Origin of the sequence: Variovorax rhizosphaerae (assembly GCF_037889975.1) — a bacterium.
GTDB classification, from domain to species: domain Bacteria; phylum Pseudomonadota; class Gammaproteobacteria; order Burkholderiales; family Burkholderiaceae_C; genus Variovorax; species Variovorax rhizosphaerae.
The window spans coordinates 627,908-684,563 of record NZ_JBBKZT010000001.1 but is presented as its reverse complement, the minus strand read 5'-3'; the positions used below and the strand labels follow the sequence as shown (position 1 = coordinate 684,563).

Genomic DNA, 56,656 nt, shown 5'->3' with positions numbered 1-56,656 from the left:
TCGAGTCGCCGCTGCCCGACTTGTCCTCGCCTTCGACGACCTCGGTGCGCCCGTCGTGGTACAGCACGCGCAGGGTGCCGCCCACCAGCGATGCGGTGGCACGCGCGCAAACGAGCTCCAGCGACTCGGCCCGGCCCGGGTACATCGCGGTCGTGGCCATCAGCACGCCGGGCGCGCCGTTGGCCAGGGTGAGCAGCGCCGCCGCGAAATCTTCGGTTTCCATGCGATGGATGGCGGTCGTCCGCACGCGCGAGGCAAGCACGTCGCGCACGCCGACCAGGCTGCGGAACAGGTCCAGCGCGTGGATGGCCTGCGTCAGCAGCACACCCCCGCCGTCGCGCGCGACCGAGCCACGCCCGGGCTGGTCGTAGTAGCCGGCCTGCGAACGCCACCAGGGAATCTGCAGCACGCCCGCCTGGATTTCGCCGAGCGATGACGACGCGATCAATTCCCGCAGCCGCACCGCGCCGGGCCGGAAGCGGTGCTGCAGCACCACGCCGAAGCGCAGGTCGGTGGCGGCCGCGAGGCGGACCAGCTCTTCGGCCTTGCCCAGGCTCACGTCGAGCGGCTTCTCGACCAGGGTGTGCTTGCCCGCCGCGAGCGCCTGGCTCGCGATGGCCAGGTGGGTGTGCGCGGGCGTCGCGACGATCACGGCCTGCACCTCGGGGTCTTGCAGCGTCTGTGCGATGTCGTTCGTCAACCGCGTGTGCGCGGGCACCTTGCCTTCGGCCTTCGCTGGATCGCTGCGCGTGACGGCCCAGCGCAGGTCGACCCGGTCCTGCAGTGCGCGCAAGCTGGCCAGGTGCGGCTCCGAGCCCGGGCCGAGGCCGATCAAGGCCATGCCGAGGCGCGTCATCGTGCGCGCTCCGCCTGTGCGGTGGCCCTGGCTTCCGCTTTCGCCTGCGCCTCGAGTGCCAGCCGGCTCACCGTGAAGCTGTGGGCATGCGGGATGGCGGTTTGCGTGCGGCGCTGAACGTCTTCGACCAGTTGGGTGAAGAAGGTGATCGGCTCGCTGGTGCAGTCGATGTGGCGGGTGCCGGCGCGGTCGCCCAGGAAGAGATGGTCGGTGCCGGGGCGACCCTCGATGTCCATGTACTTGCGCAGCTCGATGGAGCCTTCGGTGCCCACGATGAAAAGCCGCCCGTCGCCCCAGGCCGGCATGCCGTCGGGCGTGAACCAGTCGACGCGAACGTAGCCGCGCGCGCCGTTGTTGCGCGAGGCCAGCGCGAGCTCGCCGAAATCCTCGAAGTCGGCCGCGGTCGTCTTGCCGAAGTGCGCAACGCTGGCCAGGCTGACCTCGGCGTCGCTGGAGCCGGTCAGCACCAGGAACTGGTCGATCTGGTGCGACGCGATGTCCACCAGGATGCCGCCGTAGCTGGCCTTGTCGAAGAACCACGCGGGGCGGATGGCCTGGTTCAGCCGATGCGGCCCCATGCCCAGGGTGTGGATGACTTGACCGATGGCGCCGTCGGCAATCAGCCGCCGCGCCGTCGCGACCGATGGCACGATCATCCGCTCCGAAAAGCAGATGGCGTAGAGCCGGCCGGTCTCGCGCACGGTCGCCTCGACTTGGGCGAGCTGGTCGGCGCTGACGACGCCGGGCTTGTCGGTGAGCACGTCCTTGCCATGCTTCATGGCGGTGATTGCAATCCCGGCGCGCTCCGATGGCACGCCCGCGGTGACGATCAGATCGATGGCCGGGTTCTGCAGCAGCGCATCGGCGCTCTCGACCTCCTTCAGCTGCGGGAAGCGGCTGCGCACGCCGTCGCGCACCCGCGGATCGGATGTGGCGGACAGGAAGCCCGCGCAGGTCGCGCCGGCCTGGAGCAGGCCCTCGATGAGGTGAAAGACATGCCGGTGGTCGATGCCGATGACTGCGAACGTGATCATGCGGTGGAGTCTCGAGTCGCCTGTCCGCGCTGTCCAATTCCGAATTGGATCGGATCGATACCTTGGCGGTATCGCGGCGTCGCCCGTCAGGGTTTGCCTGAACTCATTCGGCCACCGGCGCAGCGCCGGCGAACTCGCGCACGACGTCGAGCATCCGCTGGAGCACCGGGGACGCCTCGTCCTTGCGATAGAAGCAGTGCACTTCCATGTGCGCCGGCTCGCCGTCGGTTTCGAGCGGCACGTAGGTCACGCCCGGCAGGCGCAGGTTGGTCATGGACTCCGGCACCAGTGCGAGTTGACGACTGATGCCGGTCATCAGGGTGGCCATGATGAGGTCGCCGGCTTGCGCGGCAAAACGCGGTTCGAAGCCGGCCGCCCGACACAGGCGTAGCGTGATGGCCGGCGGCGAGCGCGACGACGCGGTGACGATGGGCTGATCGCGCAGCAGCGCGACCGGCAGGGTGTCGCGCCGGGCAAACGGATGCGCGCTGCTCATGGCCACCAGCAGGCGCTCGCGGGCGACCAGCTCGACGGCCATGTCGTCGTCCGGCGGCACCATGCGCTCGAAGCCGATCAGGATCCGTCGCTGGCGAATCGCTGTGACCTGCTGGTGCGTCTGCCCTTGGTACAGCGACACCTCGACCTCGGGGTGCACTTCCGAAAAGCGGGTGAGCACTTGCGGCATGACGCCGAACATGGCCGAGCCGTGCAGCCCCACGTCGATGCGCCCCGTGGTGCCATTGCCCGCGCGCCGCGCGCGATCGGTGGCCTGGTCGACCAGCCCGAAGATGTCGCGCGCGTCCTGCAGCAAGACCTCTCCGGCCTGCGTCAACAACATGCCGCGCGGCGTGCGCTCGAACAGCGCCGCGCCGACTTCTTCTTCCAGCGCCTTGATCTGGCGCGTCAGCGGCGGCTGCGACATATGCAGTCGCTCCGACGCCCGACCGAGGTTGCGCTCCTCGGCCGCGGCGATGAAGTAGGTGAGTTGACGTAGATCCATGGCAGCGCCTCGGGTGGGTACACGGTGGCGCGCATTGTCTGTCCATCGCGAAGCGGGTCGGGCGCGGTCCGCCCTGCGCTTGATGGCGAGGGAGCGGCAGGTCTCAATCAACGGACGCGTCTGGGACGCTGAATCACCGATTCGGCTGCGGCGTGATCCTCAAGTAAGGCCGCACTGCCGTGTAGCCCTTCGGAAACCGCTGCGCAATCTCCACCGGGTCCTGCACGCTCGGCACGATCACCACGTCGTCGCCGTCGCGCCAGTTGGCCGGGGTCGCGACCTTGTGGCTGTCGGTGAGTTGCAGCGAGTCGATCACGCGCAGGATCTCGTCGAAGTTGCGGCCGGTGCTGGCGGGGTAGGTGATGGTGGTGCGGATCACCTTCTTCGGGTCGATGATGAAGACGCTGCGCACGGTAGCGGTGGTGGACGCGTTGGGGTGGATCAGGTCGTACAGGTTCGCGACCTTGCGGTCGGCGTCGGCCAGGATCGGGAAGTTGACCGTGGTGTTCTGCGTGTCGTTGATGTCGCCGATCCACTGCCGGTGCTTGTCGACGGGGTCGACGCTCACCGCGATGGGCTTGACGCCGCGGCGGGCGAACTCGCTGCCCAGCGCGGCGGTCTTGCCCAGCTCCGTGGTGCACACCGGCGTGAAGTCGGCCGGGTGCGAGAACAGCACCACCCACGAATCGCCCGCCCAATCGTGGAAGTCGATGGGGCCGTCGCTGGAGTCCTGCGTGAAGTCGGGCGCGGTGTCGCCGAGGCGGAGTGTCGTGGTCATGGAGAGGGTGCTTCCTGCCGGTTGCGTTGCGTTGTGAATGAATGAGTGAATGCGTGAGTGACTGAAATCAGTGGGGGGACGAAGCCGGCTCGCCCAGCGACAGCATCAGCCGGTTGGCCCAGTTGAAGAAGGCCGCGCCGTGGATGACGTCCGAGATGGCCAGGTCGTCCAGGCCGGTCGCGCGCAGTCGCGCCACGTGCTCCGGGCCGAATGCGATCGGCGTGGCCGACAGCGCCACCGATGCGTCGACGATGGCGTTCCAGCGTTCGCCGTCTTCTTCATCAATATCGAAGCGCACGTTCTTCACGCCTTCATCGAGCAGGCGCTGGACGTCGTCGCTGCGTTGCGGGGCGAAGTGCGAGGCGAAGCGCGCATGCACCGACGCGCAGTAGATGCAGCCGTTGTAGCGCGAGGTGGTGGCGGCGGCGAGTTCGCGTTGCGCGCGCGGCAGGCCGGCCTCGGGGTTGTAGAAGATGTCCTTGTCGGTGCGCGTGCGCGCGCCAAGGATGTCGGGGTCGCGTGCCAGCAGCATGAAGTACGGCGACTTGGCGCGCGAGGCATCGACGAGGCCGGCGTAGTGGCGCTCGGTCAGTTCGCTTTCTGGCAGCGGCTCGAGCCAGGGCAGCCATTGGAGTTCGTCTTGCGTGAAAGCGTTGGGTGGCACGTTCGTTGGGTGGTCGATGATCTTCTTGCTGCGGGATGGAGAAGCCTCCGCGCCATGCGCTGCGGCGCGAGCGCCTTCGGGCGGCCGTGCGGCGCTCATGATGCGAGTGCCTCCGCTGGCGATGACGCTGCGGCATCGCTGCTGCCGATGCTGCGCTTGAGCACCTGAAGGCCGACGACCACGCGCAGCTGGAACGCGAGGAACGAGACCCCTTGCGACAGCGTGACGATGTCGGTCTCGGACCAGCCAGCATCGAGCAGCGCCTGCAGGGCTTTCGCGCTGGCATCGCGCGGATGGAAGACCAGCAGGTGCGCGTGGACCAAGGCTGCGGACAGCTTCGTGCCCAGCACGGCGGCGGAGACCTTGCTCACGCTGTACGACAGGCCCGGCGCATCTTCCACGCTCAACGGGCCTTCGGGGAATTGCCCGTAGGGGCCCGATGTTTCACTCGCCGCAGCCTCGGCTGCGATCGCATTAATCACCTCGCGCGAGACGCCCTGGCTGGCCAGCCCGTCGACATAGAAGCGCGTCGCCTGCGACTGCCCGTGCAGCAGCGAAACGAAGGTCGCGACGGCGAAGCGCTGCGCCAGCGTGAAGCCGTCTTCGGCGGGCAGTTGTTCGGGCTCGAACAAGGCCAGGTAGCTTTGCTGGCTGTGGATGCGCGCCTGCGTGCGGCCGGCGCGCGTCGCATCGATCGCGTGGCCGGGCGTGATGCCCGCCAACTGGTCGATCACATCGGGTGTGGAAGTCGTGGTCATGCGGCGATGGGTTGGAGTGAGGGTTGAGATGGGGATTCCGCGCTCGCCTGGCCGGCCCAGCCGAGCGCAGGCGCGACCCGCGTGGCGATCAGCTCGATGGAGCGCAGGATCAACGGATGCGGCGGGTCGATCGAATGCACCTGGAACACCATGTCGGTGACGCGTTCGAGGGCGCTGTCGGCGCGCAGCGAGGCGATCACGTCTTCGGGCGTGCCGACGTGCACGTCGTAGCCGGCGATCAGTTCCTGCAGGCTCGCTTCCGGACCCGGCCGCGTCGGGTCGGCCATGCGCGCGACGCCGCGGCGCAGGCCCAGTTCCGCATGGCGCAAGGCTTCTCGACGATCGTCCGCCACGAAGACCGAGCGCGAGCCCATGATGCGCGGCGCGCGGCCTTCGGGCAGTTGCTGCAGGTAGGCGTCGATGATGGGATGCTGGAGTTCCGACAGCGTCGCATGCGGCGCGTCGGCCGTGCGCGGCTGGGTGCGCGAGAGCGCCAGGCCGTCGCCGGCCGCACCCGCGCGCGCACCGCCGGCCACCGAGAAGGTGGCTTGCCAGATGCGGTCGAGCAAGCGGGGCGACGAGGGATAGATGTGGTCGCCACCGGGCAAGGGCCGGCCGGCCCATGCGTCACGCACCAGCGACAGGTGCGCGGCGAACACCTCGGCTCGCTTCTCGCTGGTCTGACCGAAGGCGGCGAAGGCCGATGGCGTGCCGCCGGTGCCGACGCCGAACTCCAGGCGATGGCCGGACAGGAGGTCCAGCACCACGGCGTCTTCCGCGACGCGCACCGCGTTCTCCAGCGGCAGCGTGACCACGCCGGTGCCGAGGCGGATGCGGCGCGTGAGTGCGGCCACATGCGCGAGGAAGACGAAGGGCGACGGCAGGCCGCCTTCGGCTTCGTGGAAGTGATGCTGGGCGACCCAGGCCGAGTCGAAGCCGAAGCGCTCGGCATGGGCGATCTGCTCGGCGACGAGGCGGTAGCGTTCGGCGGCCGGGGCGTCGTCGAGCAGGCGGCTGAAGAAGCCGAGGCGTCGCGGTGGGCGCGGGGCTGCTTGGGGTTGGGGAGGGGTGGGCAAGGTGCTTTTTGGGTCGGGGCGCGCAGGTGGCGCCGCTTGGAAAAATGCTACCGGGATCGGTCGTGTTGCATGCATCGAATTGGTTGCATGCTTATCTGGTGAACAGATATGCGGGGCGTCCTCAGCGGGTAGACAGCACCGACTGGGAGAACGCGCGAAAGTCACGTAGACTGCACAGAATTCTGTCATCCGCTTTTCAAGGAACCGACCATGGGCTTTTCAGCCAGCGATGTGGTGCCCTTCACCCAGGCGCGCGCCAACCTGTCCGAGTTGGCCGATCAGGCAAAGGCGGGCGCCGAAAAGATCATCACCAAGAACGGTGAAAGCTACGTCGCGCTGATCGACGCCGATCGGCTTGACTACTACCACCGCCTGGAACGCGAGCGAATCCACCTGCTGCTGATCGGTGATGCGACGCGTGGCTTGGCCGACATCGCGGCAGGCCGTACCTTTGAAGCTGACGCGGCCGTCCGCCAACTTCAGCGGCGCCGCGCGGCCGTCGCCAAGACATCCAAACCGGCAAACGCTGGAAAGCTCGCGACCAAGAAGCGTGGCTGATCGCTTGTACCGGGTCGAACTGACCGCGAGTTTCCTGGAGCGACTGGACGCCATCGAGGCGTTCCTGGTGGAAGCGGACGCCGGCTTTGCCTTTGACAACCTGCTGGACGAGCTGCGTGCCACCGTCATCCCCAATCTGCGGCGCTTCCCTCGAATTGGCCGGCGCTACCTGGCCAAGCCGCCGCAGTCCGCAGAAGCCCTGGCGCAATTGGCTTTGCTGCCGCCTGGCGCTGCGGATGCGCTGCGTGAGTACCTGCATGGCGACTACCTGATGCTTTACACGGTGATGGACGAGTCCCCGGAGGCCAAGGCCACCGCGTACTTGCTGTCCATTCGGCATCACCGCCAACTTTCGGTTGACTTCGCTCGGCTGTGGCCCGGCGCCAGTCCGCCAGACACGCACCGAGCCTCACCGATCTGGCTGCGGCGCCAGCCTCGAACGAGGCCAGTGCTCAGGCGGACTGCGTTCGATAAGCCGCTGTCGAATCTCGACGCCAAGCTGCGTCACGTGGCCGTCGGCGATATTCCTGACGAAGTTGGCGATCCACTTGAGTTGGGATTGGTCCGTGCTCCTGTATTGACTGTTCTGGTCTCGCCGGTGGCCGCGCCCTCGGCGAAAGGACGCGGCCCTGCTCAAACTCGAGTGCGATGAAACAGCAGGCGCAATGCGTGACTCAGGGCGCCTGCTCGGGCGAAGACCCCTTTTCACCGCACCAAGGCCCTTGAGTGTTCGAGCACTCAGGGGCTTTTTCTTGTTGATCAAGCTGGTTGAGCAAGCTCCTGCAGTTGGTCGGCAAACAGTCGGCGCACATCAGCCTTGATGCTGCTGAGCAAGCGCCAGTTGCCTGTCTCGTGGCGAACGCGCCCGGCCACGATGACGGGGTGAATGCGCAACTTGTCCGCCAAGGCCATTGCCGCCTCCATCGTCGGCTCGCCGGTCAACCCCGAGGCCAGCCATTCAGCTTGCGGGATCAGTATGTCGCGAGCCCCTTCGTCAGCCTCGCGTTCCTCTGTGGTCTGCTGATTGACCTTGTCTTCGAGGTTGTCTGCAATGAACAAGCGATCCGGGCCCAGGTGCTTTTGGACGTGCATCAGTTCGTGCAGCAACGCAAACCAGAAGTTGTCGAGCCGGTCGTGTCTCAAGGTCAGCGCCACCACCGGGCGACCGTCGTCGAACATGGCGGCGCCATCGAGGTAAGTCTTGCTGAAGTGGTCTTCGAACACCAGGGCAACACCCATGTCGGCCAAGTACTCCTGTGCCAGCCGTGGCCCTTGTTCGAACCGCGACAAGCGAGTCAGCTCTCGCAGGCGTTCCTCGGTCAGGCTTCCCGTCGCGTACGCCGATTTGAGCTTGAGCTGGCGCGCCTTTTTGAGCACCGCCACGTGCCAGGTCAGCAGGGCGTGGTCGTCCATCAGGCGGCTACCGGTCTGGTGCATCGGGGCGCGCAGCCTTGTCTGATGGATAGGGTGCAGGTTGAAGCCCCGCATGAACCCGCGGATCAATTCTTCCGTCTTGTCCTTGGCTTCTCGGAGGGTACCGCTGAAGCCTTCGAAGTAGCCGCGACTGAACATCTCCCTGAGGGGAAACTTGGCCGTGTCGTACGGGAGTGTCTCGTCCAGATCCACCGCATCACCGGTTTGCACCAGCAGCACATCAGCCGGGATGCCCAAGCCCTGATGCAGTTTCCGGATCATGGCCAAGTTGAGCGGGCGCTTGCGCGCCAGCACCTCAGAAACCTTGGGCAGCGAGCCCATGTAGGGCACGAGATCTACCTTCTTGAGGCCGAGCTGGTCCATGCGAAACAAGACAGCTTCGATTGGGTCGAGCACCACAGGCTCGACCTTGCTGCGCTCGTATGACTCGATGACCAAGGCCAGCAGCTCCAGCTCGCCTTCCTTGCTGGACCCCGGGGTCAAGTCTTCATCCATCAAAGCCGACAGACGAACGATCGCCGCATCGTAGTCACGCTGCGTCTTGATCACTTTCACCTGTTGCTTCATGTCTGTTCCTTTCATGCGCCGCGTCCGACCTGGAACGTCTGCTTGTCGTACTCGGCATGCGTGCCAACCCACTCGATCAGAATCAAGCCGTTCTGGTACTTGGCCTTGACGACCAGTCGGTAGCTGTTGCCTTTGATGTTGAAGATGACCTTGTTGTCTGCCAGAAAGCTGGCGCTGGGATACCGGGTCTTGATGTCTTGTGGACCTGCCCACTGAGCACGCTCGGTCTCCGAGCGCCAAGCGTCAAGCGGCCCACGTGCGTCGGCATGTCTACGCTTGAAGTCGTCCAGCTTGATAAGGCCAAGTAGCTGCATGGTTGGGTCATGACTGTTCCCCGCAGTCAAGGCGAATGATACTTCCCTTTATAGGGATGTGTCAAACCCGGACGGCGCTAATAGAACGGTCACGGTAGGGGGCTACCGCGACGGGCGCGGTCAGGAGGTCACGGTGCGCTCGCGAAGATGTCCTTGTCGGTGCGCGTGCATGCGCCGAGGATGTCGGGGTCGCGCGCCAGCAGCATGAAGTACGGCGACTTCGCGCGCGAGGCATCGACGAGACCGGCTGCGTTGGGAAGGATGGGCAAGGCGCTTTTCTGGTCGGGGCGCGCAGGCGGCGCCGCTCTCAAAAATGCTACCGGGATCGGGCTCCTTGCATGCATCGAATGGGTCGCATGGTTATCTGGTGAATAGATATGCGGGGCGTGTTGCTACGGGGCGCGCGGGGTGCCTGCGAAGGCCAGGAACTTGAAGCGGACGGTGGGGTCGCGCATGACGCGCGCGGACAGGGCGCGCTCCCAGGTGAGGTAGTCGCGCCATGCGGCTTCGCGATGTTCGGGGCGCACGCGCATGGTCGAGCCCCAGTCGTCGTCGAAGGGGGTGAGCAGGTCTTGTGGGGTGTAGTCGGCGGTGGTGGATCGGGATGGCCATGCCAAGGCTTGCAGGCCGCCGATGAGCCAGTGGAAGGCGCGAGCGTCGGGCCAGGTGCGCGCGGCGTCGCGTCCCGCGATGCGCGCTGTGGCGGCGTCTTCGGAAGTGAAGACTATGGAACGGCCTTGCGCGAGCAGTGGCTTCAAAGGGCCCATCGAAGCCGGCAGCAGGTAGCGAGCGCCGGGCACATGCCGGCGCTCGAAGTCCTCGCTGGGGCCGACGTGCACGACGATCGCCTCGCCCCTTGCGAGCCAGTCTTGCAGCGTTGGTGCATCGATGCCTTGCGATGCCGCGTCAACGGACTCGCGCGGGGCATCGGCAGGGGCATGCCGTGGCGGCGCTTCGCCATCGAGTACCGCGACCTCGCACTGGTTGAACTGCCTCAACCAGAACGCCGTGACCGCCGCCCGCAAGCCCTCTGCATCGTCCACCAGCACGACGCGGGCATTGCGCGTGCCGACCAGTTGCTCGAAGTGCATGAGCACCTGGCCGCCGGGCACATGGCGCACATCGGCAGCCGCAGCACTCGCCGCGCCGGGCACGGGGCGCACATCGAAGAGGTAGAGCGTGCGTTGCGGGTCGGCGCGCCAGCGGGCGAGTTGTGCGCCGTCGATCACCTGCACACCGGCGCGTGCGCGCAGTTGTGCGGCGCGTTCGGCGAGGACTTGTGCGGAGGCACGCGGCAGGTCGGCCGCAGCTGGTGCATTGCTCGCCACCGCCCCACCATTCAAGTGCCACGCCATCACGCCGTCTTCGACGAACGCGGCATGGCCATGACCGAGCACTGCCAGTGTGGTGGTGCCCAAGATGCCTCGCGTGCGGCTGAAGCATTGGATGGCCCACAGCGGGCTGTCGGAGCCGCCGTCGGCCGGGAAGTCCCGCAACGCCAGCTCGGTGCCGGGATGGTTGCGCGCACCGTCGATCGACAGGAAGGCGAACTCATGGGGCGGTCGCACGTCGACGACTGGCACCTGCACGCCGGAATCGCGCAGGGCCTGCAGGTCGGCTACGGGCAGCACGCGCGTGGCGTAGTGCTGCCGGACGCGGTCGCCGAAGGTCTTGATCAGCGTGTTCCATCCGTCGATCGAGGGCAGCCCTTGCGCAGTCCAGGCCTGCAGGCCGCCTTGCAGCAGGCGCACGTCCTCGTAGCCGAGTCGCTGCAACAACGTCCACGCGCGAGAAGCAGCCGCGCCCGGCCCGCCGGCATCGTCATACACAACGACCGTCGCACTGCGTCGCGGCACGAACTCGGGGATCTGCAGTTCCAGCCCACTCAGCGGCGCGGAGCGCGCAAGGTTCAAGTGCGCCGCGTGGAAGGCGCGCGCCTCGCGCACGTCGAGCAGCGCCAACTCGCCGTCGGCCAGCAGCAGCGCCTGCAACGCATCGGGGGCAATGGTGGGCGGGTCGGTCACTTATGCACTCTATGAGCAGCGACGCGGTTCGGTCGAACGATTTCCGCATATCCACATGCGCATTGGTCGCATGCAAACCGGGCTGGGCTTCCTACCATCGACTCGCGTCCCCCTCGTTTGCCGCTCCCCGCCTACTTGACTCCTGGCGTCCCTCGCGTCCGGTCAAGACCGATCCCGCATCTGCGCACAAGAGACATCAGAGACACATGACGACCGCATCCACCGACTCGGCACCTGCCCGCCCAACACGCCCTGCCCGCCTCGTCTGGTGGCGCCACTACGAAGCGCCGACGCTGGTCCTGATTGCGGCCTGCTATGCCGCCTGGGCCGCGCTGATCTGGTGGCACGCATCACTGCCCGGCTGGCTGCTGTTCGTGCTGGGCGGCTACATCGCGCAACTGCATTCGTCGTTGCAGCATGAAAGCATCCACGCGATGCGCCACCTGCCGCGCTGGCTGCGCCAGGCCATCGTGTGGCCGCCGCTGAACCTCTGGCTGCCCTACGAGCTGTACCACCGCGGCCACAGCGCGCACCACGTCAACTTCCACCTCACGCATCCCGACAAGGACTCCGAGAGCAACTACCACTCCGCCCCGGCATGGCAGAGCTACGGACCGTGGCGACGCGCGCTCTACTCGGCGAACCAGTTGCTGTCCTTCCGCCTGCTGGCCGGGCCGGCGATGCGCCTGTGCACGCTGGCGCGCGGCGAATGGCGACGGATGCGCACAGGCGACTTCTCGCATGCGCGCATGTGGCTGTTGCATGCACTCGGCGTGGCCGGCGTGCTGGGCCTCGTCGTCGGCGTGTGCGGCATGGAGGTCTCGACCTACCTGCTGTGCTTCGTCTACCCCGGCATGATGCTCGGCCTCCTGCGCAGCTTTACCGAGCACCGCTGGAGCGACACGCCGCATGCGCGCGTGGCCATCGTGGAATCGAACTGGTTGGTGGGGCTCATGTACCTCTACAACAACCTGCATCACGTCCACCATCGCGCGCCGAGCATGCCCTGGTACGAGATCCCGTTGTACTTCCGCCAGCATCGCGCGGAGGTGCTGCGGGGCAACGGGCACTTCTACTACCGGGGCTATGGCGAGATCGTGCGGCGCTATCTGTTCCGGCCGGTGTTCGCGCCGGTGCATCCGAAGTGGTGAAGAGGCCATCGCTTTCCCGCGACGGCCAAGCCTTCAATCACCCAGGCGCCTTGTCCACGCGCTCGCGCACAAAGACCAGCAGTCCTTCGCAAGCGTCTTCCACAAGATCAAGCACCTGCTCGAAGCCTTCCGGCCCTCCGTAGTACGGATCGGGCACCGCGGCCACCGCGGGGTGCCGCCGGCAGAAGCCCGCCATCCGCATCACCTTGTGCTGATGTTCCGACGGACACCGGGCCTGCACCACCGCAAGGTTGTTGTCGTCCATGACGACCACGAGGTCCGCGCGCTCCAGTTCCTCCGCCGTCAGCGTGCTGGCGCGCAGGTCCGACAGGTCGTAGCCCCTCCCCTTCGCATGCTTGACGCTGCGCGGGTCCGGTGGCTCGCCCGGATGCAGGTCATGCGTCGCCGCCGACGCAACCAGCACGCGCTCCGCCAGGCCGGCGCGTTGCACCGCCTGCCGGAACACACCATGCGCCGTCGGGCTGCGGCAGATGTTGCCCATGCAGACAAAAAGGACTGTGAAGGTATCGGCCATGGGCAATCTTGTCCCGGGCGTACTCAGGCCGCAACCGCAACTGCAGCCGCATTCGCCGCGCGGATGTGCTCGCGCATGAACGACAGCGCCTTCGCAGCTACGTCATCCGGATCGGTCCAGTGGTCCCGCCACAGCGCGATCAGTCCAGCCAGGTCGGGGCCCAGCAGCGACGGCGAGAAGGATTCGAAGGTGATCGGGCCGTCGTATCCGGCGCGGGCCAGTGCGCCGAAGAACGCAGCCCAGTCGGTGTTGCCGGTGCCGAGGTAGCCGCGATGGCTTTCCGCGACATGCACATAGCCGAGCAGGTCCTTGACTCGCAGCAACGCCGCCGGAATGTCACCCTCCTCGATGTTCATGTGGAACATGTCGCCATGCACGAACAGCGCGTCCGAGCCCACCTTGCGGCAGAAGTCCGCGGCCTGGTCCACCGTGTTGATGAAGTTGCTTTCATAGCGGTTCAGTGCCTCCAGGCCGATCCGAACGCCGGCCGCCTCGGCCTGCTTCGCAAGGCGCCGGTAAGCTTCGACAGCGCGCTCCCGCGCATGCTCCGACGGCGCCAGCCCATAGCGATGCACCGCAGAGAACGAAGGCCCGCCCAGCATCGTGGCACCCATGTCGCGCGTGACGCGGATCGCCTGCGCCACCCACTCCTCGCCACGTCGCGCCACCACCGGGTCGGGGTTGGAAAGGTCGGCGCTGAGCTTGCCGCACAGGCCGGTGGCCACGCCAATGCCGTATTCCTTCGAAAGGCGGGCGGTCATCGGCACGTCCACGGTGTGCGGGTCGAAGATCAGCACTTCGACGAAGTCATAGCCGATCTTCGCGGCGCTCTGGAACACGCGACGCGCGCCGGCCTCGTTCCATTCGGGGGTGTGGACCAGCATGTGCAGTCCGAGCTTGTTCATGGTCATTGGGTTAGCTCCTGGCGGGTGATGGATTGGCGCTTGCCGAAACGCTCGACAAGCACCGCAGTGATCCGCTCGCGCCAGATGTCCACGCCGACGGCAAGCAGGATGATGAGTCCGATCGTGATGCTCTGGACCGAGGTCGACACCGCATTCAGGTTCAACCCGTTCTGCACGACGACGATGATCAGCACGCCCACGAGCGTGTTCAGCACATGGCCCCGGCCACCGGCCAGGCTGGCCCCGCCGACCACCGCAGCCGCGATGGCCTGCAGCTCGATCAGCGTGCCGTAGTTGGGCGAGCCCGAGTTCAACCGCGCCGCCAGCAGCACCGCGCCGATGCCTGCGCAAGCGCCGGCAATCAGGAAGGCCACGGCCCGCACGCGCGACACATGGATGCCCGACAGCCGCGCAGCCGATTCATTGCCGCCGACCGCGTAAATCTCGCGGCCGAACTTCGAATGGTTGAGCGCCACCGTGGCCAGCCCGTACAGGCCCAGCACGTAGTAGAAGGGCAGCGGGATGCCGAGCAGTTCACCGTAGAACACCTGCCCCAGGTCCGGCGAGAGCGAGAACACCGGGGTGCCGCCACCCACCGTGAGCGCGATGCCCTTGAACGCGCTGAGGCCCGCCAGCGTCACGATGAAAGCCGGTATGCGCACGTAGGCCACCAGCACGCCGTTGACCAGGCCCAGCAGTCCGCCCAGTGCGATGACCGCCGGGATCGCCACCCACAGGCTGGTGTCGTTGAGCTTGACCATCACGGCCAGGATCATCGTGAGGTAGGCAATCATCGAACCCGGCGACAGGTCGATGCCGCCGGTGAGGATGACGATGGACGAACCGATCGCCACCACCGACAGCACCGCCACCTGCAAGGCGATGTTGCGGAAGTTGTCCGCGGCCAGGAAGCTGGGCGTGGTGACGGCCACCACGGTACAGATGAGCAGCAGGGCCACCAGCGGGCCCATGAACTGCGCGAACGGCGAACGTTTCATGCGACTCTCCTTGAATCGGCCACTTCGGGCCCTGTGGGGTATAGGGAATGCACCGTCCCGGATGCACTCACAAGATGGGAATGGGTGACTTCGGCAGCGGGCCGGATTGCCGTCACGCGGCCATGCCGCACGATGGCGATGCGGTCGCTCATGGCCATCAGCTCGTTGTGGTCGGAGCTGATCAGCAGGACCGACTTGCCGGCCCGCGTGAGCGTGTTGATCAGACGGTAGACGGCCAGCTTGGCGCCGATGTCGATGCCTTGTGTCGGCTCATCGAGGATGACGATGCGCGCGTCCCGGAACAGCCAGCGCGCGATCAGCACCTTCTGCTGGTTGCCGCCGGAGATCAGGTTCACGTACTTGTGGGCGGCCAGCGGCGTGATCTCCAGGTCGCGGATGTAGCCCGCCGCCGCAACCTCTTCCTTGCCGTGGTCGAAGAACGGCCCGCGCAGCACGCCGCCGATGTTCGCCATCGTGATGTTGGGGCCGGCAAAGAAGTTGAAGAACAGCCCGTCGTACTTGCGGTTCTCGGGCACCAGGGCCATGCCGGCGCGGATCGCATCGGCCGGGCTGCGCAAGCGCAGCGCGCGGCCGTCCAGCAGCACCTCGCCACCGGCCAGGCGGTCGGCGCCGAACAAGGCGCGCGCGATCTCGGTGCGGCCGGAGCCGATCACGCCGCCGAGGCCCAGCACCTCGCCGCGCCGCAGGTCGAAGCTGGCGTCATGCACGCGGTCCGCGGTGCGGATGCCGCGCACTTCCAGCACGACCTCGCCGGTGGCGTTGTGCTCCTTGGGATAGTGGTCCCGCACGCCGCCGCCGATCATCCGGGTGACGATCTCGTCCACGTCCAGCCGCGTCTCGCCCGAGTGGCTCGCGACGCAACCGTCCTTGAGGATGGTGATGGTGTCCACCAGTTCGACCACCTCGTCGAGCCGGTGCGAGATGTAGAGGATCGACACGCCGCGTCCGCGGATGCCGCGCAGCATGCCGTGCAGGACCGCGATCTCCTCCTGGCCCAGCGCGGTGGTGGGCTCGTCGAGGATCAGCAGCTCCGCCTCCTGCGACAGTGCCTTGGCAATCTCCACCAGTTGCTGCTCGGCCACGGACAGGTCGGCCACGCGCGCCTGTGGATCGATGTCAATCGCCAGTTGCTCGAGGATGTCGCGTGCCGCCGCCGCCATGGCCTTCCAGTCGACCAGCAAGCCGCCCGCGCGGGTGGGATGCCGGCCCATGAAGATGTTCTCGGCCACCGTCAGTTGCGGGATCAGCGAGAACTCCTGGAACACCGTGGCCACGCCCTCGCGGCGCGCAGCGGTCGGGTCGGTCAGGGTGACCACGCGGCCGCGATGCCGGATCTCGCCCGAGTCCGGCTGGTTCACGCCGGACAGGATCTTGATCAGCGTCGACTTGCCGCAGCCGTTTTCTCCGAGCAAGCCGTGGATCTCGCCGGCATGCAGCCGCAGCGAGATGTCGTTGTTGGCGCGAACGCCCGGAAAGGACTTGCACACCCGCCGGAGCTCCCACAGGGGTTCGCTCCCGCCGGGGTGGTGGCTTGCTTTGTTCATGGGGAAGGCCCGCCTGCCCTGCTCAGTACTTCTTCGACGGCTTGGGGAACAGCTCGTCGGCGTTCTTCAGCACGGCCGCAGCGTTGCTCTTCTGCACGATCTGGGTCGGCACCTCGACGTAGCCACCGCTGCTCTTCTTGTTGAGCAGGTCGACCGCGAACTGCGCCGCGATCCGGCCCATCTTCACCGGCGAGGTGTTGGTGGTGGCGGTCACACCCTCGCCATTGGCGATGTTCTCCAGCGCGCCGGTGTCGCCGTCATAGCCCAGCACGGCGAGGTTCTTGCGGCCCATGCTCTTGGCGGCCAGCGCGGCGCCCAGCGCCATGTAGTCGTTCGATGCGTAGATCACCTCGATGCCGGGATTGGCCTGCAGCAAGTCCATGGCTGCGGCATTGCCCTTCTCGACGCTCCAGCCGCCGTTGATGCGCGCCACCATGTTCCAGTTGCTGCCCTTGATGCCGTCGGTGAAGCCGCCGGCGCGTTCGGTGGCGAGGTAGCTCGGTTCGCCGTCCAGGATGCCGACCTTGCGCGGCGCGCCTTCGGCTTGCTGGCGGGCCCAGGTCGCGAGCGCCTTGTTGGCCGCGCGCTGGTTGACGCCGACCACGCCATGCACCGGCGTCGGGTAGTTGGGGATGTCGGAGTTGACGATGATCACCGCCTTGCCCGCATCGACGGCCTTCTTGATCAGCGGCGCCAGCGAGTGCTCGTCGAAGCTGATGATGAGGATCGCGTCCACGTCCTTGCGCGAGATCACGTCCTGCAGCATGCCCATCTGGCCGGCCTGGTCGCCGCCGGAATACGGCGACAGCATGAAGCTCTTGATGCCCGGCACCGACTTGATGCCTTCGCAGAGCGCGATGTGGTAGTTGAACTCCGTGCCCATCGGCAGGTAGGCGATGTTGGGCGTGCCGCCGGCGAACTTGAGCGTGCCGGTCGAGGCCTGCGCGCCGGCTTTCAGCGGCTGTGGCGCGGGATAGCTCTGCGCCAGCGCGGTGGCGGGCAGGCCGATGGCCAGTGCGGCGGCGAGGGCGCCCAGGGTCTTCATGCCGATTCTGCGAGTGATCATTCTTGTCTCCGATATCAAGGGTGGGAAGTGAGGCAGCGTGCGCTGCCGTGAAGGTGTCGAGGGGTGTCAGAAAACCGTGCGGACGATGCCGCCGTCCACGCGCACGGCGGCGCCGTTGATGGCGCTGGCCGGGCCGCTGCAGACGAAGGCCACGGTGGCGGCCACTTCGGCCGGATCGATCAGCCGTGCGATCAGCGAGGTCGAGCGGTTCTCCCGCACGAAGCGCGCTTCCGCCTCCGCGTAGGGCAGTTCGGGAAACAGGTTCTGCACGAAGGTTTTCACGCCCTCGGTGCGGGTCGAGCCCGGCAGCACGGCGTTGACGGTCACGCCGCTGCCCTTGGTGAGTTCGGCCAGGTTGCGCGAGATCGACAGTTCCATCGTCTTGGTGGCGCTGTAGTGCGGCAGCTCGGGTGCGGGCGTGATGGCCGCCTCGCTCGAGATGAAAACGATGCGGCCCTTGCCGCGCGCCAGCATGCCGCCGATGTAGTGGCGCGACAGCCGCACGCCGCTCATGATGTTGATCTCGAAGATGCGGTGCCAGGCTGCGTCGGTGGTGTCGCGGAAGGGCACGGCTTCGTAGACGCCGAGGTTGTTGACGAGGATGTCCACGTCGGGCACTTCGGCGATGGTGCGGGCGCAGCCCTCAGCGCTGCCGTTGTCGGCCACCAGCGCCTCCAGCCGCGCGCCCGGCACGCTCGCGGCGATGTTGGCCATGGCCGCATCGACCACGGCCCGCGAACGTCCGTTGACGATGACGATGGCCTGCTCGCGCGCCAGCGCCCTTGCGATTTCCTGGCCGATGCCACTGCTCGATGCGGTCACGAGTGCCTTGCGGCCTTCAAGTTGCAGATCCATGGTGCTTGACTCCTGTGGGGCGGCGGCGATGCGTCGCATGGAAGGAATTATCATGCGAAACTTATTCTATGCAAGTAATTTCTTTCCGTGAAAACCCGCAACGCGTGCCTGCGGAAGGAATTAATTTCGATCCGGGGCACAATCGAAGTTTCCGCAGCGGGCGCGCAGCCCGGCGCGGCGGCGGGCAACCCCCAAGGAAGGCGAACCCATGAACACCAAGCTGCAACACACGGGCGTGCTCAACGTCATCCGGCTCGCGCAGGGCCAGCTCAATCCGGCGCTGCAACGCATCGCGGCCTATGTGCTGAAGAACCCGGAGATCGTGAAGACGCAGTCGATCAAGGACCTCGCGCAGGCCTGCGAGGTCTCGGAGTCGACGATCACGCGCTTCGTGCGGTCCATCGACGTGCCGAGCTACCAGCAACTGAAGATCGGCGTCGCCGAAGCGCTGTCGAGCCATCCCGTGGCGTCCGCCGCCACCAAAGAAAAGGACGCCTTCGTCTACGACGACATCGGCCCGGCCGACACCAGCGGGCAGATCCTCAAGAAGATCGTCTACCGGAACCTCAGCACCATCGAGGACACCGCCGCCCGGCTGGACCTGGCGCTGCTGGACAAGGCCGCGGCGGCCATCGACAAGTGCGACATGCTCGCCTTCTTCGCGATGGGCTCCTCCACGCTCGCGGCCGACAGCGCCGTGATGCGCTTCATGCGCGTGGGCAAGCGCTGCATGTTCTTCAGCGACCAGGGCGTGCAGCAGATCTCGGCCGGCACGCTGGGCAGGCAATCGGTGGCGGTGGCGGTCAGCAATTCCGGCCGCACCGTGGCGATCCTCGACTCGCTGCGGCAGGCGCGGCAGGCCGGCGCGACGACCATCGCCATCACCTCGTTCGCGGATTCACCGATCACCCAGGCCGCCGACATCGTGCTGCTGACCACCGCCAACGATGCGTCGTCCGGCTCGGCCGCCTACCAGGAGTCGATGCTCGCCAAGGTGGCGCAGCTGCTGGTGATCGACGTGCTGTATTCGCGCTATGCGGTCAAGCAGATCAAGCAGTCGATTCAGAAGATCAAGGATACGAATGTGGTGATTGAGTCGACGCGGCATCGGTGATGGTGTGAAGCTTTCTGCTGCGGACGCCGATCTCGGGCCTGCGGTGTAGGCTTCTGCATGACAAGCGCTTCGCGCAGTTGAGTGGGGCGCGGTCCGATCTCCGCTCAAGACTGATTGCAGTTGTTCAGATCGATCGCTGCGGCGACCGCAACTAGGTGGAAGGCGGTCATCCATGCTCAAGATAGATTCGATTGCGCTTGGAATGCTGCCCATGCCCCATCGCTCGGCGCGGTTTGGCCACTCCCGAGAATGCAGACAAGGCGGATCAAGATGAACCGCCCTCATGCGTATGCTGTGGCGCCAATCGAAACCAACAGGATGTGGAACTGCAATGGCAAGATCACCAAGGCACTTTGACAGTACCCGAGCATCACGTGATGGTCACGAATATCACGAAGCATGGGTTGCTAGAAAGTGCTTGGGCCTCCTATTTTCCATTGATGGACTCGTCGGCATCGCCACCGAAGGATTCTCGACAGACGATCCTTGCGGGGTAAGCAAGGAAGCAAACGAGATAGCTGATGCAGTCCTGTACTACGGACAGGGTGCTTCATTTGCCAAGACGACAAACGTCGTTGTAGTCCAAGTGAAGTATTCCAAGGCTGCAGAGCTATTGCCCTTTCGCGCGGCAGATGCCAAAAAGACGCTCGGAAAGTTTGCGCAGACGTACCTCGAACACAGGCGTAAACATGGCGCCTCGAAGACGAAAGAGAAAGTTCGTCTTCAGCTCGTCACCAACCGGCCAGTACTACCCGAGCTTATTGAAGCCGTGCGAGGGCTGTCAGCAGGATCGACCCTGCGCGGCATTGCAAGTACGCAGGCGGATCAGATTAGGGCTGCCTGCAAGCTGAGTCCTGGCGATCTCCAAGAGTTTGCAGCCCGACTTGAGGTAGTCAGTCTAAGCGGCAATCTTTCGGCGGCAAAGCATCACCTAGCAATCGCCCTTGCCGATTGGTCACCAGCTCGCGACCCTATGGCCCGAGTCCGTTTGAACGCCCTCAGAGAGTTGGCGCGCGACAAGGCCAGTTTGGCCAGCCAGAACCGCAACGTCATCTCCCGTACGGACGTCCTCACGGCGCTAGAGATTCAGGACGAGAACGAGTTACTCCCGTGCCCAACAAGCTTTCCAAGAGTTGTCGAGATCGTTCCGCGTCACCAGTTAGCTGATGTCGTAGCTCTGGTTCTCAGGTTGACGCGACCATTGATCGTCCATGCGGATGGCGGCGTCGGTAAGACAGTATTCGTGAATTCTGTGGCGGCGGCACTTGCACAGGCCCACGAAGTTGTGCTTTTTGATTGCTTCGGCATGGGTCAGTACCGGGCGCCAGGCGATGCCAGACACCTCCCGAAACGCGGCCTGATGCATATCGCTAACGATCTCGCATGTCGGGGCCTCTGCGATCCACTGCTCCCCACAAGCAGCGATAGTGACGACATTATTCGGGCGTTTCGTGGTCGGCTTCAACAAGCAGCACAGACCACCAGTAGGTCTCAGTCGAACCGCCTGTTGGTGCTTTTTCTTGACGCGATTGACAACGCTTCCGAACAAGCTCGGGACCGGGGCGAAGATGCCTTTCCCAGATTGCTCCTCGAAAGCGTAACGGTCTCCGGACAGATTCCAGGAGTCAAGATTGTCGTGAGCGCACGGACTCACCGATGGGCACGTGCTGTCGGCGAAGCCATCTGCGAGCGGATCGAACTTCGACCTTTCACGGTATTGGAGACGGAGCAGTTCCTTGCTCCTCGCGTGGCTGGACTAACCGACGTTGGTGTACAGGTTGCCCAGTCTCGCTCCGGCGGTAATGCACGCGTTCTTGAGCACTTGGTTGCTGAAGGTGCCGAAGGTCTTGCTGAGTCGGAAACAGGCAAGCCGATCCTCTTAGACGATCTCATCCGGGAGCGCATCTCCAAAGCCTTGGCCGCGGCGAAGACACAGGGCTATCGAGACAAAGATGTTGGGACATTTCTAGCGAGCTTGGCCACGCTGCCACCACCAGTTCCTATCAGTGATCTTGCTGCCTGCAATCAGATCCCAATCGGCGCTGTCGAGAGTTTTTCGGCCGACTTGGCTCCATTGCTTGAGCGGACTAAGCATGGCTTGATGTTCCGCGATGAACCGACTGAAACACTGATTCGCGATACCTACTCAGCAGACGCAGCGGCTGTCAGAACTCTGGCGAAGAACCTTTACGACATGCAAGGCAAGTCGGTCTACGCTGCGGCGACGCTCCCCGACTTACTACAGCAAATCGACGACGGCGAGAGGCTTTACCACTTGGCTTTCGAGGAGCGGTTTCCAGCAGCCATTACGAGCACCATAGGACGGCGGGTCATTCGTGTTGCACGCATCAAGGCCGCTATCAAGCATGCGGCAGGTGAAGATGATCCAGATCGGCTCGTCCCACTTCTGACAGAGATGTCCACGCTGGCTGCCGTAGATCAACGTGGCACGCAGTATCTCCTTGACCATCCAGATCTGACAGTCGCCTCTGGTGACGTCGACTCCCTGCGCAGACTGTTTGAAGTGCGTACGACTTGGCCCGGGACAAGACATGCTCGGCTCGCAATAGCGAATGCTTTGTCCGGCGACATATCCGACGCTTACCGCCATGCACTTCGGGTTGAGGAGTGGAGGTCTCACTACTTCGAACAGAACGAAAGTTATCAACGCGACAACGGAAGCCCGACAGCGCTGGATATGGCCTCAATCCCTTTTTGCCGACTGGCCAAGGGCGATGCGCACGGCGCCGCTCGCGACATTTCCGGCTGGCGCTATGACAGCTTCGTTTTCGAAATAGCGGAGCACGTTTTCCGGCTAGCGGCCAAGTGCACTGTCGACGAAGCTGCGCTCGTTAAGTTCATGTTTGAGCGTCAACACCCCGGTGTCTTGATAGCAGCGCTTTCAGTCGCCACTATCACTGACAACCTGCAGCGCAATCTCATCTCATCATTGTTCCAAGTGCTAGGAGAAAAACGTGAAGGACTGAGTATGGGCGCAAGGGAATCTCGCGCAGACGCTCGACCAATAGTTCGCGGAACACTTCATTCAGCCTGTCTAGCTGTTCTCCAAGAAATGGACGAAGAGGCTCGCGCGATCTTGACGGCGCTGGATATCCCCACGCCGTCGCTCTATACGTTCATGGACGAATATTGGACTGGGGATGTTTATCCTTTTGTGGCTAAGCAGGTTCTCATGAGGCTCGCCTCAGGCACACAGATTTCCGAAAGGGACCTGCTTCCCGCAGAGTTGGAATCCATTGCGCGCGTGCTACCGCAAGATCTGACTGGTGCCGACCTTCGCAAGGCGTTGAAAGCAACGCACGAAAGGACAGTTCAAGAGACGGCTACAGGTGGTCGGTGGTCTGATAGTTCACAGACTCGAACCTTGGCCGACCGCTTTCTAGATCATCGCCTGGAGAGTTGGCTGCGCATTGCGCAAGCATTCTCATTGGCGTTTCGCGACGAGCAAGGTAACTCGAAGGGCTCACTGGCGCCGCTGCTTGATACTTGGATCACGCTGCGAGAAAAGCGCGACTATCACCATGGAGCAGTCCGGGCCGAGTTGCAATACAAGGCAGTTGGAGAGCGCCTGTTGACCTTGGCGCTGGATGCTAACTCCCCATGTGAGTCGACTGACGTCCTGAGATACGTCAAAGCGTTGAGTGGAGGCGGGGCGGTCAGCGTAGCGAGTGTCATCGAGGTGACTGGAATATTGTCTGGAAGGCCTAAGTTCCATGCAATTGCGGGCGGGCTTGCCGCGCAAGCCAAGGCAATGATTGAACGTGAAGACGAGGTTGACCGGCGCGCCGGCAGCCTGGCCGAACTTGCTAGAGCCATCGCGCCAGCTAGCGGCAAGGAAAGCGTCGAGTATTTTCGGCTTGGATTGAACCAGATGGACGCTATCGGCTCAGGGGACTATCAGTTCGTGAATGAGTTGATGCACTTCGCCGGATCGCTGCACGGCGAGTACCTTGCCGATGTCGACAGCCACGCTCTATCCAATATCTGCGAACTCAACCTGGGAGAGGAGCACAAGTTCAACTGGGGAGCGTATGGGTCCGCGATGGCCAAAGCTGCGGGACCCAAGGGGCTGGCCAAACTCGCGCGCTGGGAAGACAGAGAGCGGATCACGCTTGATTACACCTTGCTGCCCTACTTGAATGCGCTACTCAATGATAAGCAGATTGATCCGTCCCTCGCGCTCACGATGCTGCGAATCTGCAACCCCGAGGAACTCTTTGTTTGCAATACAGAACATTTAGTCGAATCCTTAGAGCGAGTAGACGACCCCCGCTCAAAGGTTTGGGCCAGAACTCTTATTGAACAGTGGCTACGAGACAATCCGGGGCTATTCAGGTCCAGCACGCTGAGCGCATTAGCGCGCCTTGCTAGGAGCGCGATCGGCGAAGGCTCGGCCGAGTGGAAGTATCTGAGTGATGCCGAGGCCAAAAACGATTTCGTCGTCGACACTTACAACGCCTTGAACAACTGGCAGCCGCGAATTTTGGCAACTCAAGTGACGAAGCGAGAGGCTGAGCGTCTTGCGGCACAGAAGGCCGTGAGGCGCTTGGCCGCCGATGTAAATCCTTTGGATGAACTGGCTGTCGTAAAGGCAGTCGCCGCATTGCAGTCGCGACACACTGGGTGGCGTATTGAGTGGGAATTTCTCGCACTACTGCGAGGAAGGGTCTCGTATGGAGATCGGCCCGCTTTTATTCATTTGATCGCAAGGCAGCCCATCTTCGACCTTTACACCAAGATGCACGAACTCAGTGCCTGCAAGCAGGCATGGTGCGAGACATCGACCGCGGTGGCCACGGCACTACACGAAAGCGCAGACATTGTGGTGCGCGAGAATGCCTTTGATTTCATTTCGCACGAGTACCTCTCGTCGTCGCACCTGAAAGAGCTCTCAGAACTTTCCGGCGTGCTCCGCGAAACGCTTGTGAATTCCTTGGTCCGCGAGTTCTCTCGACCTGAAGTTTCAATACCTGCATCGGTATGGATCGGGATCGGCGCAGAACTCAACACCAAGGCCGAGGCCGGAGTTGGCCAGCGTGCATTGGCCAGGCTACTCAGCACCGGCCCAGAAAAGCTGGCTTCTTCTGTCGCCGACGGTGCTTACCGTCCTGACCTGTATCCGCCGGCCGACCCCGCGGGGGTCACAGCCGGGCTGATCTGGTTTGCGCTAGGCGCGCCGGAGGCCTCGCGTCGCTGGATGGCAGCCCACAGTCTGCGCACAGCCGTTCGCTTGGGACGAACAGACGTACTGGATCACGTGGTCAATCAGGCTCACTGGACTAACGCTGGCGCGTTCCAAGCGAGGGAACTGCGCTTCTTTCATTTGCACGCACACCTGTGGCTGTTGATCGCGCTTGCACGTATAGCGATTGAGGCCCCCGAAGCAGTCGCGAAGCACGAAAAGATGCTCACGAGGCTAGTCAAGGACCCGCACGAACGTCATGTTCTTCGGAGGAATTTTGCGGCGCATGCCCTTATGGCATGCGTGCAAAGTGGCGTGGTCACGCTTGACCAGGCAACGCTCAAGCAAGTTGAGCAGGTTAATAATCCACTTCTTCGCTCGAAGACGCTTTCGAATGGTGTTCGCTCTGCAACGCATCGATCAAGGCCGAAGACTCTTCCCGCACCGGCAAATGAACTCCATTTGGAGTACGACTTCAACAAATACGACGTTGCGAGTCTGAGCGAGATGTTTAATCGACCGCAGTGGGAAACCGCGGAAGCAATTGGTACCTGGGTGCGTCAATACGACCGCGAGATCACCCACATGTCCGATTCCAATGGACGTTCGGGTTCACGTCGAGAGCGCGGCTATGGCATCGGTCCAGAGTACCACTCATACGGGGAGCATCTGTGCTGGCATGGGCTGCACGGCGTTGCCGGCGACCTCCTTGCCACCCATCCAGTCGTGCGCCGTTCCTATGACAAAAGCGATCCTTGGGCCCATTGGCTCACGCAGCGACTACTCTCGCATTCGAAAGGTCTGTGGCTCGCCGACGGTACGGATTCGAGGCCTATTGATACCCGGATAAACCTGAGAGAGGCAGGAAGACTAGGGGTGAAGCTGACAGGGGACCGCAGCAAATTGCTGTCCCTCTTTGGATTTTCGCCGTCTGTCGGCGACTGGTTAATCGCAGATGCCGCGTGGAATTCCCTTGACGGGGTCGCCGTGCATATTCAAACGGCATTTTTCCCGAGAGACAAGAGTGCGGCTCAGGCGAAAATTCTTGCATCCATGGATCCGTTTCAAGCTTACTTGCCTCGTCTGGAGGGTGACGAAGTCCAGGATTTTGAGTCCTTGAATCGCGACACTGAGGCCCATCCATGGGTCACTCTTTCAAATCATGATGGGCGACTGGACGAGGCAGACGTATTGGGCACTACCGCAGCAGCACAACGAGCCCGCCTATCCATCGATGTGAACGCATCGTCCCAGTTGACCCCCATTGACGCTTTCTGCCGCGATTGGAGCGATCCAACAGGAGAACTACGAGTTCAATCTCAGGTGTGGGCGAGTTCTGCTGAGCGTCATTCAGGCTCGCGCGATCGGGGATCTCGATTGCTGGTCCACACCAAAGTGGTTCGAGAACTCTTGAAGGCAAAGGCTTCTGATTTGTTGCTCCTACTCATCCTAAGGCGCTACGAGACTGGCTCAGGAGGCGAGAGCTCGAAGTTCTGGCATACGACCGCGGTCGCACGCGTGACGCAGGAACTCAAGCTTCAGTTCTATCCCGGCCGTGTCAACGCTCTTCACAAGTCAAGGCACTAATACGCGGCAGTTGCCGCGACAGGTGCAGTAGCGTACAGGTGTCGGCAGACGAATAATTTATTGCTGCAACCGGCCGCAATCGCTGCGCAGGAGACTTCCAAGGGCTCGAGTCGGCGCCAGCTTGTAGCAGGAAAGCGCCCGCCCACTTTGTACGCGACAACGCGCTTTTATGGCGCCCTATCCAGTACAGCGCAGGGCCTCGACAACGCCCAAAGTTAGAGCGGCTTGAAGTGCAGGTACACGAGATTGCAGAAGATCAGCAGGATCGCCGACCAGAAGGCGAACTCCATCGGCCACTTCAGCAGCTTCACCCGGTCGTTCGCCGCCTTGCCTAGCACCATCAGGGCGATGGCCGGCAGGCTGCCCGGCCAGTGGGCCACATCGCCGGCCAAGGCCGTGCAGCCTCCGAGCAGCACCGCGCAGACGATGGCCAGGACAGCCCAGGAACGCATCGCAGTCATCACGCAGCCTCCAGTCGAAGTTCTTCGGTGAACCCGGCTTGCAGCAAGGTCTGCCCGCCGGCCTTGTCGAACAGGTAGATGTGGTCGCGTGGAAACTGCAAGGACACCGCCGCGCCGACGTCGAAGCCGAGCCGGTCGGCCCGCACCGCCGGAAGCCGTGCCCTCAGCGTCTGACCGCCCGCCTGCACGGTGACCAGGCATTCGGCGCCCAGCGGCTCCAGCGCTTCGACGTTTCCATGACCCGCGTTGGTGCGACTGGGCGCGGCCAGCACCACATGCTCCGGGCGAATGCCGACATCCACCAGCGAGCCCTCCACCAGTCCGTGCGGCAGATCCGGCAGCGGCATCGCGCCACCCGCCCATCGCGCCACCGGCCGCGCACCTTCATGACGGATCTCCGCCGGCAGAATGTTCATGTGCGGCTCCCCGACAAAGCCCGCGACGAAGCGATTGGCCGGCCGGTCGAACACCTCCTGCGGCGTGCCGAACTGCTGGATCGCGCCATCGTTCATGACCAGGATGCGGTCGCCCATCGACATCGCTTCCAGCTGGTCGTGCGAGACGAACAGCGTGGTCACGCCGAGCGTCTTCTGCAGATGCCGCAGCTCGGTGCGCATGTGGGCGCGCAGCTTCGCGTCGAGGTGCGAGATGGCCTCGTCCATCAGGAAAACGTCTGCCTGCCGCACCAGCATGCGCCCGATGGCCACGCGCTGCGACTGGCCGCCCGACAACTCGTCAGGCATGCGATCGAGCACGTCGGCAATGCGCAGGCGCTCGGCCACCTCGCCGAGCTTCTCGCGCACCTCCTTGCGGGTGAAGCCGCGCACCTTCAGCGGATAGGCCAGGTTGTCGGCCACGCTCATGTGCGGGTAGAGCACGTTCTGCTGGAACACCATGCCCACGTTGCGGTGACGCGGTCGCAGGAAGGTGACGTTGCGCCCGCCGATCTCGATGCGCCCGCTGGTGGGCATCAGCAGGCCGGCGATCATGCGCAGGGTGGTGGTCTTGCCGCAGCCCGACGGGCCGAGGAAGAACACGAACTCGCCGTCGTTCACCTTGAAGCCGACGTCGTGCACCGCATGCACGTTGTTGAAGCTCTTGACGAGCTGATGGACCAGGACGGATGCCATTGGGAACCTTTCAAATCAGTTTTTCCATGACCCCCGACGTGTCTTCCGCGACACACGAAACCAGAGCGAGGAATGTCTGTTCGTGGGCACCCGCGGAACCGGCTTTGCCGGGCCGCTGGGTGCGCCCCCTTGAGGGGGAGGCGCCGCAGGCGCATCGGGGGTGGGCTTGATTTCAGCGAACCATGCCCATGGACAGGCCCTTGATGAACTGCTTCTGCACCGCGATGACGAACAGCAGGATCGGCGTCGAGATGACCAGGCAGGCGGCGCCGAGGATGTCCCACGAGGCCGCCGCGGTCTGCACCGCGAAGGTCACGACCGACACTGGCAGCGTCTTGGTCTGCGTGCCTGACAGGTAAAGCGCGAAGGCGTATTCGTTCCACGACAGGATCAGCACGAAGATCGCCGTGGCCGTGATGGCGGGCGCCATCACCGGCAGCACCACGCGGCGGAATGCACCGAACCAGGTGTCGCCATCGACCAGCGCGATCTCTTCCAGCTCGCGCGGGATGTCCTCGAAGTAGCCCTTGAGCATCCACACCACGAAGGGCAGCTGCATTGCGGTGTAGAGGATGATCAGCCCCACGTAGGAGTCCAGCAGCTTGAGCGTCTGGAAGATCAGGAACACCGGCAGGATCACCGCGACGGCCGGCATCATGCGGTTGGTCAGGATCCAGAAGGACACGTCCTCCTTGCCGACGAAATCGAAGCGCGCCAGCGCATAGGCGCAGAACATGCCGATCGTCACCGACAGGAAGGTCGACGCCGCCGCGATGACCGTCGTGTTGAACAGGTTGCGCAACAACCCGTAGTCCTGGATGAGCGTGCGAAACGCATCGAGCGTGGGCGTGAAGATCCACTGCGGCGGTACCGACTGCGCCGTCGCCCGGCTCATGAAGGCGGTGAGCACGATCCATATCAGCGGCAGCACGCAGGCGGCCGTGATGACGCAAAGCACCAGGTGCACCCAGCCGTTGCGCTGTTGCGGCGGCGCGTCCGGCGAGACGGCCGTGCTGCGCAGTTCGCGGCTCACGACCGGCCTCCGACGCGGTTGGCCTTGCTGAACACGCGGATGAAGACCGAGCTGAAGGCCAGGATGATCACGAACACGATGAGCGACAGCGCCGCGGCCTTCGATGCCTCGAAGAACTTGAAGCCCAGGTTGGTCAGCCAGATGTTGAGCGTCTCGGTCGAATTGCCCGGCCCGCCCTGCGTCAGCACCGCGATCGTGTCGTAGGTGCGGAACGCGTCCATGGTCCGGATCACCACCGCGATGAGGATGCTCGACTTGAGCATCGGCATCGTGATCGACCAGAAGATGCGCCACGACGAGGCGCCGTCGATCTCCGCCGCTTCATAAGGTTCGGGCGGTATCGAGGCCAGCCCCGCATGCAGGATCAGGAACATGAACGGCGTCCACTGCCACACGTCCACCAGGATCAGCGTGCGCAGCGCCGAGGCCGGACTGGAGACGAAGGTCGGCGGCGCCACGCCGAGGAAGGCCGCCAGCTCGCCGCTGTAGTACGAGATCAAGCCCGAATTCGGGAACAGCATGTACTGCCAGATCAGCCCCACCACCACCGGCGGCAGCACCATCGGCACGAGGATCGCGAGCCGGTACACCGCCTTGCCGCGGAAGTGTCGGCGGAACAGCAAGGCCAGCCCCAGCCCGGCCCAGAACTCGATGAACACCGACGAGACCGTGAACACCGCCGTCACCCGCAAGGCGTTGAAGAAGTCCGCGTCCTGCACGATCTCCTGGAACTGCTCGAGTCCGACGAAGGCCTGCGGCAGGTAGGGCTTGGACAGGATGATGTTGGTCGTCGCCAGCCAGATCGAGTAGCCGAAGGGAAAGAGCCCCACGGCCAGCAGGATGATGAGCGCGGGCGACATCAGCAGCCACGGAAACCAGCGGCGGTTCTGCAGCGCCGTCTTCGGCCGGTTCAAGGTGGCCGGGACGCGCGCCGCGTCCTGAAGCATTGCGGACATGGGGCGGCCTCTTTCAGATCCAGCCCGAAGGCTTCTTGTCGTAGTAGGAGAGGTTGCGCCACAGCTGCGGCGGGTTCTTCGCATTGCTGCGGTAGTAGCCGCCCTTGCGGAAGGCGTCCTTCATCTCCTTGGCCATGGCTTCGAGCGCCTGCTCCGGCGTCATCTCGTTGAGCCAGGCCTTGTTGCCGTAGAGCCCCATCACCTCGGAGATCTGCGCCCACTCCGGCACGCGGATGCGCTCGTCGGGGTTGGCGGTCTTGAGCAGGAAGTCGTAGCAGTCCACCACCCAGGGCTGCGCCTTCGCGACCGTCGGGCTCTTGAACTGAGAATGCCGCACCAGCCCGGCGCCCTTCTCCGAGGCGCGGATCAGCTGGTTCTTGTGGGTGATCCATTGCAGGAAGACCCAGGCCGCTTCCTTCTGCTTCGAATCGGCGGAAACGCCGAGGCCCCAGGAGCCGAAGAACGGGTCGGTCCGGCCATGCGGGCCGACCGGCGTGTGCAGGTAGACGTTCTTCCCTGCGACCGGCGAGCTGCCTTCGAACTGCTCGCCGATGAAGCCCAGGTAATTGATGCCACCGGCCGCCTTGCCCTGCTGGTAGAGCGACACGACTTCGCCGTAGCCGAAGTTGGCATCGTTCTTCGGCGTGAACTTGCGCCAGCCGAGGTAGTACTTGAGCGCGGCCAGGTTGTCGTCGCTGGCGACGGTGACGTTCCAGTCCTTGTCGACGAATTCGTTGCCGATGTTGGCGGGCTTCTGGAAGGCGTACATCAGCGGCGTGAAGGTCCAGCCCCAGAACCAGCGCTGCGGCTGCGTGACATAGCCGGCCACGCCCTTGCTCGCCTCGTTGAGTGTGCCGACGGTTTCCATGAAGGCCGTGTGGGTGAACTTGCCGTCGAAGCGCTTGGGCACGGGCAGGTTGGCCTTCTCCATCCAGTCGCGACGGAACTCGTGGCCGACGGTGCCGGAGTCGAAGGCGATGTTGTAGAGCGTGTTGTTGTAGATGCCCGTGCCGCTGAAGACGCGCGGGACGAAGTCGTCGATGTCGTAGTCGTCGGCGGTGAGGTCCTTGTTCTTCAGGTACTTCGACAAGGGCTCCAGGTAGCCCGCGGCCGCGTATTCGGCCAGCCACATGATGTCGATGGTGAAGAGGTCGAAGCGGCCGGTCTTGCTGCTCATGTCGAGCAAGGTCTTCTCGCGGGTCTGGTCGAAGGGGGCGTATTCGAGGTTGACCTTGATGCCGGTCTCCTTCTGGAACTCGGGGATCAGGTTCCAGAGGTGCTGGTGGTGGCCGAACTGCACCGCCAGCAGGTTGACGGTGCGGCCCTCGAACTGGCGCTTGCGGGCCTGTGCCATCGAGAGCGCCGGCATGGCGAGCCCTGCAGCGGCACTGCCGAGCAGTCTGGTGATCTGGCGTCTTGAGTATTCGGTCGTCATCTTTGTCTCCTGTGCTTGGTGGATGGACCCGGCGCGGCTGCCGGGTCAGTGGATGAGAGGGCTGCCGCTGGAGAGGGCATGCGCGTCGTCGAGCCGGCTCAGGTCGGCGTAGGCGAGCGTCCTGCCGATAGCCCGATCGAACAGATAGATGGCGCGCGGGTCGACCTGCAGGCCGATCGGCTCGCCGATCTCCGGCGCTCCGCCGAGCGCGCTGTTGCGGATCCAGGCGCGGAAGATCACGCCGTCGGCTTCGACGTCGAGGATGGTTTCCGAGCCGAGCGTTTCGGCGGCATAGACCACGCCGCAGATCACGTTCGGCGCGCCCTGTCCTGCGTGTGGCGCCAGTGACAGGTGCTGCGGCCGGATGCCCAGCGACAGGGCGCGTGCGGGCGCATTGCCCAGGCCGGCAGCGTCTAGCCAGTCGCGGTCGAGCGCCAGCCGTTGGTGGCCGAAGCGCAGCGTGGCGGCGCCGCCCGCATCCTCCAGCGTGCAGTCGGCGATGTTCATCGACGGCTCGCCGACGAAGCCCGCGACGAAGCGGTTCGCAGGCCGGTCGAAGATGACGCGCGGCGGGCCGATCTGCTGCACCACGCCTTCGTTCATCGCGACGATGCGGTCACCCATCGTCATCGCTTCGAGCTGGTCGTGCGAGACGTAGAGGATGGTGGACTGGAACTCGCGCTGCAGCTTCTTGAACTCGAGCCGCATGTGCGCGCGCAGTTTGGCATCGAGGTGCGAGATCGGCTCGTCCATCAGGAACAGGTCAGCGCGCCGCACCAGCATGCGGCCGATGGCCACGCGCTGTTGCTGGCCGCCCGACAGCTCGCGCGGACGACGCTCCAGCATGCGCTCGATCTGCAGGATCTTCGCCACGCCCATCACGCGTTCGCGCAGTTCGGACTCGGCCAGGCGCTGCAGGCGCAAGGGGTAGGCCATGTTCTCGAACACCGACAGGTGCGGATACAGCGAGTTCTTGTCGTAGACCATGGCGACGTTGCGCTCGCGCGGTGCGGCCCAGGTCATGTCTGCGCCATTGATCAGCACGCGGCCGGCATCGGGCTGCTCCAGGCCGGCGATGGTGCGCAGCGTGGTGGTCTTGCCGGCGCCCGAAGGGCCGAGCAGGAAGACGAACTCCCGGTCGGCCACTTCGAAGGACAGGTCGCACACGGCGCGCACCGCGCGCTCGCCACGCCCGAAAGCTTTCTCGATACCCTCGACTCGCAAGCCTGCCATTGAATGTCTCCGGTGAAGGTCGTCGCCGCCATGAAAGTGCGGTGTCATCCCCGGACGGAAATATAGAAGTAATTTCCTTGCTTGTAAATATCAATGGAATAAAATAACTTCCTCAACGTACAGGAGCACGACATGGAACTCGGACTGCAAGGCAAGACGGCGCTGGTCAGCGGCTCGTCCGGCGGCATCGGCGAAGCGATCGCGACCTCGCTTGCGCGTGAAGGCGCGCAGGTCATCGTCAACGGGCGCACGGCGGGCGGCATCGAGAGCGCGCTGGCGCGCATTCGCAAGGCGGTGCCTGGCGCCGTGCTGCACGCGCTGGCCGCTGACCTCGGCACGGCGCAGGGCTGCGATGACGCGATCGCTGCCTTCGACGCGGTCGACATCCTGATCAACAACCTCGGCATCTACGAGCCGAGCGACTTCTTCGAGACCAGCGATGCGCAGTGGGACCGGCTGGTGGAGGTCAATGTGATGAGCGGCGTGCGGCTGTCACGCCACTACCTGAAGGGCATGCTCGCGCGCAACAGCGGGCGGGTGGTGTTCGTCGCCAGCGAATCGGGCATCAACCCGGCGCCGGAGATGGCGCACTACTCCGCCACCAAGACGATGCAGTTGTCGCTGTCGCGCAATCTCGCGGAGTTGACCAAGGGCACGCGCGTGACGGTCAATGCGGTGCTGCCGGGGCCGGTGAACACCGAGGGCGTGGGTGGCTTCATCGCCAACGTGTTCCCGGAGCTGCCGCCCGGGGAAGCGCATGCGAAGTTCATGCGCGAGAACCGGCCGACCTCATTGATCCAGCGGCTGAGCGATCCGGCGGAGATCGCGGACTTCGTGACCTTCATTGCGAGTGCGCGGGCGTCGGCGGTGAACGGGGCGGCGCTGAAGGTGGATGGCGGGATGATCCGGTCTGTGTTCTGAACATCGGGCGCCCTGCTCAAGAGAGCAGCAGGGTGCCGCGCCGGACGCTTTGATCTGCTGGAATCAGCCATCAAAGCCGACAGGCCGCTCGTCGAGAAAGGGCCGCAGGCACTGACAACCCGTTGCCGCCGCCTTACCGGCAGGCGGCGCTCCAGACTGATCGATGATCAGCTATCCGTGTCCAGCTGCAGAACGGCGTCCGCAAAACGACCGCTCCTGGACGGGCATGCGCTCCGCGTCAGCCATGAAGTCCGGGGAGGCCTTAACCGGCGATGCAAAGAAGTCGCTCCAGTCGGCCGGGCGCGGCGTCAGGATGACGCTTTCGCCTTCACGGCGGATGAAGACCTCGCGCACGGTCTCCGCAAACCGGAAGTCCAGCGGGATCGACACGGTTTGAACCCGGTCGTTCCAGCCGACTCGCGCCGTCGGCTGTGGGGTGGGCGTGGGTCGAGTTGCCATCTCCTTCAGCATATGGCGCTGTCTGCCACATATCAAGCCATGCAGGCGTTCCGTTTGCTATCGGGCGCACGCCAGTTGCGCACGGACATCCTCGCTACGAAAACAGCTTGCCCGGATTGAGGATGCCCAGCGGATCCAGCGCGACACGAATCGCCTTCATTGCCGCGATCTCGACCGGCGTGCGGGTCAGCCCCAGCACATGCATGCGCTTGGTGCCGATGCCGTGCTCCGCGGACACCGATCCCTTCATCTCGCCGGTCACGCCGTAGACCACGTCCTGCACCTCGCGCGCCGTGGTCGACGGCCAGTCGGGTTCCTGCACCACGATGTGCACGTTGCCGTCGCCGAGGTGGCCATAGACCAGCACGTTGGCGCGCGGCCAGCGCGCACGCAGGGCGGCCTCGCAGCGGCGCGCGGCCTCGCCCACTTCGGCGATGGCAAAGCTCACGTCGAAGGACACGCGGCCCGGCAGCAGTCGCGCGTTCTCGCCCGGCGCATCGCGCACGGCCCAGAACGCGAGTGCATCGGACTCCGAACTCGCCAGCGCCGCATCCTCGACCACGCCCTCCTCCAGCATCGCGCCGAGGAAGCCTTCGAACGATTCAGCCTGGCGCTCGGGGTCGGCACCGAGGCTTTCGAGCAGCACGTAGAAGGCATGCTTGCCGGCCAGCGGCGCGCGCAGTTCCGGCAGCCGGCCGGTATAGAAGTCGTAGTAGCTCGGCCACATGACCTCGAAGGCCGACACGCCCGCCGGCAGCATCGCTTGCGCGCGTGAGAGCAGTGTCGTCACGGCTTCGTAGCTCGGCAAGCCGCAGAAGGCCGTCGACACCGCGCTGGGCTTCGGCCGCAGGCGCAGTACCACGCGCGTGATGATGGCCAATGTGCCCTCGCTGCCGACCAGCAGGTTACGCAGGTCGTAGCCGGTGTTGTTCTTGATCATGCCGTGCAGGCCGCCGACCACGCTGCCGTCGGCCAGCACGGCTTCGACGTCGAGCACCTGCTCCCGCATCATTCCGTACTTGATGACACGGTTGCCACCGGCATTGGTTGCGAGGTTGCCGCCGATCGAGCAACTGCCGCGCGCGCCGAGGTCGAGCGGGAAGAGGAAGCCCGCGGCATCCGCGGCTTCCTGCACCATCTGCAACGGCGTGCCGGCGAGCACGATCATGGTGGCGGACACCGCATCGACATGCTCGATGCCGCGCATGCGTTCGAGCGAGAGCGCAATCTCGCCGCCGAGCAGGCAGGCGCCACCCGCGAGCCCCGTGAGGCCACCCTGCGTGACCACCGGCTGCCGGTGCGCATGGCAGATCCGCAGTGCGACAGACACCTCTTCCGTGCTGCCGGGCCGCACCAGCGCGATGGGCTCCGCGCACGGCATGCGGCTCGCGTCGGCATGGTGCCGGCCTGCGAACTCGTGCGGCAATTGCACGACGCGCGGGCCCAGCGCCTCGCGCAGTGCCGCGACCACCGCGGGCATGACCTCGATCGCCTGCAAATCCGTTTCCATAGCGCTGCTCCGTTGATTTCCCTGAGACCGCGGACCTTCGCCCACGGTCATGCGTTCGCTGGTGCCGCCTTCAGCACATAGCGCGTGGCCGCCCGCACCAGCGACGCGCCGCAGACCGGCCGCATGCGCGCGATCTCGCGCTCGCTGTCCTCCGGCTGCACCGTGTTGAAGTCGAACATGCCGTAGTGATGGCCCAGCATGCGGCCGATGCCCACCGCGCAGCACAGTTCCACGGCTTCCTGCAGATGAAAGTTGCCCGGCACGCCGTTGCTGGCGCGTAGCGCATCGCGTCCGTTCACCGGCAGCAGGGCCAGCTCGATGCGGTGCGGCCGCAGCCAGTCCTCCAGGCCCTCGAAGGGCACGCAGTCGCCCGGGTGGTAGAGCGTGCGTTCCCCGAGCTTGAGGACATAGCCGAGGTAGAGGTCGTTGCCATCGGCATCCGACCTGCGCTCCTCGTGCGCCGCCGGCACCACAGCCACGCTGGCGCCGGGTCCGATGGGCAATTCATCGCCGGCACGCAAGGTGATCATCCGGTCGGCCGGCACGCCGCGCTCCAGCGCCTTCGCGCGCTCGGCCAGTGGGACGACAAAGCGGCAGCGCGCGTTGCTGCGCGCGATGGCCGACAGCGTGTCGCCGTCCATGTGGTCGGTGTGCGCGTGGGTGCAGAACACAAAGTCGAGCTGGGTCAACTGCTCCGGCTGCACCGGCGCGGCCATCATGCGGCGGTGCGGAAAGCGGGTGCCCGCGTACTTGCGCGCCAGCGAGTCCGACAGGTACGGATCAACGGCAATGCGCAAGTCGCGCCAGCGGATGCAGAAGCCGGCCTGCCCGAGCCACCAGGCGGAGACCGCATCGCCGTCCTCGCGCGCCGAGAACTCCGCCAGCAGGTCCGTGCTCGGCAGGCGCTCCAGCGTTGCCGGCATGGCCGCGCGGTCCACGGCTTCAACGGCCGACGGCTGCGCGTTCACTTCGACCAGCGCGGGTTGTCCACCAGCGCGGGCTTGCCGTCACGCTCGACCACGAGCTTGCGGAAGCCTTGCGTCTCGATGCTGCCGTAGTCGTGGCCCGCATGGCCCGGGAACGCGAAGAAGGTGATCAGCGGTTCCTTCGCCGAGATGTTGATGCTGCGATGCGCATAGCGCCCCGGCACATAGACGGCCTTGCCGGGCGTGAGCTCCTGCACCTCGACTTCGCCTTCGGGGCTTTCCATCATCATCAGGCCGTGGCCGCGCAGGCAGTAGTAGACCTCGGCGGTGTCGAGCACGGTGTGGAAGTGGCCCTTGGTCATGTGGTACTCGTCGCCCACCTTGCCGGGGTAGGTGATGGAGGTGCCGTAGGCCACGTCGCCGGAGCTGTCGGGCACGCCCATGTCGAAGAACTCGTAGACCAGCGGATCGCCGGCCTTGACGGTGGCTTCGAAGGCCTGCTCGTCGCAGTACATGCCCTTCATGGCCGACAGCGGGCGGCGCAGGGTTTCGCGGCTCTTCGACAGGCCGGTGTGGAGGTCGAAATCGACCAGGGTGGATTTGGCGTTGATGACGTCGAACATGTTCATTTCCTTGTGGTGGTGGCTTCGATGGCGATCTGGCTGAGCTTGTCGAAGGCGGGGCCCGACGACGGGATTTCCACGTCGAACACCTCGGCGATGACACGCGTCCAGCCATGGATGAAATAGACCCAGCCGCCTTCGACCTTGAGGTGGCGCGAGTCCTTCTGTGCATTGGCCTGGTCGAGGAAGACCAGGTCGCCGCGGTAGTTGAATTCCCAGGCGATGCCGTCCTGCGGGAAGACGGCCGCGTCGGTGATCGGCGAGCCGGGGCGGTCCTTGCCCAGGCCCGTGGCGTTGACCACCATGGATGCGCGCGGCAAGCCTGCCAGCACGCGGTCGGCGTCTTCCGGCGTCGGGGTCAGCACGTAGTCGATGGGGATCGCGAAGCCGATCTCGCGATGCACATGGCGCATCTCCTCCAGGCTGGATTCGCGGCGCGCGGTCACGATGATCTTCGCGGGCACATCGCCGCCGGCCTTCGCCTTGTTGTGCAGGTAGAGCGACAGCGCCAGCGACGAGCCGCCCGAGCCCAGCAGGCAGAGCTGGCCGCCGGTGCGCGCCCAATAGCCCGCATCCACGATCGCCTCCAGCGCCACGCCCACCGAGATGGGATCCTTGGCATGGCCGACGAGCCGGTTGCCGCGCTTGGAGATCGAGCTGATCTCGTGCAGGGTGGTGGCGTAGGGGTCCAGTTCATCGAACAGCCCGCGCGCCGCCTTGAGCAGGTTCATCTTGTGCGTGGTGACCAGGCCGCCGAGCGACAGCGGATCGTTCTTGATGAAGTCGACCACTTCGACATAGCGCTCGGGTGCATCGCCTGGCGGGAAGTCGAAGCCCTTGATGACGGCGTCGAGGCCGAGGTGTTCGGCCCAGGCCGGGAACACCTTCATGATCGATGAGCTGGCGGTGGTCACGCCGATGAAATACATGGTTCGCCGGGTGGCGGGCTGGTAGTTGTTCATATCGGTTGCTTCAGTGTTGTTCCCAATCGCGGGAGCGCTGCACGGCGCGGCTCCAGCCGGCGTAGCGCTTGTCGGCTTCTGCCCGCGCCATCGTCGGCGTGAACTTGCGGTCCAGCGCGAAGGCGTTGGCGAGGTCGGCCTGGTCGGCCCAGAAGCCGGTGGCCAGGCCGGCAAGAAAGGCGGCGCCGCGTGCCGTGGTGTCGACCACCTTCGGGCGCATCACGGGCACGCCCAGCAGATCGGCCTGGAACTGCATGACGAAGTTGTTGCTGACGGCCCCGCCGTCGACGTTCAGGTCCGACAACGCGATGCCGCTGTCCGCCTCCATGCAGCCGATCACGTCCCTGACCTGGAAGGCCATCGATTCCAGCGCGGCGCGGATGATGTGGTTGCGGTTGGTGCCGCGCGTGATGCCCAGCAGCGCGCCGCGTGCGTACTGGTCCCAGTACGGCGCGGAGAGGCCGGTGAACGCGGGCACGAAGTAGGCGCCATTGGTGTCGGGCACCTGGCGCGCGGCCAGTTCCGTTTCGCTCGACAGATGGATCAGCTTCAGCTCATCGCGCAACCATTGCACGACCGAACCGCAAGTGAAGATCAAGCCTTCCAGCGCGTACTCCAGCTTGCCGTCCAGCCCCCAGGCCACGGTCGTCAGCAGGTTGTTGCGCGAAGGCATGGGCTTTGCGCCGGTGTTCATCAGCAGCGAGCAACCCGTGCCGTAGGTGCACTTCACCATGCCGGGCTGGAAGCAGCTCTGGCCGAACAGCGCGCCCTGCTGGTCGCCCACGGCGGAAGCCACCGGGATCTCCACGCCATCGAAGAACTTCGCGGCCGACATGCCGTAGACCTCCGACGAATTGCGCACCTGCGGCAGCACCGCACGCGGCACGCGCACCGCGGCCAGCAGCCTGTCGTCCCATTGCGCCTTGTAGATGTCGTAGAGCATCGTGCGCGACGCGTTCGAGTAGTCGGTGACGTGCGCCCTGCCCTCGGTGAGGTTCCAGATCAGCCAGCTGTCGATGGTGCCCGCGGCCAGTTCGCCGCGTTCCGCACGCTCGCGCGCACCTTCCACGTTGTCGAGGATCCATGCGATCTTGGTGCCCGAGAAGTAGGCGTCGATGACCAGGCCGGTGGTCTCCCGCACGTAGGACTCCAAGCCCTGTGCCTTGAGCTCGTCGCACACGCCGGCGGTGCGGCGGTCCTGCCATACCAGTGCGTTGTGGATCGGCAGTCCGGTGGCGATGTCCCACACCACGCAGGTCTCGCGCTGGTTGGCAATGCCGATGGCGGCGATCTCTTCCGGGCGGACGTTGGCCTGCAGCAGCGCCTCGCGCGCGGCCGACAACTGCACGTTCCAGATCTCCAGCGGATCGTGCTCGACCCAGCCCGGGTTCGGGTAGATCTGGCGGAATTCGCGCTGGCCGATCGAGACGATCTCGCCGGCCTTGTCGAAAAGGATCGCGCGGGCGCTGGACGTGCCTTCATCGAGGGCCAGCACGTATTTCTTCGTCATCTTCTTGTCTCCTCGTTCGCTTCGTTCGGCGACGCTTCAGTGGTCGATGGTTTCGGGGGTGCCGTGCGGCAGGAAGATCACCTTGCTGTAGCCGCCGAAGCTGCGTTCGGCGATCTCCCTGAAGATGCGCGGCGCCTCGCTCAAAGGACGGATGTGCGAGATCAACGGCCTGGCGCTCAACTCCCCGGCCTCGATCATGCCGATGAGGTCGAACCATTCCTTGCCCGGGAAGGGCACCGAGTACGAGTTCCATGAACCGACCAGGTGCAACTCGTTGCGCAACACGCGCTCGAAGGTGGCGGGCTTGAACACCACGTCCTGGTGGGCCGAGCCGTAGATCACGATCGTGCCCTGCTTGCGCGCCGCATGGATCGCCGTCTCGCGGCCCGCGTTGTTGCCGGCCGTCTCCAGCACCACGTCGGCGCCGGCGCCACCGGTCGCTGCGCGGATCTGCTGGTGCAGGTCGGAAGCGCTGGCATTGATGCAGATGTCGGCGCCGGCTTCGCGGGCCATCGCGAGCTTGGTGTCGTCGATGTCCACCGCGATGACCGGCCGTGCGCCGGACAGCTTGGCCAGTCGCACCGCGAAGTAGCCCAGCGCGCCGATGCCGATGACCGCCACCGAATCGCCGGCGCGCAGGTTGATCTTGTGGATGCCGTGCAGGATGATCGCCGCCGACTCGATGGTCGCGGCCTCCTCGAAGCCGATGGTGTCGGGGAAGCGCACCAGGTTGCGTGCCGGCGCCTTGACGTACTGCGCGAAGCCGCCGTCGGTGCGCGAGCCGAGGAAGCTGTAGTCGTCGCACAGCGAGTAGTTGCCGCGATGGCAGGCATCGCATTGCATGCAAGGCAGCAAGGGCGCGATCGCGACCCTGTCGCCGGGCTTGACGTTGCTTACTTCGGATCCCACCGCTTCGATGACGCCGGCGAACTCGTGCCCGGGGATCGTCGGAAAGCGGTAGGTGCCCGTGACCATCACGCGGCCGATGTCGGAGCCGCAGATGCCGGCCGCCATCACCTTGACGAGCGTGTCCTGCGGACCGAGCGTCGAAGGCACGGCGACGGTTTCGTAGCGCAGGTCACCGGCGGCCTTGAGCACCGCGGCCTGCATGTGGGTGGGGGTCGTCATCGGATGTTCCTCGGTCACTGCACGACGAGGGTCTTCATGCCCTTGCCGGATTTGGCGAATTCGAATGCCTCATGGATGTCGTCCAGCGCGAAGCGGTGGCTCACGATGTCGCGCACGTTGATGCGGCCGTCGGACACGAGCCGCATGGAGCGGAAGTAGTCCTCGTTGCTGGAGCCCGTGGTGCCCAGCAGTTTCAGTCCGCGGTAGTGCACGAGATTGGTGTCGATCTCGACGCGCGTGCCCTTCTTCAGGCCGCCGAAGAAGTTGACCCGGCCATGCACCGCCAGCAACTGCACCGACAGGGGTTGCAACTCCGGCGACGAAGCGGCCGTGACGACCACGTCCACGCCACGCCCCTTGGTGATGCGCATGACTTCGGCCAGCACGTCGACCTGGCTCGAATCGATCAGGATGTCGGCGCCGAACTTCTCGATCTCGCGCAGCCGTCCCGCGCTGCGCCCCACCACGATGACCTGCCGCGCGCCCCAGGCCTTGGCCAGCTGCACGAAGCACGCGCCGATCGGTCCCGGGCCGATGATCAACACCGTGTCCTCCGGAGTGACGGTCAGCCCCTTGAAGGCGTTGTAGCAGCAGGACAGCGGCTCGATCACCGCCGCCTCCTCGAAGGACAGATGCTCCGGCACCTCGAAGATGTTGTTGCCGCGGATGGCAATGGCCGGCACTCGCATGTACTCCTGGAAGCCGCCATCCAGGCTGATGCCGAAGGCCTCGTAGTCGGGGCACATGTTGTTGTAGCCCTGGCGGCACATCTCGCAATGGCCGCAGCCGATGTTGGGCGTGAAGGAGACACGCTGCCCCTCGCGCCAACCCGACACCAGCTTGCCGACGCGGGCAATCGTGCCGGACAGTTCATGCCCCAGCACCCGCGACTGGCCCTCGCGGATCTTGAAGTGGCCGCCGCCATGGATGCGAAGGTCGGTGCCGCAGATCGAGGCAGTGCGCGTCTTGACGAGGATCTCGTCGTCGCCGATGTCGTAGATGTCGCGCTCCTCGAGCGTGATCTGCCCGGGCCGGTGGAATACCGCTGCTTTCATGGGGGTGCCGCCTTGCTTGGGTCCGGGCCGCTCAGACTTCCATGCCGTAGCGATGGACCTTGTGCGTCGGGTAGAGCGCGATCGTCGGGATCGTGATGTCCGGCGTGCGGGTGGCCACGAACAGTGCCAGCCAGGCCACGCTGTCGACCTCGATGCAGGAGGCGTGGATGCCTTCCTTGATTTCCTTTTCGTCGAGCCAGCCGTCGACGTAGGCCTTCAGGTTGCCGTCGTACAGGCCCTTGTCGATGATCTCGGTCATCGGCGTCTTGACGTGCGAGGGGTTCAGCACCGTCACGCCGATCTTCTTGTCCTTGCCTTCGAGCAGGATGTTCTTCGAGAAGCCCAGCATGCCGTGCTTGGAGGCGCGGTACGGGCTGTGGCCGGGGCCGGAGGCGACGCGGGTCGACGAGGAGCCCATGTTGATGATGCGGCCGCCGTTGGATTGCTTCTCCATGTAGCGGAAGGCTTCGCGGCAGCAGAGGAACACGGCCGTGAGGTTCGGGCCGATGGTCTTGTTCCATTCGTCCAGCGTGACCTCGGTCACCGGGGGCGCCAGCGAGTCGCGGCCGGCGCTGTTGACGACCACGTCGATGCTGCCCCACAAGGTGTAGGCCTTCTTGAAGAAGTCGATGACGGTCTGCTCGCCAGTGACGTCGGCCACGACCGGGACGAATTCGCCGCCGGCCGCGGTGATCTCCGCGGCGATGCGCTGCAGTCGCTCTGCATCGATGTCGACACCGAGGACCTTGCAGCGGTTCTCGCAATACATCCGGGCGACGGCCTCACCGATGCCGGAGGCGGCACCCGTGATGATCGCCACCTTGCCATCCAGCATTTTTCCGTTGTTCATGGGGTTGTTCCAGTTCAGTTTGGGTTTCAGGGCACTTTGGAATCTGCCGGGTGACGAGGACTTCTTGACGTGGGCCTCGGCTGGCATGGGTTGGACTATAAAAGGAATTTCTTTCTTTGACAACACATCGCAAAAACTTTTTTCCGTCAAAATCGGTGGCACGCTGCGCCGGCTGTCGGCACGGAAGAGACGCTTACTGAAGAAGAGGACGGACAACATGCATCGAATGGCGGTCTTGTGGGACCTGGACGGCACGCTGGTGGACAGCGAGCCGCTGCATGAAGAGACGCTGGTGATGTCACTGGCGGCCGAAGGGATCACGCCCCCGGCGAATTTGCACGAGCTGGTGGTGGGCATGCCGGCGCGGCTGATCCACGAGACCTTCAGCGCGCGCTACGGGCTGGCGATGCCCTTCAACGACTGGCGGCGATGGCGCAGCCATGCGTACCTGGAACGGGCGGCCCGACTGCAGCCGCGCGCCGAGGCGCTGGAGGTGTTCAGGGAATTGCAGGCACTGGGCGTGCCGCAGGCCGTGGTCTCCAATTCGGAGCGGCTCATCGTGGATGTGAACCTGCGCGCGATCGGCCTGATGGAGCCCGACCTGGTGTCGGTGAGCCGCAATGACGTGCGGCAGGGCAAGCCGGAACCGGAGGGTTATCTGCGTGCCGCCTGGCTGCTCGCGCTGGAAGGGGCGGACATTACCGTGGTCGAGGACAGCCCGACCGGGGCGCTGGCGGGAATCGCCGCTGGGTATCGCACGCTGCTGTGGCCGCAGGCGCCGATGCCGGCACCGGCCGGGGCCATCCTGATCGCGGATCAGGGCGAGCTGCGACGGCGCTTGTCATTGGGTTGAAGCTTGATTTGCAACGCGGAGTCGCTGCCGCTGAACTGCTGTGCCGTCTGCCCCTTCCCCTACCCCTACCCCTACCCCTGCCCCTGCCCCTGCCCCTGCCCCTGCCCCTGCCCCTGCCCCTGCATCGGGCATCGGGGAGCTGGCAGCTGCGTCACTTCGAGTCGAGCATGCTCATGCCGGCTCGGCGATTGCGGAACGTGCGAGGCGATGGTTGGTCGTTGCGGCGGCATCCCGCTCGAAGTCGATGCTCGCGCCATGCGTCAGCCCGAGGCTCGGCGTTGCAGCGTTGGCAAGCGTGGTGCGCAGCGTCAGGTGAAAGAGGCCTTCGCCGTGCGCCGCCAGCCGGCGGGCGATGGGGTCGCCGCCTTCGTCATCGATGTCGTGCTCGTCATCGACACTGGCCGAAAGCACCGTGGGCCGGGTCGCGTTCAGCACCAGCGTGCTGTCGCCCAACGCGACAAGCGCGATGCGATCGCGCCGCGCATGCAGCGTCACGCCACGGCCGACATGCGTGCCGGGGCTTTCACCGAGCAGTGCGCGATAGCGCGTCAGCGTCGCGTCCAGGTCCTTCACAGCAATGGCCAGGCTGACGACGCCGGTCACGCCGTTCGGATGCACGCGCGCATCGCCCTCCGGCACGCGCAACGCGCGAGGCGTGATGTCGCCGCAGAGAAAGGGCAAGTCTTGCGTCGTCGGCCGCGCGGTCTGCCAGTGCAGACGCTCGCCATCAGGACGCAGCCGGCCACCATCGAGCGGCCCTTGCCCTTCCAGCGTCAGGCCGCGTTGCGCCGCCTGCGTCACCGTTTGCGCGGTGTCGGCAGGCAGCAGCGCGAAGTCGACAAGACCCTCGCCACGCCGCTGCAACACCTGCCACCAGCGCTCCTGCGGCGCGGGTGACTTCCACGCAATCAACTCGAGGTAGCTGCCGTCGGCGAACACGACCAGCGCGTTGTGCGTGCTGCGGCCCGGATGGTCGCCGCCGCGCTGCACGTTGAAGCCGAGCGCCGTGTAGTCGGCAATGGTCGCCTCCAGGTCATGGACGGCGATGACGATGTGGTCGAGTTTCAGTGACACGTGGATCCTTTGTTCATTCATGAAGCGGTGCTGGCGGCATCGCTGCCGCCGAGGTAGGCGTCGCGGATGCGCGCATCGGTCAGCAGTTGCGCCGCCCGGCCTTGCAGCACGATGCGCCCCGTCTGCAGCACATAGCCGTAGTGCGCGATCTGCAGGGCGAGGCTCGCGTTCTGCTCGACCATGAACACCGACACGCCCTGCCGATTGATCTGCGCGATGAGTTCCAGCACCTTGTCGACATACAGCGGCGACAGGCCCATCGTGGGCTCGTCCATGCAGATGAGCCGCGGGCGGCCCATGAGGGCACGCGCCATCGCCACCATCTGCTGCTCGCCGCCGGAGAGCGTGCCGGCCAGGAAGTCGATGCGCTCGGCCACGCGCGGGAAGAGTTCCAGCATGCGTTCGAGGTCTTCGGCGATGGCCTTGCGGTCGCTGCGCGCATAGGCGCCCATCAGCAGGTTCTCGCGCACCGTCATCGCGGGGAACAGGCGCCGCGCCTCAGGCACCGAGCCGATGCCGCGACGGATCACCTGCGGCGTGCCCAGGCCGGCCATCGACTGGCCGGCAAAGCGCACCTCGCCGGAGCGCGGCTTCTGCAGGCCGAGCACGACTTTCATGGTGGTGGACTTGCCGCTGGCGTTGCCGCCGAGCAGGCTCACGATCTGGCCCTGGCGGACTTCGAGGTCGAGGTCGAAGTGGGCCTGGACGGGGCCGTAGAAGGTGTTGACCTTGCGGAGTTCCAGCAGGGCATGAGAAGCCACGCCCTGGGTCATGGCTGCGGCTTCGCGACGGTCGTTGTCTTCGTCGCGGTCGTCGCGCCAGCCGTCTCCGCGCAGAAGAGAAGGCGGCGCAAGACCGGTGCGCGCAGTGGTGACGAGCGCCGTCATGCCGCGAGTGCCGGCGGCGCCAGAGCGGGAGACTTCGGCGCGACTGCCTGCTGGCCGACGTTGCGGCTGCCGAGGTAGGCCTCGATCACCTTGGCATCGTTGCGCACATCCTGCGGCAAGCCTTCGGCGATCTTGCGGCCATCGTCCAGCACCACGACGCGATCCGACAGTTGCATCACCAGGTCGAGCTTGTGCTCGATCAGCAGGATGGTCTGGCCGCGCGACTTGAGCGTGCGGATGATCTCCAGCATCTCGGCGGTCTCGCTTTCGTTCATGCCGGCCGTGGGTTCGTCGAGCAGCAGCAGGCGCGGTTGCAATGCAAGCGCGCGGGCAATCTCGACGCGGCGGCGGTTCGCATACGACAGGCTGTACGCGGGGTGGTCGATGCGCGGCGCGAGGCGTTCGCCGAACAGCGCGATGATCTCCAGCGCTTCCTCGCGCAGCCCTGCTTCCTCGCGCGTGACCGATGGCGGTTGCACCAAAGCCAACGCAAGTTCAGCCAGCGCGCCGATCCCCGGTATGCCACCGAGTCGCGGACGCACCGCACGCAAGCGCGTATGCGCGCCGACCAGCAAGTTGTCGAGCACTGTGAGGTTGGCGAACACGCGCCCATGCTGGAAGGTGCGTGCCAGGCCGCGTTGCGCCAGCCTGGGCGCCGGCCATCCGGTGATGTCCTCGCCTTCGAAGCGCACCGTGCCGCCATCAGGTTGATCCAGTCCGGTCACGAGGTTGAACAGCGTGGTCTTGCCCGCGCCATTGGGGCCGATCACGCTCACCAGTTCGCCCTCGCCCACCGCCAGGTCGACCGCATCGACGGCGGTCAGCCCGCCGAAGCGGCGCGTGAGGCCGGAGACTTCAAGCAGCGAGGGCATCCACGTCCTTGCTGGCCGCTTTGGCCGCATGCGCTTTCGAGTTCACCAGCTTCACCTCCGCGCGGATCGTCTGCGGATTGCGCAGCAGGTTGAGGATCGGGCAGGTGCGCTCGACTTCTTCAAACAGCGCGTCGATATCCTCGCGCGAGGCTGGCGAATCGATGTTCACCGTGTACGCGATCTCGTGCGGCCAGATCGGCGTCTGCTCGTGGCCGGGCTTGCCACCGCGCGGGTCGATGATGCCGGTCACTTCCACGTCCAGGCTTTCGAGCGGCACCTGCCGTTGCGCCGCGTGGATCAGGAAGATGTGCGTCACGCAGGTGCCCAGCACGCCCAGTTGCAGTTCGGGCGAGCTGGGGCCGAGGTTGTAGCCGGCGAAGTCGGGCGGGCTGTCGCTGATGACCTGGTGGTCGCGGATGCGCAAGCGCCGCACGCCGCTGCGGCCCTCGACGCGTACGTTGGCCTCCAGTTGCAGCGGCTGTGCGGTGCCGGCCTCGATGGCGGCGTCGCGTGCCAGCACGGCGGCGCGCTTCTCGGCGAGGTAGTCGTTCAGGTGACTCATCGAAATTTCCTTTGTGTTGGTTTCAAACGGTGCCGAGCAGGCCCTGCGGCCGGAAGCGAATCAACAGCAGCAGCGCCACGCCATAGATCAACATGCGGTACTCCGCCGTCACGCGGAACAGCTCCGGCAAGCTGACCAGCGCTACCGCCCCGAGCAGCGCGCCGCTGATGTTCCCGAGCCCACCCAGGATCACCATCGTCAGCGCGAGGATGGAGATCTGCGAGGTGAAGGTCTCGTGGTTGATGTACGAATACAGGTGCGCGGTGAAGGCCCCGCTCACGCCCGCCGCGAAGCCGCCGAAGCCGAAGGCCATCGCCTTGTAGCGATCAGGACTCACGCCATAGGCACGCGCGGCCACTTCGTCCTCACGCACTGCGCGGAAGGTCCGGCCGAGGTGCGAGCGCAGCAGCCGCCATTGCAGCAAGGCGAGCAGCACCATCGCAGCGAACGCGGCCCAGTAGAAGGCCGCATTGGACGAGGCGTCCTGCCCGAACAGCGACAGGGGCGGTATGCCCGACACGCCAATCGGCCCGCGCGTGAGGCTCTCCCAGTTGAGGATCGTCAGCGCCACGATCTCGCCGATGCCCAGCGTGGCGATCGACACATAGTGCCCACGCAGCCGGAACGCCGGGAAGATCAGCGCGGTGCCGATCAACGAAGTCAGCAGGCCCGACACCACGATGCTCGTGCCCACCGGCAGGTGCAGGTCCAGCACGAGCAGCGACGATGCATACGCGCCAATCGCCAGCAGCCCCGCATGCCCCAGCGAGATCTGCCCGATCGTGCCTGCCACCAGCGTCAGGCTCAGCGCCAGCGCCGCATAGAGCCACGAGTTGGTCAGCACCTGCAGCAGGTACGGCGAAGGATTGAACAGCGGCAGCACCGCGGCAATCACGAACAACCCGGCCAGCACCTTCGCCGGCACATGCCACGGCTTGCTCGGCGCGATGAAGGTGCCTGTCAGCGGCTCCGGCGGCAACGCCCGCTTGCGCCCAAACAGCCCATTGGGCTTCCACACCAGGATGATCAGCAGCAACACGAAGGCGAACAGGTTGCGGTACGGCGTGCCGAACATCGCCACGCCATAGCTCTCGATCAGCCCGAGCAGCATGCTGCCCACGATGGCGCCCGGCACGTTGCCGACGCCGCCGACCACCGTCGCGACCACGCCCTTCAAGGTCGCCTGGAAACTCATCGCCGGGCTGATGTTGTTGTAGTACATGCCCACCAGCACGCCCGACAAACCACCCAGCGCCGATGCAATGGCAAACACGCTCTGGTTGACGCGATTCACGTCCACGCCCATCTGCTGCGCCGCATCCCGGTCCTGCGCGGTGGCACGCACCGCCCAGCCCAGCTTCGTAAAGCGCAGGAAGCCGAACAGCAGCGCCGCGCTCGTGATGCCGATGCCGGCGATCAGCAGGTCCAGCGCGCCGATGGTGCCGGTGCCGATCTGCAGGCGCCAGTCCGGCAGTTGCGTGGGCAGCGAGCGCGGGTCGGGGCTCGCGAAGATCTGCACCAGGATGTCGAGCACGAAGCTGATGCCGATGGTCGCCAGCAGCGGCGCGATGCGCGCGGCCCCTTGCAGCGGCCGCAGCCCGACGCGCTCGATCAGCATGCCCAGCGCGCCGGAACCCAGCACCACCAGCAGCAGCGTGATCGGCAGCGGCGTGTGCAGGAAGGTGATCGCCGCCCAGCCGATGTACGCGCCGACGGTGTAGACCGAACCGTGCGCGAAGTTGATGAGGTGCGACACCCCGAAGATCAACGCGAGGCCGACGGCCAGCATCGCGTAGATGTTGCCGATGATCAGGCCATTGACCGTGTAGTCGAAAAACGAGGTGAAGCTCATGCGTGCGCGTTCAGCGGGCCGATGCCACGGCGGCCTTGCCCTTCAGGTCGCTCAGCGCCCACTTGCCGTCCTTCACGACCAGGTCTACGCTCTTCACGCCGATCACGCGGCGCGACTGCGGGTCGAAGTTGGCCTTGCCGAACACCACGCTCGGCACGTCCTTGATCTTGTAGAAGGCGTCGCGCACGGCGGTGCGGTCGGCCTTGGGGCCGGCCTGGTTCAGCGCGGCGGCCGTGACCAGCACCGCGTCATAGGCGTACGCGTTGAAGGCATCCGGCTCCTTGCCGTACTTGGCCTTGAAGCGCGTGACGAACTCCTGCACCTCGGCGCGCGGCTCCTCGGGGAAGAAGGAGGTGTTGGTGTAGATGCCGTTGACCGCCGCGCCGCCGAGTTCGATGAACTTGGGCGAGTAGACCGAGCCGCTGGCTGCGATCGGCTGCTTCAGCCCGACGTTGCGCACCTGCCCGGCGATGAGCGCGCCGTCGGGGTAGTAGGAGATGAGCACCAGGCCATCGGGGTTGGCATCGCGCACGCGCACCAGCGTCGAACGGAAGTCCTTCTCGTCGGGCTGGTAGCCCTCGGCGATGACCACCTGCGCACCGCGTTGCTCGGCCGCCTTCACGAACACGTCGCGGCTGGCGCGGCCCCAGTCGGTGTTGAGGAACAGCACGGCCACGCGCTTGAATCCGAGCGTCTTCACCGCCAGGTCGGCAAGCAATGGTTGCGAGTCCGACTGGCTGATCGACGGGCTCCAGATGAAGTCACCGCCCTTGGTGAAATCGGGGTGCGAGTTGGTGAAGCCGAGTTGCACCAGGCCGGCGCGCTGGTAGATCGGCGAGGCCGCCATCGAGGCCGGGCTGGAGAAGTCGCCCAGCTCGATCAGGATGCGCTTGTCGTTGACGAACTTCTGCGCGAGGCCGACCGCCTGGCGCGGGTCGCTCTGGCTGTCCTCGAAGATGTAAGCGAGCGGGCGGCCGTGGATGCCGCCCTTGGCGTTGATGTCGTCGAGCGCGAGGTCGAAGCCGGCTTTCCACTGCGCGCCGTACTGCGCGTTCTGGCCGGTCAGCGGGCCGCTGACGCCGAACCAGACGGGCTCGCCTGTGGCCGGTGCGGCGCTCGCGAGCATGGGGGCCAGCAGGATGACGCCGGCGAGGCGGAGGAAGAGTTGGCGGCTGAGCATGAACGTGCACTCCAGGGACAAGGAAGTCCTGGATTCTTCGATCCGCACGCGGGCAAGGGAACGAAGAAAAAGGAGCAGGCTTAGTTGCTATCTGACTATCTGCTTGCGCTTTGGCGCAAGGCCGCAGAGTCGTTGAAACGAACGGTGAGGACAGCACCGATCCGATTTCAGTGAATGAGTGGACCGCGTCACCGATCGCCTGCGGACACGTTGCCGGTGAGCTCCTGCAGGGGCTCGATGAAGGCGTCTGGCGATCTGGTCAGCGCACAAGCGCGGACGCCATGCCGCGGCTCAAAAAGTTTCCGCATATCGCTGCGCGAATTTCTTCGTTCCCGCATGCACCGACGGCCTGCACAGTGGCACCTCCCGAATTCACTTGACTCGCTTGCCATGCATCTGCCTTTCATCGCCCAAGGGGTCGTACACCAAGCTCATCGCGATGCGCCGCGTCGACAAGGACAAGCCGTGGGCGCAGCAACTCGTGAAGGCCTGTCACTCGGCCGAGGTGAAGACTTCATCGAGACCAGGTTCAACGGCGCGCTGGTGCCGGCCTTCTGAACCCGAGCGCAGCCCCATGTCCGTCTTGAAATTCCTCGTGGTGGGTGCCGGCGCGGTCGGCGGCTACTTCGGCGCTCGCCTGCTGCATGCCGGGCAGGACGTGACCTTTCTCGCGCGTCCTGATCGTGCGGCGCAGCTCGCCTCGCGCGGACTGTCGATACGCAGCCCTGCCGGCAACCTGCACCTGGCCTCGGCGCCGGTCATCACGTCAAGGCAACTTCGGCGAACCTATGACGTGGTGATCGTCGCCTGCAAGGCCTACGACCTCGAATCGGCCATGGCCGACTTCGCGCCCGCCGTCGGGCCGGAGACTGTCATCCTCCCGCTGCTCAACGGCATGCGCCACCTCGACCTGCTGGTCGAGCGCTTCGGGCGCCGCAGCGTGCTGGGCGGGGCCTGCGTGATCGCCGCATCGGTAGACGAGACGGGCGCCATCGAGCATTCCGGCGACGAGCACACCCTGCTGTTCGGTGAACTCGAAGGCGAATACACGTCACGCATCGAACGGATCGCCCAAGCCTTCCACGAGGCCCGCTTCGATGCGCAGCCGAGCGACTACATCGTGCAGGACATGTGGGAGAAATGGATCCACATCGCGACGCTCGCCAGCCTCACGGCGCTGCTGCGCGCCAACGTCGGCGACATCGTCAGCGCGGGCGCGCAACACATCGCGCTCGACCTGCTGGACGAGTGCTGCCGCATCGCCGCCTTCAACGCCCATGCACCGCGCGCGAAGGCCATCGCGCGCACCCGCGCGGCGCTGTGCATGCCGGGCTCGGTGCTGACGGGTTCGATGTACCACGACATCGAGCGCGGCGAGCCGACCGAAAGCGAGCACATCCTCGGCGACCTGCTGCGGCGCGGGCGCTGGTCCACCGCGGACACGCGCCTGCTGCCGGTGGCCCATGCGCAGTTCAGGACCCATGAGGCGCGCCGCGCGCGCGAGGAGCAAGCCGAGGCACAGCAGGCGCGGCGCCTCGCGGCCTGATCCCTCGCAAGTTCGCTGGTGCACGCAAGGCCAGCGCAAGGCTGCATCGCCGATTCGCACTGGGACTGCGCGCAAACGTTTGGGACGCGCGGTCAACCCTGAAGCCGCCCGCGCGCCTATCGTCCAGGTCACGCTTCAACTCCTTCGTGTCGTGCCCCATGCTTTGCAAGAAACTCCATCACGCCGCCTTCCGCTGCACGGACGCGGCCGCCACCGCCCGCTTCTATACCGGCGTGCTCGGCCTCAAGTTGTCCCACGCGCTGACGCAGGACGTGGTGCCCTCCACCGGCCAGCACGCCCCGCACATCCACCTCTTCTTCGAGATGGAGGACGGCAGCAGCATCGCCTTTTTCGAATGCCCCACCGCACCCGGCGGCATCCGGGACATGAAAGCGCCCGCCTGGATCCAGCACTTCGCGTTCCAGGTGGACAGCATCGAGGTGCTGCATCAGGCGCGAGCCGAACTGGAAGACTTGGGTGTACCGGTGATCGGCCCGGTCAACCATGACGACTTCGTGCTGTCGATCTACTTCAATGATCCGTCCGGGCACCGGCTGGAACTGACCGCGCCGATCTGCACGGCGCAGCGGCTGGCGTCCTTCGCAGCCGAGGCACCGCGTGTGTTGCAACACTGGACCACGTTGCAACTGCAAGCTTCAACGGACACCTTCGACACAGTGCACCGGGTGTAAGCTGCGCTCCCTCAACCCGAAGATGGAGTTCGCGCGAATGCCTGAACAGTCCCTGCCATCGTGGAACGACGGCCCCGCCAGGCGGGCCATCATCGACTTCGTCACACGCGTCACAGACCCGTCCCACCCGGATTTCGTCCGTCCCGCGGAACGCATCGCGACCTTCGACAACGACGGCACGCTCTGGTGCGAGCAGCCCAAGCAAACACAGTTCTTCTTCGCCGAGGCGCGCCTGGAAGCGCTCGCTGAAAAAGATCCGAGCCTGCGCGAGCGCCAGCCCTTCAAGGCCTTCCTCGAACACGATCTCAAGACCCTCTTCAACCTGGGCAAGCAGGCCGCCTTCGAGGCCGTGTTCATGACGCACGCCGGCATGACGATCGAGGAATTCAACGCCATCGCCAAGGAATGGTTCGCTACCGCCACCCATCCGCAACTGCACCGCCCTTTCACGCGCTGCGTGTACCAGCCGCAACTGGAACTGCTGGACTACCTGCGCGCCAACGGCTTCAAGAACTTCATCGTCAGCGGCGGCGGCATCGAGTTGATGCGGGCCTTCGCGGAAGAGGTCTACGGCATTCCGACCGAGCAGGTGATCGGCAGCAGCACCAGGACCCGCTTCGAGGTGATCGATGGCCGTGTCCAGATGATGAAGATCGCCGAGCTCGGCTCCTTCGACGACCGCGAGGTCAAGACCGAGAACATCGCGCTGCACATCGGCCGCCGGCCGATCCTTGCCTTCGGCAACTCCGACGGCGACCTGGCGATGCTGCGCTACGCCAAGTCAGGTGCAGGCGCCCGGCTGGCCCTGCTGCTGCACCATGACGACGCCGAGCGGGAGTTCGCCTATGACCGTGAATTTCGCCTGAGCCCGCTGGTCGAGGCGCTGGACCACGCCGCCGACTTCGGCATCGACGTGGTCAGCATGAAGCGCGACTGGGCCACAGTGTTCCCAACCTGAGAGCCAGGCCCCGCGTACACGCGGCCGGGCGCGATCACCCTGCGCGCCGCTGCGCCGACAGCCGCCGAACCACCGCCACCAACCGATCGATCTCATCGAAGGTGTTGTAGAACGCCAGCGAAGGCCGCACCGTGGTCTTGACGCCGTTGCGCCGCAGGATCGGCTGCGCGCAATGGTGCCCCGTGCGCACCGCGATGCCCTCGTCGTTCAGCGCGTGACCCACTTCCTCGGTCGTGTAGCCGTCCAGCACGAAGGACATCACGCTGGCCTTGTCGGCCGCCGTGCCGATCAAGCGCACACCCGGAATCGCGCCCAACTCGCGCATGCCATATTCGAGCAGCTCATGTTCGTAGCGCGCGATGTTCTCGATGCCGATCTTGTTGACGTAGTCGATCGCCGCGCCCAGCCCCACCGCATCGGCGATGTTGCCGGTGCCGGCTTCGAACTTGTTGGGGATCGGCTGGAACACGGTCTTCTCGAAGGTGACGTCGGCAATCATGTTGCCCCCGCCCTGCCACGGCGGCATGTCTTCCAGCAACGCGCGCTTGCCCCACACCACGCCGATGCCCGTCGGCCCGAATACCTTGTGGCCGGAGAACACGAAGAAGTCCGCGCCGATGTCCTGCACGTCGACCCGCATGTGCGACACCGACTGCGCACCGTCGACCAGCGCGACGGCGCCCGCGCGATGCGCCAGCTCGACGATCTCCTTCACCGGCACCACGGTGCCCAGTGCGTTGGAGACCTGCGTGACGGCGACGATCTTGGTGCGATCGTTCAGCAGCTTGCGATATTCGTCGAGCAGCACCTGCCCCGAGTCGTCCACCGGGATCACGCGCAGCTTCGCGCCCTTGGCAGATGCGAGCTGCTGCCACGGCACGATGTTGGCGTGGTGCTCCAGGTGGCTCACGATGATCTCGTCGCCCTCGCGCACATGCTGGCCGCCCCAGCTCTTGGCGACGAGGTTGATGGCCTCGGTCGTGCCGCGCACGAAGATCACTTCATCGACTTCCGGGGCGTTGATGAACTTGCGCACCCGCTCCCGCGCACCTTCATACGCATCGGTCGCACGCGCCGCGAGCTCGTGCGCAGCGCGGTGGATGTTCGAGTTCTCGTGCTCGTAGAAGTAGCTGATGCGGTCGATGACCGACTGCGGCTTGTGCGTTGTCGCCGCGTTGTCGAACCACACGAGTTGCCGGCCGTTGACACGCTCCTGCAACACGGGGAAATCGCGCCGCACCGCATGCACATCGAAGGGCTGGCGCTGACCCGCCGTGGCCAGGGGCACATCGCCGCCATGCGGCGGAGGCTTGGCCGGTGTGACATAGCCGCTTGGCAAGCGAACCGAGTCGACGAAGTAGTACTGCGGCTCGGTCGAGGGCGCCGGTGCGCTCGATGGCGCCGCCGATGGGTTCGCCAGCAAGCCCCGCAAATCGGCGCCCTGCGGTTGCGCGAACGGGAAGTAGGCCAGTTCGTCGCTGATGCGCGGTGCGCTGTCGGCGCCACGGCCACCAGGCGATGGCTGGCCGTATGTGTCACCGAGGAAGTAGAACGGCGATGCGCCCGCACCGGGATGCGTCGCAGCCTGCGAGGGCGTCACCGCCGCTGCCTCCGGCACCCCGATAGCAGCCGTGCCCAGTCGCGGTTCATACGCCGGAAGCGCAGCGAACACGTTGTCCGGCACGCCATTGCCGGCCACCGCCTTCGGCAGCAACGACGGCGCGCGGTTGGCCAACGATGGCAATTGTGTGGGCGACGCCGGCAGCAGGTTGCTGCCCGGCACCTGGCCTTGCGGTATGGGCGTACCGGGCACGCTCGGCCCGAAGCCCGCGGGGCTCACCAGCGGCGATCCCGGCGGTGCCAGTTGCGAAGGCGCCTGTGCGCCCGGCACGTATTGCCCCGGCAAAGCCGCGAACAACTGGCTTGCCATGCGCGCCAGCACCTCGGGGTCGAACGGGGCCTCCACGCCATGCGGCAGGCCGGCGGCAGTGGGAGTCAATGGGCTGTTCACCGCGGCTTACTTGTAGGTGTCGGCGTAGTCGTGGTACCTGCCGACCTCGACATCGTCGAGCACGGCCAGCGCATCCGTCGTCAGCACCGCGAGCGAGCAATACAACGAGATCAGGTACGACGCGATCGCATGGTTGTTGATCCCCATGAAGCGCACCGACAGCCCCGGGCTCTGCTCGCCGGTGAGCCCCGGCTGGAACAGGCCGACCACGCCCTGGCGCTTGTCGCCCACGCGCAGCAGGATGATCTTGCTCTTGCCATCGGCCACCGGCACCTTGTTCGACGGGATCAGCGGGATGCCGCGCCAGGTGATGAACTGCGAGCCGAACAGGCTCACCGTCGGCGGCGGCGTGCCGCGTCTTGTGGCTTCACGGCCGAAGGCTGCAATCGCCAGTGGATGCGTCAGGAAGAAGGCCGGCTCCTTCCACACCTTGGTCAACAACTCGTCGAGATCGTCGGGCGTGGGCGCGCCGGTCAGCGGAAAGATGCGCTGCTCGTCCGTCACCTGCGACAACAGGCCGTAGTCGGGGTTGTTGATGAGCTCGCTCTCCTGGTTCTCCTTGATCGTCTCGATCGTGAGGCGCAGCTGTTCCTTGATCTGGTCGTGCGGGCTGCTGTAGAGGTCGGAGATGCGGGTGTGCACGTCGAGCACGGTGCTCACCGCATTGAGGAAGTATTCGCGCGGGTTCTCCTCGTAGTCCACCCAGGTGCGCGGCAGCTGGTTCTCGCTCTCCTTCGCGGTGCAGACGACCTTGATCGACTCGGGATTCTTGACCTTGTTCAGGCGGTAGATGCCCGCCTCGACCGGAACCCATTGCAGCAGGTGCGTGAGCCAGCGCGGGCTGATGGTCTCGAGCTGGGGGACGGTCTTGGTGGCATTCGCCAGCTGGCGGGCGGCGCTGTCGCCAAGGGCGGTGGTTCCGCCGACTGTTGCACTCATGAAAGGCTCCGTGGTTGAGAGAAAGACGAAACCAGTGTCGGATGCCTAGGGGTTATCCCTCAACAGGCTATAGCCATCAAATTGATGCGCCTGGCCAACACCTGCGACTCCAGTTCCTCGCAGCGCGCGAGCAGGCCGGATGTGTTGAGCTTCAGCGCGTCGGCGAGCTTGCGGACGGTGACGATCGATGGGATGACACGGCCGCGCTCGATCTCGCCGACGTAGGAGCGGTTGAGGTTGGAGTGCTCGGCGAGTTGCTCCTGCGACCAGCCCTGCTGCTCGCGCAGGCGGCGTACCGCGACGCCGAAGCTCTCTACGAGGGCCGCGCTCATGGATGTGGCCCCCACGCTCGGCACTTCGTGCCCTCGCTGCCCCCCAAGGGGGTGCGAGCTTTCTTGGGGCGACTCGGCGCGGGGTCCATGAGCCCCCACGCTCTGCACTTCGTGTCCTCGCTGCCCCCCAAGGGGGCGCGAGCTTGCTTGGGGCGGCCCGGCGCTGCGCTCATCGCGGTACTCAAGCCCGCAAAGCCAACCGAGGCTGCGGCGCGTTCTGCAAACTGGCCTGCGTCACGCTGGTACCTGCAGGCACGTCATCGGTGATCCACACATTGCCGCCGATGGTCGCGCCCTTGCCGATCGTCACCCGTCCGAGAATGGTGGCGCCAGCGTAGATGACCACATCGTCTTCCACCACCGGATGCCGCGGCAGTCCCTTCTGCAGATGGCCCGATGCGTCGGTCGGAAAGCGCTTCGCGCCCAGCGTGACCGCCTGGTAGACGCGAACATGCCGGCCAATGACCGCCGTCTCGCCGATGACGACGCCCGTGCCATGGTCGATGAAGAAGCCTGGTCCGATCTGCGCACCAGGATGGATGTCGACACCGGTCTGGCCATGCGCCAGCTCCGCCACGATGCGCGCAAGCAGCGGCAGCCCGAGCGTGTAGAGCGTGTGCGCCAGCCGGTGATGGATCATGGCCAACACGCCCGGATAGCACAG

50 protein-coding genes and 2 pseudogenes (2 of these 52 cut by a window edge) are annotated in these 56,656 nt (G+C 65.2%); 10 read left to right on the top strand and 42 right to left on the bottom strand.

All coding sequences use genetic code 11. The features are described 5' to 3' along the window. The 7 genes from WKW82_RS03040 to WKW82_RS03010 all read right to left on the bottom strand — a co-directional run. A protein-coding gene (locus WKW82_RS03040; protein ID WP_340340762.1) for a Gfo/Idh/MocA family protein crosses the window boundary here: on the bottom strand, positions 1 to 856 show its 5' portion. It extends 170 nt beyond the left edge of the window; only the first 856 of its 1,026 coding nucleotides appear in the window; its start codon is at positions 854 to 856; the stop codon falls past the left edge of the window. Next, the gene (locus tag WKW82_RS03035; RefSeq protein WP_340340761.1) at positions 853 to 1,890 is read right to left on the bottom strand and encodes a Gfo/Idh/MocA family protein; all 1,038 of its coding nucleotides are present in this window, start codon (positions 1,888 to 1,890) and stop codon (positions 853 to 855) included. Before WKW82_RS03035 ends, WKW82_RS03040 begins: the two co-directional genes overlap by 4 nt. Positions 1,891 to 1,993: 103 nt before the next feature. Beyond that, positions 1,994 to 2,890, bottom strand: coding sequence for a LysR substrate-binding domain-containing protein (locus WKW82_RS03030; protein ID WP_340340760.1), 897 nt, complete (start codon positions 2,888 to 2,890; stop codon positions 1,994 to 1,996). A 133-nt stretch (positions 2,891 to 3,023) separates the two neighbouring features. Further along, positions 3,024 to 3,668 carry a peroxiredoxin gene (locus WKW82_RS03025; RefSeq protein WP_340340759.1) on the bottom strand — a complete coding sequence of 215 codons (645 nt, stop codon included), beginning with the start codon at positions 3,666 to 3,668 and terminating at the stop codon, positions 3,024 to 3,026. A gap of 67 nt (positions 3,669 to 3,735) precedes the next feature. Next, positions 3,736 to 4,350 (bottom strand): alkylhydroperoxidase domain protein, encoded by a 615-nt coding sequence (locus tag WKW82_RS03020; protein WP_422823403.1) that lies wholly within the window; start codon positions 4,348 to 4,350, stop codon positions 3,736 to 3,738. A gap of 77 nt (positions 4,351 to 4,427) precedes the next feature. Then, on the bottom strand, positions 4,428 to 5,090 hold the full coding sequence (locus tag WKW82_RS03015; protein ID WP_340340757.1) for a CMD domain protein: 663 nt from the start codon (positions 5,088 to 5,090) through the stop codon (positions 4,428 to 4,430). Then, positions 5,087 to 6,166 (bottom strand): putative FMN-dependent luciferase-like monooxygenase, encoded by a 1,080-nt coding sequence (locus WKW82_RS03010; protein WP_340340756.1) that lies wholly within the window; start codon positions 6,164 to 6,166, stop codon positions 5,087 to 5,089. Before WKW82_RS03010 ends, WKW82_RS03015 begins: the two co-directional genes overlap by 4 nt. A gap of 210 nt (positions 6,167 to 6,376) precedes the next feature. Between WKW82_RS03010 and WKW82_RS03005 the strand changes: the two genes are divergently transcribed. Next, positions 6,377 to 6,724: a type II toxin-antitoxin system Phd/YefM family antitoxin gene (locus WKW82_RS03005; RefSeq protein WP_340340755.1), complete on the top strand. Its 348-nt coding sequence runs from the start codon at positions 6,377 to 6,379 to the stop codon at positions 6,722 to 6,724. Then, positions 6,717 to 7,103 (top strand): annotated as a pseudogene (locus WKW82_RS03000) (type II toxin-antitoxin system RelE/ParE family toxin); the annotation flags it as partial. The gene WKW82_RS03005 and the pseudogene WKW82_RS03000, both read left to right, overlap by 8 nt. Before the next feature lie 380 nt (positions 7,104 to 7,483). Here WKW82_RS03000 and WKW82_RS02995 read toward each other — a convergent pair. From WKW82_RS02995 to WKW82_RS02980, 4 genes and pseudogenes are all read right to left on the bottom strand, one after another. After that, positions 7,484 to 8,725, bottom strand: a complete 1,242-nt coding sequence (locus WKW82_RS02995; RefSeq protein WP_340340754.1) for an ImmA/IrrE family metallo-endopeptidase — start codon at positions 8,723 to 8,725, stop codon at positions 7,484 to 7,486. A gap of 11 nt (positions 8,726 to 8,736) precedes the next feature. Next, positions 8,737 to 9,039, bottom strand: coding sequence for a type II toxin-antitoxin system HigB family toxin (locus WKW82_RS02990; RefSeq protein ID WP_340340753.1), 303 nt, complete (start codon positions 9,037 to 9,039; stop codon positions 8,737 to 8,739). Positions 9,040 to 9,182: 143 nt separating this feature from the next. Further along, a pseudogene (locus tag WKW82_RS40595) lies at positions 9,183 to 9,383 on the bottom strand (alkylhydroperoxidase domain protein); the annotation flags it as partial. 48 nt (positions 9,384 to 9,431) lie between these two features. Next, positions 9,432 to 11,063, bottom strand: coding sequence for a rhodanese-like domain-containing protein (locus WKW82_RS02980; RefSeq protein WP_340340752.1), 1,632 nt, complete (start codon positions 11,061 to 11,063; stop codon positions 9,432 to 9,434). A gap of 206 nt (positions 11,064 to 11,269) precedes the next feature. On the opposite strand from WKW82_RS02980, the gene WKW82_RS02975 reads away from it, so the two are divergent. Then, positions 11,270 to 12,214, top strand: coding sequence for a fatty acid desaturase (locus WKW82_RS02975; protein ID WP_340340751.1), 945 nt, complete (start codon positions 11,270 to 11,272; stop codon positions 12,212 to 12,214). A gap of 37 nt (positions 12,215 to 12,251) precedes the next feature. Here WKW82_RS02975 and WKW82_RS02970 read toward each other — a convergent pair whose 3' ends face one another. The 6 genes from WKW82_RS02970 to WKW82_RS02945 form a co-directional block, all read right to left on the bottom strand. Further along, positions 12,252 to 12,749, bottom strand: a complete 498-nt coding sequence (locus WKW82_RS02970) for a low molecular weight protein-tyrosine-phosphatase (RefSeq protein ID WP_340340750.1) — start codon at positions 12,747 to 12,749, stop codon at positions 12,252 to 12,254. A gap of 23 nt (positions 12,750 to 12,772) precedes the next feature. Next, a complete protein-coding gene (locus WKW82_RS02965) occupies positions 12,773 to 13,660 on the bottom strand; it encodes a sugar phosphate isomerase/epimerase family protein (protein WP_340340749.1) in 888 nt (295 codons plus the stop codon). After that, positions 13,657 to 14,652 carry an ABC transporter permease gene (locus tag WKW82_RS02960; RefSeq protein WP_340340748.1) on the bottom strand — a complete coding sequence of 332 codons (996 nt, stop codon included), beginning with the start codon at positions 14,650 to 14,652 and terminating at the stop codon, positions 13,657 to 13,659. The genes WKW82_RS02965 and WKW82_RS02960 overlap by 4 nt, the downstream gene beginning before the upstream one ends. Then, complete coding sequence (locus WKW82_RS02955) at positions 14,649 to 16,217, bottom strand: sugar ABC transporter ATP-binding protein (RefSeq protein WP_340340747.1); 1,569 nt, start codon at positions 16,215 to 16,217, stop codon at positions 14,649 to 14,651. The genes WKW82_RS02960 and WKW82_RS02955 overlap by 4 nt, the downstream gene beginning before the upstream one ends. 22 nt (positions 16,218 to 16,239) lie before the next feature. Beyond that, positions 16,240 to 17,283 carry a sugar ABC transporter substrate-binding protein gene (locus WKW82_RS02950; RefSeq protein WP_340340746.1) on the bottom strand — a complete coding sequence of 348 codons (1,044 nt, stop codon included), beginning with the start codon at positions 17,281 to 17,283 and terminating at the stop codon, positions 16,240 to 16,242. A gap of 66 nt (positions 17,284 to 17,349) precedes the next feature. After that, positions 17,350 to 18,138: an SDR family NAD(P)-dependent oxidoreductase gene (locus tag WKW82_RS02945; RefSeq protein ID WP_340340745.1), complete on the bottom strand. Its 789-nt coding sequence runs from the start codon at positions 18,136 to 18,138 to the stop codon at positions 17,350 to 17,352. Positions 18,139 to 18,346: 208 nt separating this feature from the next. On the opposite strand from WKW82_RS02945, the gene WKW82_RS02940 reads away from it, so the two are divergent. Continuing rightward, the gene (locus tag WKW82_RS02940; protein WP_340340744.1) at positions 18,347 to 19,252 is read left to right on the top strand and encodes a MurR/RpiR family transcriptional regulator; all 906 of its coding nucleotides are present in this window, start codon (positions 18,347 to 18,349) and stop codon (positions 19,250 to 19,252) included. A gap of 418 nt (positions 19,253 to 19,670) precedes the next feature. After that, complete coding sequence (locus WKW82_RS02935) at positions 19,671 to 26,042, top strand: P-loop NTPase family protein (protein WP_340340743.1); 6,372 nt, start codon at positions 19,671 to 19,673, stop codon at positions 26,040 to 26,042. A 215-nt stretch (positions 26,043 to 26,257) separates the two neighbouring features. On the opposite strand, the gene WKW82_RS02930 is transcribed toward WKW82_RS02935, so the two are convergent. From WKW82_RS02930 to WKW82_RS02905, 6 genes are all read right to left on the bottom strand, one after another. After that, the gene (locus WKW82_RS02930; RefSeq protein WP_340340742.1) at positions 26,258 to 26,503 is read right to left on the bottom strand and encodes a hypothetical protein; all 246 of its coding nucleotides are present in this window, start codon (positions 26,501 to 26,503) and stop codon (positions 26,258 to 26,260) included. Beyond that, positions 26,503 to 27,633, bottom strand: a complete 1,131-nt coding sequence (locus tag WKW82_RS02925) for an ABC transporter ATP-binding protein (RefSeq protein ID WP_340340741.1) — start codon at positions 27,631 to 27,633, stop codon at positions 26,503 to 26,505. The genes WKW82_RS02930 and WKW82_RS02925 overlap by 1 nt, the downstream gene beginning before the upstream one ends. 172 nt (positions 27,634 to 27,805) lie before the next feature. Continuing rightward, positions 27,806 to 28,666, bottom strand: a complete 861-nt coding sequence (locus WKW82_RS02920) for a carbohydrate ABC transporter permease (RefSeq protein ID WP_340340740.1) — start codon at positions 28,664 to 28,666, stop codon at positions 27,806 to 27,808. Further along, on the bottom strand, positions 28,663 to 29,622 hold the full coding sequence (locus WKW82_RS02915; protein WP_340340739.1) for a carbohydrate ABC transporter permease: 960 nt from the start codon (positions 29,620 to 29,622) through the stop codon (positions 28,663 to 28,665). Before WKW82_RS02915 ends, WKW82_RS02920 begins: the two co-directional genes overlap by 4 nt. A 13-nt stretch (positions 29,623 to 29,635) precedes the next feature. After that, on the bottom strand, positions 29,636 to 31,057 hold the full coding sequence (locus tag WKW82_RS02910; RefSeq protein ID WP_340340738.1) for an ABC transporter substrate-binding protein: 1,422 nt from the start codon (positions 31,055 to 31,057) through the stop codon (positions 29,636 to 29,638). A gap of 45 nt (positions 31,058 to 31,102) precedes the next feature. Further along, a complete protein-coding gene (locus WKW82_RS02905; RefSeq protein ID WP_340340737.1) occupies positions 31,103 to 32,290 on the bottom strand; it encodes an ABC transporter ATP-binding protein in 1,188 nt (395 codons plus the stop codon). 132 nt (positions 32,291 to 32,422) lie between these two features. Between WKW82_RS02905 and WKW82_RS02900 the strand changes: the two genes are divergently transcribed. Further along, positions 32,423 to 33,211, top strand: a complete 789-nt coding sequence (locus WKW82_RS02900) for an SDR family NAD(P)-dependent oxidoreductase (RefSeq protein WP_340340736.1) — start codon at positions 32,423 to 32,425, stop codon at positions 33,209 to 33,211. 171 nt (positions 33,212 to 33,382) lie between these two features. On the opposite strand, the gene vapB is transcribed toward WKW82_RS02900, so the two are convergent. From vapB to WKW82_RS02855, 9 genes are all read right to left on the bottom strand, one after another. Then, the gene (vapB, locus tag WKW82_RS02895; RefSeq protein ID WP_340340930.1) at positions 33,383 to 33,670 is read right to left on the bottom strand and encodes a type II toxin-antitoxin system VapB family antitoxin; all 288 of its coding nucleotides are present in this window, start codon (positions 33,668 to 33,670) and stop codon (positions 33,383 to 33,385) included. A 94-nt stretch (positions 33,671 to 33,764) separates the two neighbouring features. Then, the gene (locus WKW82_RS02890) at positions 33,765 to 35,180 is read right to left on the bottom strand and encodes an FAD-binding oxidoreductase (protein ID WP_340340735.1); all 1,416 of its coding nucleotides are present in this window, start codon (positions 35,178 to 35,180) and stop codon (positions 33,765 to 33,767) included. A 47-nt stretch (positions 35,181 to 35,227) separates the two neighbouring features. Further along, complete coding sequence (locus WKW82_RS02885) at positions 35,228 to 36,148, bottom strand: MBL fold metallo-hydrolase (RefSeq protein ID WP_340340734.1); 921 nt, start codon at positions 36,146 to 36,148, stop codon at positions 35,228 to 35,230. After that, entirely contained in the window at positions 36,145 to 36,729 is a 585-nt protein-coding gene (locus WKW82_RS02880; protein ID WP_340340733.1) for a glucose-6-phosphate isomerase, read from the bottom strand. Before WKW82_RS02880 ends, WKW82_RS02885 begins: the two co-directional genes overlap by 4 nt. A 2-nt stretch (positions 36,730 to 36,731) precedes the next feature. Further along, positions 36,732 to 37,691 carry a shikimate dehydrogenase family protein gene (locus tag WKW82_RS02875; RefSeq protein WP_340340732.1) on the bottom strand — a complete coding sequence of 320 codons (960 nt, stop codon included), beginning with the start codon at positions 37,689 to 37,691 and terminating at the stop codon, positions 36,732 to 36,734. Positions 37,692 to 37,701: 10 nt separating this feature from the next. Beyond that, complete coding sequence (gene glpK, locus WKW82_RS02870; RefSeq protein WP_340340731.1) at positions 37,702 to 39,201, bottom strand: glycerol kinase GlpK; 1,500 nt, start codon at positions 39,199 to 39,201, stop codon at positions 37,702 to 37,704. A 36-nt stretch (positions 39,202 to 39,237) separates the two neighbouring features. After that, entirely contained in the window at positions 39,238 to 40,329 is a 1,092-nt protein-coding gene (locus tag WKW82_RS02865; RefSeq protein ID WP_340340730.1) for a galactitol-1-phosphate 5-dehydrogenase, read from the bottom strand. Between the two features lie 14 nt (positions 40,330 to 40,343). Further along, positions 40,344 to 41,384 carry a zinc-dependent dehydrogenase gene (locus WKW82_RS02860; RefSeq protein WP_340340729.1) on the bottom strand — a complete coding sequence of 347 codons (1,041 nt, stop codon included), beginning with the start codon at positions 41,382 to 41,384 and terminating at the stop codon, positions 40,344 to 40,346. Positions 41,385 to 41,415: 31 nt separating this feature from the next. Continuing rightward, positions 41,416 to 42,234 carry an SDR family oxidoreductase gene (locus WKW82_RS02855; RefSeq protein WP_340340728.1) on the bottom strand — a complete coding sequence of 273 codons (819 nt, stop codon included), beginning with the start codon at positions 42,232 to 42,234 and terminating at the stop codon, positions 41,416 to 41,418. On the opposite strand from WKW82_RS02855, the gene WKW82_RS02850 reads away from it, so the two are divergent. Further along, complete coding sequence (locus WKW82_RS02850; protein ID WP_340340929.1) at positions 42,194 to 43,087, top strand: HAD family hydrolase; 894 nt, start codon at positions 42,194 to 42,196, stop codon at positions 43,085 to 43,087. The genes WKW82_RS02855 and WKW82_RS02850 overlap by 41 nt on opposite strands. 171 nt (positions 43,088 to 43,258) lie before the next feature. Here WKW82_RS02850 and WKW82_RS02845 read toward each other — a convergent pair whose 3' ends face one another. The 6 genes from WKW82_RS02845 to WKW82_RS02820 all read right to left on the bottom strand — a co-directional run bounded on the left by WKW82_RS02845 (position 43,259) and on the right by WKW82_RS02820 (position 49,514). Then, positions 43,259 to 44,161 (bottom strand): VOC family protein, encoded by a 903-nt coding sequence (locus WKW82_RS02845; protein WP_340340727.1) that lies wholly within the window; start codon positions 44,159 to 44,161, stop codon positions 43,259 to 43,261. A gap of 17 nt (positions 44,162 to 44,178) precedes the next feature. Beyond that, on the bottom strand, positions 44,179 to 44,934 hold the full coding sequence (locus tag WKW82_RS02840) for an ABC transporter ATP-binding protein (RefSeq protein ID WP_340340928.1): 756 nt from the start codon (positions 44,932 to 44,934) through the stop codon (positions 44,179 to 44,181). 110 nt (positions 44,935 to 45,044) lie between these two features. Further along, positions 45,045 to 45,920 (bottom strand): ABC transporter ATP-binding protein, encoded by an 876-nt coding sequence (locus WKW82_RS02835; protein ID WP_340340726.1) that lies wholly within the window; start codon positions 45,918 to 45,920, stop codon positions 45,045 to 45,047. Next, positions 45,904 to 46,482, bottom strand: a complete 579-nt coding sequence (locus WKW82_RS02830; RefSeq protein WP_340340725.1) for an OsmC family protein — start codon at positions 46,480 to 46,482, stop codon at positions 45,904 to 45,906. The genes WKW82_RS02835 and WKW82_RS02830 overlap by 17 nt, the downstream gene beginning before the upstream one ends. A gap of 22 nt (positions 46,483 to 46,504) precedes the next feature. Then, positions 46,505 to 48,334 (bottom strand): ABC transporter permease, encoded by a 1,830-nt coding sequence (locus tag WKW82_RS02825; RefSeq protein WP_340340724.1) that lies wholly within the window; start codon positions 48,332 to 48,334, stop codon positions 46,505 to 46,507. Positions 48,335 to 48,344: 10 nt separating this feature from the next. Further along, positions 48,345 to 49,514 carry an ABC transporter substrate-binding protein gene (locus WKW82_RS02820; protein ID WP_340340723.1) on the bottom strand — a complete coding sequence of 390 codons (1,170 nt, stop codon included), beginning with the start codon at positions 49,512 to 49,514 and terminating at the stop codon, positions 48,345 to 48,347. Positions 49,515 to 50,088: 574 nt separating this feature from the next. Between WKW82_RS02820 and WKW82_RS02815 the strand changes: the two genes are divergently transcribed. The 3 genes from WKW82_RS02815 to WKW82_RS02805 all read left to right on the top strand — a co-directional run bounded on the left by WKW82_RS02815 (position 50,089) and on the right by WKW82_RS02805 (position 52,710). After that, positions 50,089 to 51,060 carry a ketopantoate reductase family protein gene (locus WKW82_RS02815; RefSeq protein WP_340340722.1) on the top strand — a complete coding sequence of 324 codons (972 nt, stop codon included), beginning with the start codon at positions 50,089 to 50,091 and terminating at the stop codon, positions 51,058 to 51,060. Positions 51,061 to 51,218: 158 nt separating this feature from the next. Beyond that, positions 51,219 to 51,752 (top strand): VOC family protein, encoded by a 534-nt coding sequence (locus tag WKW82_RS02810; RefSeq protein ID WP_340340721.1) that lies wholly within the window; start codon positions 51,219 to 51,221, stop codon positions 51,750 to 51,752. Positions 51,753 to 51,789: 37 nt separating this feature from the next. Continuing rightward, positions 51,790 to 52,710, top strand: coding sequence for an HAD family hydrolase (locus WKW82_RS02805; RefSeq protein ID WP_340340720.1), 921 nt, complete (start codon positions 51,790 to 51,792; stop codon positions 52,708 to 52,710). Positions 52,711 to 52,744: 34 nt separating this feature from the next. On the opposite strand, the gene WKW82_RS02800 is transcribed toward WKW82_RS02805, so the two are convergent. The 4 genes from WKW82_RS02800 to epsC form a co-directional block, all read right to left on the bottom strand. Continuing rightward, positions 52,745 to 54,640, bottom strand: coding sequence for a family 2A encapsulin nanocompartment cargo protein cysteine desulfurase (locus WKW82_RS02800; protein WP_422823402.1), 1,896 nt, complete (start codon positions 54,638 to 54,640; stop codon positions 52,745 to 52,747). 87 nt (positions 54,641 to 54,727) lie between these two features. Beyond that, positions 54,728 to 55,660, bottom strand: coding sequence for a family 2A encapsulin nanocompartment shell protein (locus WKW82_RS02795; RefSeq protein ID WP_340340719.1), 933 nt, complete (start codon positions 55,658 to 55,660; stop codon positions 54,728 to 54,730). A gap of 59 nt (positions 55,661 to 55,719) precedes the next feature. Further along, on the bottom strand, positions 55,720 to 55,992 hold the full coding sequence (locus WKW82_RS02790) for a helix-turn-helix domain-containing protein (RefSeq protein WP_340340718.1): 273 nt from the start codon (positions 55,990 to 55,992) through the stop codon (positions 55,720 to 55,722). Between the two features lie 181 nt (positions 55,993 to 56,173). Further along, positions 56,174 to 56,656 carry the 3' portion of a serine O-acetyltransferase EpsC gene (gene epsC / locus WKW82_RS02785; protein ID WP_340340717.1) on the bottom strand. The gene runs 444 nt beyond the window's last position, so the window shows 483 of its 927 coding nt (coding positions 445-927); the start codon falls outside the window, past its right edge; the stop codon is at positions 56,174 to 56,176.

Bases quoted from the DNA above. Each gene is read 5' to 3' on its own strand.
- WKW82_RS03035 (WP_340340761.1), bottom strand. From the start codon at position 1,890: ATGATCACGTTCGCAGTCATCGGCATCGACCACCGGCATGTCTTTCAC.
- WKW82_RS03030 (WP_340340760.1), bottom strand. From the start codon at position 2,890: ATGGATCTACGTCAACTCACCTACTTCATCGCCGCGGCCGAGGAGCGC.
- WKW82_RS03025 (WP_340340759.1), bottom strand. From the start codon at position 3,668: ATGACCACGACACTCCGCCTCGGCGACACCGCGCCCGACTTCACGCAG.
- WKW82_RS03015 (WP_340340757.1), bottom strand. From the start codon at position 5,090: ATGACCACGACTTCCACACCCGATGTGATCGACCAGTTGGCGGGCATC.
- WKW82_RS03005 (WP_340340755.1), top strand. From the start codon at position 6,377: ATGGGCTTTTCAGCCAGCGATGTGGTGCCCTTCACCCAGGCGCGCGCC.
- WKW82_RS02995 (WP_340340754.1), bottom strand. From the start codon at position 8,725: ATGAAGCAACAGGTGAAAGTGATCAAGACGCAGCGTGACTACGATGCG.
- WKW82_RS02990 (WP_340340753.1), bottom strand. From the start codon at position 9,039: ATGCAGCTACTTGGCCTTATCAAGCTGGACGACTTCAAGCGTAGACAT.
- WKW82_RS02975 (WP_340340751.1), top strand. From the start codon at position 11,270: ATGACGACCGCATCCACCGACTCGGCACCTGCCCGCCCAACACGCCCT.
- WKW82_RS02970 (WP_340340750.1), bottom strand. From the start codon at position 12,749: ATGGCCGATACCTTCACAGTCCTTTTTGTCTGCATGGGCAACATCTGC.
- WKW82_RS02965 (WP_340340749.1), bottom strand. From the start codon at position 13,660: ATGACCATGAACAAGCTCGGACTGCACATGCTGGTCCACACCCCCGAA.
- WKW82_RS02960 (WP_340340748.1), bottom strand. From the start codon at position 14,652: ATGAAACGTTCGCCGTTCGCGCAGTTCATGGGCCCGCTGGTGGCCCTG.
- WKW82_RS02955 (WP_340340747.1), bottom strand. From the start codon at position 16,217: ATGAACAAAGCAAGCCACCACCCCGGCGGGAGCGAACCCCTGTGGGAG.
- WKW82_RS02950 (WP_340340746.1), bottom strand. From the start codon at position 17,283: ATGATCACTCGCAGAATCGGCATGAAGACCCTGGGCGCCCTCGCCGCC.
- WKW82_RS02945 (WP_340340745.1), bottom strand. From the start codon at position 18,138: ATGGATCTGCAACTTGAAGGCCGCAAGGCACTCGTGACCGCATCGAGC.
- WKW82_RS02940 (WP_340340744.1), top strand. From the start codon at position 18,347: ATGAACACCAAGCTGCAACACACGGGCGTGCTCAACGTCATCCGGCTC.
- WKW82_RS02930 (WP_340340742.1), bottom strand. From the start codon at position 26,503: ATGACTGCGATGCGTTCCTGGGCTGTCCTGGCCATCGTCTGCGCGGTG.
- WKW82_RS02925 (WP_340340741.1), bottom strand. From the start codon at position 27,633: ATGGCATCCGTCCTGGTCCATCAGCTCGTCAAGAGCTTCAACAACGTG.
- WKW82_RS02915 (WP_340340739.1), bottom strand. From the start codon at position 29,622: ATGTCCGCAATGCTTCAGGACGCGGCGCGCGTCCCGGCCACCTTGAAC.
- WKW82_RS02910 (WP_340340738.1), bottom strand. From the start codon at position 31,057: ATGACGACCGAATACTCAAGACGCCAGATCACCAGACTGCTCGGCAGT.
- WKW82_RS02905 (WP_340340737.1), bottom strand. From the start codon at position 32,290: ATGGCAGGCTTGCGAGTCGAGGGTATCGAGAAAGCTTTCGGGCGTGGC.
- WKW82_RS02900 (WP_340340736.1), top strand. From the start codon at position 32,423: ATGGAACTCGGACTGCAAGGCAAGACGGCGCTGGTCAGCGGCTCGTCC.
- vapB (WP_340340930.1), bottom strand. From the start codon at position 33,670: ATGGCAACTCGACCCACGCCCACCCCACAGCCGACGGCGCGAGTCGGC.
- WKW82_RS02890 (WP_340340735.1), bottom strand. From the start codon at position 35,180: ATGGAAACGGATTTGCAGGCGATCGAGGTCATGCCCGCGGTGGTCGCG.
- WKW82_RS02880 (WP_340340733.1), bottom strand. From the start codon at position 36,729: ATGTTCGACGTCATCAACGCCAAATCCACCCTGGTCGATTTCGACCTC.
- WKW82_RS02875 (WP_340340732.1), bottom strand. From the start codon at position 37,691: ATGAACAACTACCAGCCCGCCACCCGGCGAACCATGTATTTCATCGGC.
- glpK (WP_340340731.1), bottom strand. From the start codon at position 39,201: ATGACGAAGAAATACGTGCTGGCCCTCGATGAAGGCACGTCCAGCGCC.
- WKW82_RS02865 (WP_340340730.1), bottom strand. From the start codon at position 40,329: ATGACGACCCCCACCCACATGCAGGCCGCGGTGCTCAAGGCCGCCGGT.
- WKW82_RS02860 (WP_340340729.1), bottom strand. From the start codon at position 41,384: ATGAAAGCAGCGGTATTCCACCGGCCCGGGCAGATCACGCTCGAGGAG.
- WKW82_RS02850 (WP_340340929.1), top strand. From the start codon at position 42,194: ATGATCGCCACCTTGCCATCCAGCATTTTTCCGTTGTTCATGGGGTTG.
- WKW82_RS02855 (WP_340340728.1), bottom strand. From the start codon at position 42,234: ATGAACAACGGAAAAATGCTGGATGGCAAGGTGGCGATCATCACGGGT.
- WKW82_RS02840 (WP_340340928.1), bottom strand. From the start codon at position 44,934: ATGACCCAGGGCGTGGCTTCTCATGCCCTGCTGGAACTCCGCAAGGTC.
- WKW82_RS02835 (WP_340340726.1), bottom strand. From the start codon at position 45,920: ATGCCCTCGCTGCTTGAAGTCTCCGGCCTCACGCGCCGCTTCGGCGGG.
- WKW82_RS02830 (WP_340340725.1), bottom strand. From the start codon at position 46,482: ATGAGTCACCTGAACGACTACCTCGCCGAGAAGCGCGCCGCCGTGCTG.
- WKW82_RS02825 (WP_340340724.1), bottom strand. From the start codon at position 48,334: ATGAGCTTCACCTCGTTTTTCGACTACACGGTCAATGGCCTGATCATC.
- WKW82_RS02820 (WP_340340723.1), bottom strand. From the start codon at position 49,514: ATGCTCAGCCGCCAACTCTTCCTCCGCCTCGCCGGCGTCATCCTGCTG.
- WKW82_RS02815 (WP_340340722.1), top strand. From the start codon at position 50,089: ATGTCCGTCTTGAAATTCCTCGTGGTGGGTGCCGGCGCGGTCGGCGGC.
- WKW82_RS02810 (WP_340340721.1), top strand. From the start codon at position 51,219: ATGCTTTGCAAGAAACTCCATCACGCCGCCTTCCGCTGCACGGACGCG.
- WKW82_RS02805 (WP_340340720.1), top strand. From the start codon at position 51,790: ATGCCTGAACAGTCCCTGCCATCGTGGAACGACGGCCCCGCCAGGCGG.
- WKW82_RS02800 (WP_422823402.1), bottom strand. From the start codon at position 54,640: ATGGCAAGCCAGTTGTTCGCGGCTTTGCCGGGGCAATACGTGCCGGGC.
- WKW82_RS02795 (WP_340340719.1), bottom strand. From the start codon at position 55,660: ATGAGTGCAACAGTCGGCGGAACCACCGCCCTTGGCGACAGCGCCGCC.
- WKW82_RS02790 (WP_340340718.1), bottom strand. From the start codon at position 55,992: ATGAGCGCGGCCCTCGTAGAGAGCTTCGGCGTCGCGGTACGCCGCCTG.